The following is a 46,663-nucleotide window of genomic DNA, read 5'->3' as shown; positions in this document are numbered from 1 at the left end:
TGCTGAACTGGGTGATCCTACGGAGTTTCGCAGCGCCCGCGCGGTCGTTTCATTTGCGGGTTTGAACCCACAGCTGGCGGAGTCTGGGACCTTCAAAGGCCGAACCCCGATCAGTAAGGCAGGCTCAGGGCGCATACGTAAGGCGTTGTATCTACCCAGCATCACAGCAATGAACATGAGTGAGCCAATGATGGCGATGAAGGCCCGTTTGAAGGCTAAAGGAAAAGCGGGCAAGCAGATCGTCTGTGCCGTGATGCGCAAAATGCTGCATATCGTCTTTGGGGTGCTGAAATCGGGACAACCTTATGACCCGAAGTTAGCACTTGCCCGGTGACGGGCAAGACGGTATCTACAGGTTTGAGGTGATTTTGGGATCCAATTTATACCGTTAGTCGGTAAAACCCGGATTATGGCGGTGATGGCATTGTGCTTACTTCAGCTTTGGGTCAGCCAGGTCTAGAGTGAAGCTTCAAATTTCTACCGAAATCTGACGTCGGTGCCAGAAGAGAAGCAGCATGGATTGCGCGCAAACTCAGACTCACGAAGACAGCTCGGTGCTACTGGTCGTCGACGACTACCCGGAAAACCTGATCAGCATGCGAGCCTTGCTTGCACGTCAGGACTGGCAGGTGTTGACCGCCAGCTCCGGCACGGAAGCCCTCAGTGCCTTGTTGGAACACGAAGTGGACCTGGTCCTGCTGGATGTGCAGATGCCCGGCATGGACGGTTTCGAGGTCGCCCGCCTGATGCGCGGCAGCCAGCGAACGCGGCTGACCCCGATCATCTTCCTCACGGCCAATGAACAGACCCAGGCCGCGATGCTCAAGGGCTATGCCAGCGGCGCAGTCGACTACCTGTTCAAACCCTTCGACCCACAAATCCTCAAACCCAAGATCCAGGCCCTGCTTGAACAGCAGCGCAACCGCCGCGCCTTGCAGCAACTGAGCCGCGACCTGGAAGCCGCCCGGGCCTTCAACGCCTCGGTGCTGGAAAACGCCGCCGAAGGCATTCTGGTGGTGGGCGAGGACGGCAGCATCCGCTTTGCCAACCCGGCCATCTCGCGCCTGCTCGAAGCCCCGGTCGAAGCCTTGCAAGGCACCGACCTGCTGGGCTTTGTGCAGTCCCCCGGGGCCACCTTGTGGCGTGAGTCCGCCTTCTACCAGGCGTACCTGGAACGCAGCATCTACCGGCTGCACGACGCGGTGTTGCGCACGGCCTCGGGCCGCGCACTGCCGGTGACCTTGTCGTGCGCCGCGTTGCCTGGCGAGCAGCACGCCATGGTGGTTACGGTGCTGGACATGTCGGTGGTGCGCAACCTGCACCAGCAGTTGGAATACCAGGCGGTGACCGACCCGCTGACCGGCCTGCTCAACCGTCGCGGCTTCTACCAGGCGGCGGAAAGCTCGCTGCTGCGCAGTGAGCATTCGCAAAAGTCCCAGGCCCTGATGTACCTGGACCTGGACGGTTTCAAGCGGGTCAACGATTCCCTCGGCCATGAAGCCGGTGACCGCGTATTGCACTGGGTCGCCGACCAGCTCAAGGAATGCCTGGGCGCCCATGGCATCCTCGGGCGCATGGGCGGTGATGAATTCACCGCGCTGCTCGATACCCTGGAACACCCCGAACATGCGGCGCGCTTTGCCGAACGCCTGATCGAGCGCATGTCCATCTGCCAGCAGATCGACGGCCTGGACATCACCCTGGGGGTCAGCATCGGCATTGCCACCTACCCGGATTGCGGCGCCCATATCGACAGCCTGCTACGCGCTGCCGACACCGCCATGTACGCTGCCAAGCAGGCCGGGCGCCAGCAGTACCGTTATTACGATCAGGATTTGAATGGCCGTGCGCGCTCGCGCCTGATGCTGGAAAACAGCGTGCGCGATGCCATCGAGGACCAGGACTTCAGCCTGGTCTACCAGCCCCAGGTGGCCTTCAGCGATGGGCATTTGCGCGGCTTCGAGGCGTTGTTGCGCTGGCAGCACCCCAGCGTCGGCGATGTGCCGCCAGGGCTGTTCATTCCGCTGCTGGAGGAAGCCCGGCTGATTTCCCGCCTGGCCAGCTGGATCTACCGCCAGGGCGCGGCGCAGCGGCGCAGTTGGTGCGAGCGTTTCGAGGACAAGCTGGTACTGGGCATCAGCCTGAGCCGCGTGCAATTTGCCATGCCCAACCTGGTCGAGGAGCTGGAGCGGGTAATCATCAGCAACGGCCTGTCGCCGTCGCAGCTGGAGGTGGAGATCGCCGAGACCTCGCTGATGTACAACATCGATGCGGCGTTCAAGCAACTGAACAAGCTGCGCGAATTGGGGGTCAGGGTGGCGCTGGATGACTTCGGCGCCGGTGACTGCTCGCTGCGCATGCTGCGTGACCTGCCCATCGACACGCTCAAGCTCGACCGCCACATGGTCGCGCGCCTGCCCGGCTCCAGTGCCGATGCGGCGATGGTCAAATGCGTGATCGAGTTGTGTCGCCAGTACGGCCTAACGGTGATTGCCGAGGGCGTCGAGACCCTGGCCCAGGCGCGCTGGTTGCAAGCCAACGGCTGTGAATATGCCCAGGGTTTCCTGGTCGCCAGGCCGATGGTGGCGAACGAGGCGTGGGCGTTCCCGGGGTTTTTCGAGTGGCCGCCGGATTAGTTGGGTAGACTGGCGCTTTCACCCAGCCAACTTGCCCGATGACCGCCCTCAAGTACCTGCAAGCCTACCCCGCCAACCTGCAAGATCAGGTGCGCCAGCTTATCGCCCAGAATCGCCTGGGTGACTACCTGCAGCAACGCTACCCCGAGCGCCACCCGGTGCAGAGCGACAAGGCGCTGTACGGCTATGTGCAGGGCTTGAAGCAGGAACACCTGCGCAATGCGCCGAACCTGGACAAGGTGCTGTTCGACAACCGCCTGGACCTGACGCATCGTGCCTTGGGTTTGCACACCGCGGTCTCGCGGGTGCAGGGTGGCAAGCTCAAGGCGAAGAAGGAAATCCGCATTGCCTCGCTGTTCAAGGAGGCGGCGCCGCAGTTTTTGAAGATGATCGTGGTGCATGAGCTGGCGCACTTGAAGGAAAGCGATCACAACAAGGCGTTCTACCAACTCTGCGAGTACATGCAGCCCGGCTATCATCAGCTGGAGTTTGACCTGCGCGTTTACCTGACCTGGCGAGACCTGCCAGGGGCCGACTGACAGACAAGGACCTGCCGATGGACGTAAGCAAGACCAAGACCAGTTTTTACCGCCGGCTGTATGTCGCCTGGCTGATCGACAGCCAGACCGCCAGCAGCGTGCCGGCCCTGATGGAGGCCACGGGCATGCCGCGGCGCACCGCCCAGGACACCATTGCTGCCCTGGCGGACCTGGATATCGTCTGCGAGTTCGAGCAGCAGGAAGGCGCGCGCAACCATGCCGGGCATTACCGGATCAGGGATTGGGGCGCGATCGACAAGGGCTGGATTACCCAGCATTTGCGCATGATCAAGGAAGTGCTGGGCTACCCTTGAGGGCCCTGTCGCGGGACGCGCCCGCTCCTACCATTCCTGTAGGAGCGGGCTCGTCCCGAGATGCTTTCAGCCGCGACGCATGCCGATGTGAGGAATATCATCCTCAAGGTATTCCTCACCCACCACTGTAAATCCGTGGCGGGCGTAGTAACCCTGCAAATGCGCCTGCGCCGACAGGAACACCGGCACCCCCGGCCAGTTCTCTTCGGCAAACGCCAGGCCTCTCTCCATCAACAGGTGCCCCAACTGCTGGCCCCGCGCCTGTGGCGCGATCACCACGCGGCCGATCACCACGTCGCCACCTTGTGATTCCGGGTCCAGCAAGCGCAAGTAACCCGCCAGCTCATCGTCCTGCCAGGCCATCAAATGGCAGGTATCGCCGCTCAAGTCCTGACCGTCGGTCTCCAGGTAGGCGCATTTCTGCTCCACCACGAATACTTGCGTGCGCAACGCCAGAATCGCGTAGAGCTGCTCCTTGCCCAGGTCGGTGTGATGCTTGCAAATCCAGTCGGTACTCATGGCGTTTCTCTCGCTCGTGATGCCCCGATCATAACCATTGCGACCGCCCACGGCGATGACCGCAGAACTGCCATGGATCAAGGCATATGTGAATCCGCGCAAAATAGCGGCGCTTGGCCATTACCGAAAGCTGCCCGGATCGCGGAACTTTGTGTAATCTCAGCGGGCAACCTAGAGTTCTGACACTACAAAAAAATCAGGCAGTCGAACATCGCTGCGGACTTCGTCTCCGCTAAAGGATTTGAGCATGCGGCCACTGCTCCGAGTCTTGGGTTTGCTGGGTATGTTGTCGATTGCCCATACGGCGCAGGCCGAAAAACTGAAACTGGTGGCGGATGCCTGGCCACCCTTTACCGGCGCCAACCTGACTGATGGCGGCGTGGCAACGGCTATTGTCAGCACGGCGCTGCAACGCGCCGGGTTTGCCAGCGAGTTTGAAGAAGCCCCCTGGGCGCGGGCGCTCATGGGGATCGGCGAAGGCCGCTACGATGTCCTGGTGAACGCCTGGTACAACGATTCGCGCACGCTGATCGGGCAGTTTTCCGCAGGCTACCTGACCAACCGCATTCGCCTGCTCAAGCGCAAGGGCGAGGAGGTGACCTACAACCGTCTGGGCGACCTCTACAGCTACCCCATCGCGGTGGTGCGCGACTACGCCTACACCCCCAGGTTCGATGCCGACCTCAAGTTGCAGAAAGTCCCGGTGCGCAATTTTTCAGTGGCGGTGGTCATGCTGGCCGCCGGCCGGGTCGACCTGACGCTGGAAGACGAATACGTCGCGCGCTATTACCTGCAGCGCGAACCGGCGGGGGTGCGTGACGGCGTCGAGTTCTTCGGCAAGCCGATCAGCGAGAACAGCCTGCATATCCTGGTCAGCCTGAAAAACCCCAAGCACGAGCAGATCGTCGCCGGCTTCGACCAGGCGATTGCCGCCATGAAGGCCGATGGCAGCTATGCCGCGTTGCTGAAGAACCACGGCCTGTAATCAGGCCGGGGCGTCTTCCTTGATCAGGTGCGCGGCCAGGGTGCGCAGCGGGCCGAGTTGACGGCCGATCAAGGCGAGCTGGGTCTGCACCAGGCGCTGGTTCTCGTCCATCTCTTCCGGCATCTGCTCCAGGGTACTGGCCAGCGCTTCCTCGGCGTCACTGTGGATGGCCACCGGGGTCTTGCTGGCCAGGCCGCTGGCAATCTCGTCCAGGCTCGCCGCCAGGCTGGCCGCCGCGCCATCGATCAATTGCTCGTGGACCTCGGGTGCCAGTGGGCTGTCGCGGTGCGCGCCCAGGCCCGACAGGTAGCTGAGCAAAGTGTGCGAAAGCACCAGGAAACGAAAGCCCACATCCGCTTCCTTGCGGAAGTGCCCAGGCTCCATGAGCATGTTGGCCAGGGTCGTCGACAGCGCCGCATCGGCGTTGTGCGCGTTGCGCCGGGCCAGGCGGTAGGCGAGGTCGTCGCTCTTGCCCTGGGCGTACTGCTGCATGATCTGGCGCAGGTAGGTGCTGTTGCAGCTCAGGGTATTGGCCAGCACCTTGTTCAGCCGCCGGCCCTGCCAGTCCGGGAGGAACAGGAACACCGCCAGAATCGCGATCAGCCCGCCCACCAGGGTATCGAACAGGCGCGGCAGGAACAGCCCGTAGCCGTCGCCGGTCTGGTTGAAGCAGAACAGCACCATCAGGGTGATCGAGGCCGTGGCCAGGGTGTAGCGGGTGGTGCGGTTGACGAAGAACACCACCCCGGCCGCCACTGCAAACAGCGACTGGATCACCGCGCTGGGGAACAGGTCGAACAGCGCCCAGCCTACGGTCAGGCCGATGCTGGTGCCGATCATCCGCTGCACCAGTTTGCGCCGGGTGGCGCCATAGTTGGGCTGGCAGACGAATAGCGTGGTGAGGATGATCCAGTAGCCCTGGGTCGGGTGGATCAAATGCACCATGCCATAGCCGATCGACAAGGCCAGCGGCAGGCGCAGGGCATGGCGGAACAGCAGCGAGGTGGGCGTGAGCTGCTGGCGCAGGCGGCTCCAGACGTCCTTGAGGTTGCGCGGCGAGCGGTCTAGCAGGCTCGAATCGCTGTTGTCGGCGAGGTTGTCCGGGTTGCTCGCATCGCTGAGCAAACGGTCGAGGGTCGCCAGGTTCGCCGCCAGTGCCCGCAGCGAACGCAGCAGGCTGCGCCAGGCCGGGTTGCTCTGGATGCGCAGGTGTTCGAGCGAGGCGTGCAGGTCCTCCAGGGCGGCGGCAAAACTGGTGTCGTAGACGAACGGCTGGCGCAGCTGGATCGACTCCGACAGCTGCTGGCAGGCCACGCCTTGCTGGCGCAGCAGGCGCTGGCAGCGGAACAGTACGTCACTGTGGAAGAACGCGTCGGTCAGCGCGTTGTACGGGTAGTGCGAGGAGCTGGCGCGCTCGTGGATGTCCTGGGCGAGGAAGTACAGCTTCAGGTAGCGGCTGACTTTCGAGCCTGGCCGGCCATTGCCGACCCGGTGCAGGATGATCTCCTTGGCGGCGTTCAGCGCCGCCACTACCTTGCCATTTTGCTGGGCCAGTTCCAGGCGCCGGGCCTCGACGTCCAGCTGGCGGATCGGCTCGAACAGGGTCGCCTTGAGCTTCAGGTAGCGGCCCAGTTCGCGAAACAACCGGGCCAGGCTCTGCTGCACCGGCTGGTTGGAGAACAGCGCCTGCCAGAGGACCGACAAGAAACCATACCAGGCGGCGCCGGCCACCAGCAGCAATGGTTCGTGCCAGAAATCGGTGACTTCGCCGCCGCGCTGGTCCACCCCGATCATGGTGTACACCGAGAGGATCAGGGTGGCCGAGGCAATCGCGCCATAGCGTTCGCCCAGCGCCCCGAGCATGGTCAGGCCGAAGGCCGCCAGAGCCATGGCGCAGACAAAGACAATCGGGTAGGGGAACAGCAATTCCACCGAGAGCGCGGCGACGGTGAAGCACACCAGGGTCACGGCCAGGGCGTTGAGCCGGCCTTGCCAGCTGTCGTCGGTTTCCGCCAGGGCGCTGGCGATAATCCCCAGGAACAACGGGATCAGCAGGCTCATCTGGTCCAGGTACCAGCACAGCGCCATGCTGCCGGTAAGGGCGATGAGTACCCGGATGCTGTAGCTGAATTTGTCCAGGGCCCACAGACGGCGGAGCGATTGGCTGAACGAAGACGATGACATGATGGGCGGCAGGCCTTGGGCGATGATCGAAATTGAGCCGGTCACGGCGACGGTAGGCCGCCGCCGTGGTTACTTGCCAGCAAAATTTGTTCCGTGATGCGCGAATTCTACCGCGAAGGTTAGACGAACTGCGCGGCCGCGTAAGCCGAGGCCCAGGCCCACTGGAAGTTGAAGCCGCCGAGGTGGCCGCTGACGTCGAGCACTTCACCGATGAAGTACAGGCCAGGGCTTTTCAGCGACTCCAGGGTCTTGGAGGAGACCTCGCGGGTATCCACGCCGCCCAGGGTGACTTCGGCGGTGCGGTAGCCCTCGGTGCCAGCCGGCACGACCTGCCAGGCCGAAAGTTTCTCCGCGACCTGGGCGAGCTCGCCCGGGGTGTACTGCTTCATCGGCTTGGAGACGAACCAGTGCTCGGCCAGCAGGTTGGCCATCTTCTTGGTGAAGAGTTCGCCCAGCAGGGTTTTCAGCTCGCTGTTCGGCCGTTCGGCTTGCTGCTGTTGCAGCCAGGCGAGGGCGTCGTGGTCGGGCAGCAGGTTGATCTCGACGGTGTCGCCGCTGTCCCAGAACGAGGAAATCTGCAGGATCGCCGGGCCACTCAGGCCGCGGTGGGTGAACAGCAGGTTCTCGCGAAAGCTGCTGCCGTTGCAGCTGGCGATGCAGTCCACGGAGCTGCCGGACAGTTCCGTGCAGATGCCCTTGAGCACCGGCTCGGTGATGGTGAACGGCGCCAGCGCGGCGCGGGTCGGCAGCAGGCTGTGGCCGAACTGCTTGGCCACCTGGTAGCCGAAGCCGGTGGCGCCCAGGGTCGGGATCGACAGGCCGCCAGTGGCAATCACCAGTGACTGGCACTGGAACTTGCCGGCGCTGGTTTCCAACAGGTAACCGGCTTCGAGCTTCTCAATCTGCTCGATGCGCGTATCCATGCGCAGCTCGGCGCCGGCCTTGCTGCACTCGCTCAGGAGCATGTCGAGGATGTCGCTGGACTTGTTGTCGCAGAACAGCTGGCCGAGTTTTTTCTCGTGATAGGGCACGCCGTGCTTGCCGACCATCTCGATGAAATCCCACTGGGTGTAGCGGGCCAGGGCCGACTTGCAGAAGTGCGGGTTCTGCGAGAGGAAATTATTGGGCTCGGTGTACATGTTGGTGAAGTTGCAGCGGCCGCCGCCGGACATGAGGATCTTCTTGCCCGGTTTGTTGGCATGGTCGAGCAACAGCACCTGACGGCCACGGTAGGCGGCGCTCAGGGCGCACATCAGGCCGGCGGCGCCAGCGCCGATGATGATGACTTCGGTGGAACGCACAGCGGTAATCCTCGGAATCGGTGGTGAAGCTATCGCTGGCAAGGCCAGCTCCCACAGGGGTGTATGCAATCACCCGAACCTGTGGGAGCCGGCCTTGCCGGCGAAGAGGCCCTCAAGAACAGCAACGTATCAAACGATCCGCACACGCAGCGCACGGCCCTTGATCTTGCCGCTGCTCAAGCGTTGCAGCGCCTGCTTGGCAACCCCGCGTTCCACGGCTACGAAGGCGTGGAAGTCGAAGATCGCGATCTTGCCGACCTGGGCACCAGGGATCCCGGCATCGCCGGTCAGGGCGCCGAGAATGTCGCCTGGGCGCAGTTTGTCTTTACGGCCAGCACCGATGCACAGCGTGCTCATTACCGGGACCAGCGGGGCACCACCCTGGCTCTTCAAGCCATCCAGCGGCTCCCAGCGCAGCGGTGCTTTCTGCATCACTTCGATGGCCTGGGCGCGATGGCCTTCGGACGGGGCGACCAGGCTGACGGCAAGGCCTTTCTCGCCAGCGCGGCCGGTACGGCCGACGCGGTGCACGTGAATTTCCGCATCACGGGCCAGTTCGACGTTGATCACCATGTCCAGCGCGTCGATATCCAGGCCGCGCGCGGCCACATCGGTGGCGACCAGCACGGACAGGCTGCGGTTGGAGAACAGGGTCAGGACCTGGTCGCGGTCACGCTGTTCCAGGTCGCCGTGCAGCGAGTCGGCGGCAATGCCTTTGGCTTGCAGGTGCTCGACCAGCTCCTGGCACTGCTGCTTGGTGAAGCAGAACGCCACGCACGATTGCGGGCGGAAGTGGCCCAGCAGCTTGGTCACCGCTTCCATGCGCTGTTCCGGGGCGATCTCGTAGAAATGCTGTTCGATCTGGCTGTCGGCGTGCAGCGCTTCGACCTTGACCTGCTGCGGGTTGCGCATGAACGCCGAGGCCAGCTGCTTGATCCCACTCGGGTAGGTGGCGGAGAACAGTAGGGTCTGGCGACGCTCCGGAGTCTGCCCGAGGATGTCGGCGATGGCGTCGTAGAAGCCCATGTCGAGCATGCGGTCGGCTTCATCGAGCACCAGGGTGTTGAGCCCGTCGAGCACCAGGGTGCCCTTGCTCAAGTGCTGCTGCACGCGGCCCGGGGTGCCGACGATGATGTGCGCGCCGTGCTCCAGCGAAGCGATCTGCGGGCCGAGCGAGACACCGCCACACAGGGTCAGGATCTTGATGTTGTCTTCGGAACGGGCCAGACGGCGCAGCTCTTTGGCGACCTGGTCAGCCAGCTCGCGGGTCGGGCACAGCACCAGGGCCTGGCAGCCGAAGTAGCGCGGGTTGATCGGGTTGAGCAGGCCGATGCCGAAGGCGGCGGTCTTGCCACTACCGGTCTTGGCCTGGGCAATCAGGTCCATGCCCTTGAGGATGACCGGCAGGCTTTGCGCCTGGATCGGGGTCATCTGGGCATAGCCGAGGGCTTCCAGGTTGGCCAGCATGGCGGCGGACAGCGGCAAGGTGGCGAATTCGGTGGCGATGGTGGTCACGAGGCGGGCCTGCAAAACAAAATGTCGCGCAGTGTACCAGCCTCGTGGCCATTAGCCCTAAGGCTCCAGTTCCGGTTCCGGACGAGGGGCACGCCTTCCGTCCGTGCTGGCCAGCTGCACGAAGATCGCCGCCGCCAGCATCGACATGATGCCGACGGTCAGGAAAGTCAGCTGGAACGCACCCAGCGTACTCTCCACGCCCTCGGCGCTGCCGGCTGCGGTGAAGCCGCCAAGCAGGGCTCCGGCGCAGGCCACGCCCAGGCTCAGCGACAGTTGCGCGACCACCGACAGCAGGCTGTTGCCGCTGCTGGCGCTGGCGTCGTCGAGGTCGATCAGGGTCACCGTGTTCATGGCGGTGAACTGCATCGAGTTGACCGCGCCGAGCAGGCCGAGCATTACCAGCAGCACGGCATACGGAGTGTGCTCGTTGACCAGGCCCATGCTGCACAGCAGAAGCCCCAGCAGCAGGGTGTTGCCGGTGAGGATGATGCGGTAGCCGAAGCGCTCGATCAGCGGTCGGGCGATGGATTTGGCGAGCATCGCGGCGGCGGCCAGGGGGATCATGCTCATGCCCGCTTGCGACGGTGAGTAACCCAGCGCCACCTGCAGCAGCAGCGGCACCAGGAACGGCAGGGCGCCACTGCCCAGGCGGGCGAACAGGTTGCCGATGATGCCGACCGAGAAGGTCCGGGTGCGGAACAGCTTGGGCGCGAACAGCGGGTCGTCGATGCGCCCGGCGCGCAGCCAGTAGGCGGCCAGGCAAGCCATGCCGGCAAACAGCAGGAGCATCACCCGCAGGTGCGGCAGGTGCAGCTCGCCCAGGCCTTCCATGGCGATGGTGATCAGCACCATCGCCGCGCCGAACAGCACGAAGCCGATGCCGTCAAAGCGGGTGCGTTCGCTGCCGCGCAGGTCGGGGATGAACTTCCACACCGCGTAGCAGCCCAGGGCGCCGACCGGGAGGTTGAGCAGGAAGATCCAGTGCCAGCTGAGGATCTCCACCAGCCAGCCGCCCATGGTCGGGCCGAGCAAGGGCCCGAGCAGGCCGGGGATGGTGATGAAGCTCATGATCCGCACCAACTCCGAGCGCGGGTAGGCGCGCAGCACCACCAGGCGCCCGACTGGCAGCATCAAGGCGCCGCCCAGGCCCTGGATGACGCGGGCCCCGACCAGCATGCCGAGGCTGCTGGCCAGGGCGCAGAGCAGTGAGCCGAGGCTGAACAGCAGGATCGCCCCGAAGAAGATGCGCTTGGTGCCGAAGCGGTCGGCGATCCAGCCGGAGGCGGGGATCAGCAGGGCCACGGTGAGCATGTAGGCGATGATCACCGACTGCATGCGCAGCGGGTCTTCGGCGAGGTCGCGGGCCATGGCCGGCAGGGCGGTGTTGAGGATCGTGCCGTCCAGGGACTGCATGAAGAAGGCGATGGCCACCACCCAGGGGATCCAGCGGGCGGTGACGGGGTCTAGCGCAGGGCGGGTGGGCATGGGTGTCCTTTAGGGCCGCATCGCCGGCAAGGCCGGCTCCCACAGTTCAAGGCAGCACATCACCCCTGTGGGAGCCGGCTTTGCCGGCGATAGGGCCATCACAATGTCAGCGTAAGACGCGCAACCAGCGCCCCCGGCAAATGGCTCGAACTGGTCTGGCGCTGCCCGTAAGTGCTGGTCGACAGGATCAGCTCGCGCTCACGCGTCAGGGCTTCAAGGTGCGAGCCCAACAAACTGTAGACGCTGTCATCGAAACGCATGGTGCTGACCGGCGCCTGGATCTGCCCGTCTTCCACCCAGAACGTGGCAAAGCGCGTCAGCCCGGTCATGCGCGCGGCCGGCAGGTCGGAATAGTTCAGGTACCAGAGGTTGCTGATGTACAGGCCCGTGCCCAGTGCCTTGAGCACATCGGCCTCGGCCAGCTCGCCCGGCGCCATGCTTAGCGCCGTGGCCGACTCGTAGCGCTCGGCACCATTGGCTACGCGCTGGAACTCTGCCGCGCTGCGCGCACTGGTCAGTTGCTCGCGCGCCTGCCCCTGCTCGATCAGGCGCAGGTCGCTGCGCGGATAGCCTTCCTCGGAGAACGCCGGGCTCAGCGAGCCGCTGACCTGCTCGGTCATGCTCACCAGCGGGCTCATCGCGCTGTCGCCGCCATACAGGCGCTGCAACGGGCTGTTCTTGCTGGCGATGGACTGCGCCGAAAAACCGCCCCAGTTGAGCATGCCGATGATCTCGTCCATCGCCGCTGGCGCCAGGTACGCGCGGTATTCGCCGGGTGCCAGGGCCTTGGGCGGTCGGCCCAGATGCTCCAGTTGCGCGCGGGCCTGGGCCATGCGCCGGGCGAAGGCGCTCGGGTCCCAGGTTTGCCCGGCATAGTTGGCTTTGACCGCCTCGCCGTTGGCGTGGAACAGGCTGAAATCGAAGTTGAAACTGTTGGCCTGATGCCAGCCAAAGGCCCCGTGCGAACTGGCAAACCCCAGGCTGATCGGGCCGGCGGCATAGATCCCGACCAGGTCCAGCTCACCGGCGCTGTCGCTGATCTGCTGGAGCACCTGGGCGCTGTCGGGCAGTGGCTGGTCCTGCACGTTGTGGCTCTGCCAACTGCTGTCGTTGAGTTGCAGGTACGGGTCTTGCGGGATCAGCGGCAGGGTTTGGCGCAGTTGCTCCAGCGCTTCAAATAAGCGCTGGCGGTCGACTTCGCCGTCACCGCTGAGGGTCATGTGCAGGCTGGCCTGGCGACCGTCGTCGATCAGCTTGAGGCTTGCTCCGGCCTGCTGCACTTCGCCGGCCTGGCGCACCTTGGCGTGGTTGAAGCGGATGAACTGCGACTGCTCGCCGCTGTAGCTCAGGGTGAACTGCTCCTGGCCGCGCAGGTTGTCGCGCAGGTCGCTGACCAGCGCCTGGAAATGCTGCAAAGCGGTGGCGGCCATCAGGCGTCTCCTCCGAATACGTCGATCTGGCTGAACACGCAGGCCGGGGAGGCATGGCCGACCCGCACCACCTGGTTCGGCTCGCCCTTGCCGCAGTTTGGCGTGCCGAGCACCTGGTTGGTGCTGGCGTCGCCGACTGCGCTGAGGTTGCGCCAGAAGCTTGAGGAAATACCGCGATAGTTGGGGTTTTTCACCACGCCCTTGAGTTCGCCGTTCTCGATCAACTGGCCCCACTCGCAGCCGAACTGGAACTTGTTGCGCGCATCGTCAATGGACCAGGAGCGGTTGGTACGCATCAGGATGCCCTGCTCGATACCGCCGATCAGTTGCTCCAGCGTTTGATTGCCCGGCTCGATGTTGAGGTTGGCCATGCGGTCGATAGGGGCACGGTTCCAGCTGCATGCGCGGCTGTTGGCAACACCGTCCAGGCCCGAGCGGAACTGCGACAGCGCACCACCCAACGGGCGCACCAGCAGGCCGTCGCGGATCAGCAACTGCTTGCTTGCCGGCGTGCCGTCGTCGTCATGGGCGTAGCTGGCGAGTTCTTCCGGGATGGCCGGGTCGAAGGTCACGTTGAGCAGCTTGGAGCCGTATTGCAGATGGCCGAAGTCGCTGGCGTTGACGAAGCTGGTGCCGGCGTAGTTGCGCTCATCCCCAAGAATGCGGTCCATCTCCAGCGGGTGGCCGATCGACTCGTGGATCTGCAGCATCATCTGGTCGGGCATCAGCAGCAGGTCGCGCACCCCGCTTGGGGTATTGGGCGCCAGCAGCAGTTGCAGCGCCTGCTCGGCGACCCGGGCGCCGGCGCCGTTGAGGGCAAAACGCTCGACCACATCGAAACCGCCCTGCTGGCCGAAGTTCTCCCGGCCCAGGGTACGGCTCTGGCTGTCCTGGCCGTCGTAGGCGGTGACGTTGAAGCCGGGGAACACGAAGCGCTGGGCCTGGCGCAATTCAGCGCCGGCATTGTTCAGGTAGATCTGTTCGATGGTGCTCAGGCCCAGGCTGGCCTGCCAGTTCACCAGGCGGCTGTCGCTCGGCACGCTGGCGGATTCGCGGGCCAGCAGGTCGTAGCAGTCGCGCAGGGAAGGGAAGGCCTTGTCATGGTTGGGCGAGGCATAGTCGGCGCGGCCGCTGGCCACGGCCTGGGTGCTCAGGTCGAGCAGGGCATGGCGGGCGATCTGCCGGGCGAGGGCTTCGGCCTGGTCCAGCGCACGTTGCAGGCCGGCCTGGGAGACGTCGGCGGTGGCCGCATAGGCCTCGACGCCGTTGACCCGCACGGTGAGCATCGCGCCTTCGTCACGGCCCAGGCTGGGGGGCTCGGCCACGTTCTTGCGCACTGACAGGTGTTGGTCGGACTGCTGCACATGGCGCAGCGAGAAGAACTCGGCGCCGCTGCGCAAACCAGCAAAACGCTGGCGCAGCGACGCAGTGATATCGAACATGCGTGAACCTCCGTGTGCCGGTGGTTCCCCCTCAGAACCACTCGTCGTGCATGCTCAGGCAGGTGTCGTCGCGGGCCTCGAGCAGTGCGAGGTCATTATGGCAGCCCGGTACTTCCCAGGTGAGGAAAAACCGCGCGGCCTGCAATTTGCCACGATAGAAGTCCGCGTCAGCCGGGTTGCCGCCGGCCAGCCCCTGTTCGGCGCGGATCGCCTGTTCCAGCCAGCGCCAGCCGATCACGCAATGGCCGAAGGCCTTGAGGTACAGCGCCGAGTTGGCCAGTGCGCTGTTGACCTGGCCTTGGGCGAGGTCGCCGAGCAGGCCCAGGGTCACGCTTTGCAGGCGAGTGGCCAGTTGCTCCAGTGGCTGGCGCAAGGCATCGAGGCCTGGGAACTGCTGGGCGCTTGCGCAGGTGCCGGCGATCAGCCGCACCAGTTGCTTGAGCCCGGCACCGCCGTTCTGCGCCAGCTTGCGCCCGAGCAGGTCGAGGGACTGGATGCCGTGGGTGCCCTCGTGAATCGGGTTCAGGCGGTTGTCGCGGTAGTACTGCTCTACCGGGTACTCGCGGGTATAGCCGTGGCCGCCGAGAATCTGGATCGCCAGTTCGTTGGCCTTGAGGCAGAACTCCGAGGGCCAGGACTTGACGATCGGGGTCAGCAGGTCGAGCAGTTCGTGGGCTTGCTGGCGGGTGGTTTCGCTGTCGCCGGTCTGGGTGTCGTCGAACAGTCGCGCAGCGTACAGGCCCAGGTCGAAGGCGCCTTCGACGTAGGCTTTCTGGGTCAGCAGCATGCGTTTTACGTCGGTGTGGGCAATGATCGGCACGGCGGCGGTGGATGGGTCCTTGTTGTCCAGTGGCCGGCCTTGCGGGCGTTGGCGGGCGTAGTCCAGTGAGTACAGGTAGCCGGCGTAGCCGAGCATCACTGCGCCCATGCCGACGCCGATGCGCGCCTCGTTCATCATCTGGAACATGCAGGCCAGGCCCTGGTGCGGCTTGCCGACCAGGTAGCCGATGCACTGGCCATTGTCACCGAAGTTCAGCGCGGTGGAGGTGGTGCCGCGCCAGCCCATCTTGTGGAACAGCCCGGCCAGCAGCACGTCGTTGCGCGCACCGAGGCTGCCGTCGGTGTTGACCAGGAACTTGGGCACGATGAACAGCGAGATGCCTTTCACCCCGGCGGGGGCATCGGGCAGCTTGGCCAGGACCATGTGCACGATGTTTTCCGATAGCGAGTGGTCGCCGCCGGAGATGAAGATCTTGTTGCCACGCAGGCGGTAGCTGCCGTCTGCGGCGGGTTCGGCGCGGGTGCGGATGTCGGCCAGCGAGGAACCTGCGTGGGGTTCGGTCAGGGCCATGGTGCCGAAGAAGCGTCCGTCGATCATCGGTTGCAGGAACAGGCGTTTCTGTTCTTCGCTGCCGAAGCTTTCGATCAGGTTGGCGGCGCCCATGGTCAGGAACGGGTAGGCCGTGGTGCCGGCGTTGGCGGCCTGGAAGTGGGCGAAGCAGGCTTGCGAGAGCAGGGTCGGCAACTGCATGCCGCCGGCGTCGAAATCGCGGTTGGCGTTGAGGAAGCCGGCTTCGAGGAAGGCCTCGACGGCGGGTTTGACTTCGGGGATCAGGATGGCTTCGCCGTTCTCGTAGCGCGGCTCGTTTTCATCGCCCTTGCGGTTGTGCGGGGCGAAGTATTTCTCGGCGATGGTGCGCGCGGTGGCCAGGGCAGCATCGAAGGTTTCGCGGCTGTGCTCGCTGAAGCGTTCGCGCTGGGTAAGGGCCTCGGCGTCGAGCACTTCGTAGAGTTCGAAGGCCAGGTTGCGGGCGCTGAGCAGGGTCTCGGACATGACGGTGTTCCTGATCGGGGATGGGCCGAGTCTAGGCAGCTGTCGCGGGAGTGCACAGTGAAATTGATGGGGGTGATAGTGGGGTAGAAGGTGGGGCGCTTTGGTGCTGTGCGACTGAGGTCGGTGGGTTTCGGAATGCTCTTACCGTAGCGTGGGACGCAGGTGACATATCTATTGGTAGCAAGCCCCTATTTTGTGCTGTCAGTTACTGAATGGGCTTCAATCACTATGTCTTCAGCAGAGTATTCCCCGCATGCCGGTGGTAACTCACGGGTATCAACCGTGGCGCCGATGTTTTTTGTCGTGTCCGTACGCAAGTTGTTGGTCATGCAGTTCTTTACGTTGGGCTTTTACCTGACTTACTGGGGCTATCGAAACTGGAAGTTGTACAAGGCTGCAACCGGCGCACGCGTAATGCCGTTGGTTCGATGTCTGTTCAACATATTCTTTATTTATTCTTTGCTGGCCAAGGTAGATCGCAGGCTGGATGACGAGGGCAGAGGGCATGCCTGGTCGCCGGCCTGGTTGACGTTTACGCTGGTCGTGTCGGCTTTGGGCGCAGCGGCTTTGTACAAGTGGGTTTCGCTGTTTCCGGTGATGAGCCTGATTGCCAATTTCGGGTTGCTGATAGTTCAGTCACTGGCGCTTGCCAAGATCCAGCGGGGAATAAATTTCTGTGAGGCCGACCTGACCGGGAAGGCCAACGCCAGGTTGACGCCGGCCAACTGGGCGTGGATTGCACCGGGTGCATTACTCTGGGTAGTGAGTGTGGTCATGACCGTCTCATTGGTTGGCGGAGCCTAAGTCATGAACACTACTGAAATACCTTCAACTGCGTCCCCGGCGCCCTCTTTGTTTGTCTATGTGCCGATGAGAATGTTCGTCGTTCTGAGTGTGGTGACACTGGGGCTGTATTGGTATGTCTGGTTCTATCGGAACTGGGCGCGGTACAACGAGGTGAAAGGGCTCGACCTGATTCCTTTGTTGCGCTGCCTGTTCCCGATATTTTTTGTGTATGGGCTCTGCCGGAAGGTGGATCGCTACGTCAAGGCGACCGGGCGGGAACATGAGTGGTCTCCCGATGATGCGGCCATTGCCTATATCGCCCTGAGTGTCGGCTTGTGGCTGGTGTCGAACTTCATGGCGGTGGGTTCTGTTTTGTTTGCGGTGATTACCTTGGTTGTTTTTATTCATCAGATCTGGGCGCTTGCCAATGTGCAACGTGCGATCAATGCGGCACAGGAAGAGGGTGGCTGTGAAGAGGGTGAGTGACGGACGCCCTAAACATGGCGACCGCCACGTAGCCGCCGCCTTTGGGAGCCCTCACGGGCTCCAGCGCAGCCTAGCGGCAGCGGCTACAAAAGTGGTGCAAGACAGTTGTACCCATGGGCATCAATAGCCAGGGCGTCATATCAGTTGTCGGTCGTTGCTGATCGTCCGCGTGTTGTGGCGGCTGCAAGTTGAATGAGAGGCCGCCGGCCCTATCGCTGGCAAGGCTAGCTCCCACAGTGTTGATGGCGCCTGCAATTTCTGTGGGAGCCGGCCTTGCCGGCGATGAGGCCTGCACAAAAAAAGGAGAGCAATGCTCTCCTTTCTGTTTACCGCAAACGGCTTAGCCGATAGTCATCAAGCTCGCATTACCACCCGCAGCAGCAGTGTTGACGCTCAACGCACGCTCGATCACCAGGCGCTCCAGGGCAATCCCGGTATCGCCCGACGACAGGCCGTGCACGCCAACGATGGCACCGGCACGCTTGGCCACCTGCTCGCACACGCCGCGCAGCTGGTCCGAGTCGCCGTGGTGCAGGACCGCGTCGAACACCACCTCGTCCTTGTTCCAGTCCGCCACCAACTGGATGCGCGCCTGCACATCCTTCGGCAGACGGGCACGCAGGGACTTGCCCGGCTCGCCATCAACCAGCACCGCCGAACTACCCACCGCCAATACGGCCGCCAACTGGGTCAGCAGGTCCGCCTCGGCATCCGCCAGGCACAGCACGTGCTCGCGCGGCAGGATGGTGTAGCTGTTGCGCTCGCCGGTCGGGCCCGCCAGCAGACGGCTCACGCCGCTTTGCGACTGCTGGGCGAACTGCTCGCACAGGTGCGCCAGGTCAGCATTCTGGTTGCTAGCAGCCCACGACTTGAACGAGTCCAGCGGCTTGAGCAGCACTTCACGCAGGCGGCTGTCCGGCAGGTTGTCGCCATCGGCACGCTTGAACGATTGCTCGATCGCATCAGCTGGACGGGTCGACAGCAGGCGGTACAGGTACAGCGGGCCACCGGCCTTGGGACCAGTACCCGACAAGCCTTCACCACCAAACGGCTGCACGCCGACCACGGCACCCACGATGTTGCGGTTGACGTAGACGTTGCCGGCATTGACGTTGTCGATCACCTTGGCGATGGTCTCGTCGATACGGGTATGCACGCCCAGGGTCAGGCCGTAGCCCGATGCGTTGATCTGCTCGATCAACTGGTCGAGGTTCTTGCGGTTGTAGCGCACGACGTGCAATACCGGGCCGAAGATCTCGCGTTGCAGCTCGTCGAAGCTTTCCAGCTCGATCAGGGTCGGCATCACGAAGGTGCCACGCTTGATCTCTTCACCATCAGCGATCGCCATCTGGTACACGCTGCGACCTTTGTCACGCATGCCCTGGATGTGCTTCTCGATGCCCGCCTTGGCTTCGGCATCGATCACCGGGCCGATATCGACCGAGAGGCGCTCCGGGTTGCCCAGGCGACTTTCCGCCATGGCGCCCTTGAGCATTTCGATCACGCGGTCAGCCGAGTCTTCCTGCAGGCACAGCACGCGCAGTGCCGAGCAGCGCTGGCCGGCGCTGTCGAAGGCCGAAGACACCACGTCGACGACCACTTGTTCGGTCAGCGCGGAAGAGTCGACGATCATCGCGTTCTGGCCACCGGTTTCGGCGATCAGCGGGATCGGACGGCCCTGGTTGTCCAGGCGCCCGGCAATGTTGCGCTGCAGCAGGCGCGCCACTTCGGTGGAGCCGGTGAACATCACGCCCTTGACGCGATCATCACCCACCAGGCGGGCACCGACGGTTTCGCCGCGGCCCGGCAGCAGTTGCACGACGCCTTCCGGAATACCGGCTTCGAGCAGCAGGCGAACGGCTTGTGCAGCAATCAGCGGAGTCTGTTCGGCCGGCTTGGCCAGCACCGGGTTACCGGCTGCCAGCGCAGCAGCAACCTGGCCGCTGAAGATCGCCAGCGGGAAGTTCCATGGGCTGATGCACACCACCGGGCCCAGTGGGCGGTGGGCGTCGTTGCTGAAGTCGTTGCGTGCCTGCACTGCGTAGTAACGCAGGAAGTCGACCGCTTCACGCACTTCGGCGATGGCGTTGGCGTAGGTCTTGCCAGCTTCGCGGGCCAGCAGGCCCATCAGCGGCTGGATCTCGCCTTCCATCAGGTCAGCGGCACGCTCCAGAATGGCCGCGCGTTCGGCTGGCGGGGTGGCCTGCCAGATCGGTGCAGCGTTCAGGGCGCACTGGATGGCGTTGTCGACGTCGACAACGGTGGCTTCCTGCACATGGCCGACCACGTCGCGATGATCCGACGGGTTGAGTACCGCTGCAGCCGGTTCGTTGCTGGCGGTGCAGCCCAGCAGTGGCGTGGCTTTCCAGTCGGTGTGGGCAGTTGCCAGCAGGGCGCAGGACAGCGACGCCAGGCGATGTTCGTTGGCCATGTCGATACCGGCCGAGTTGGCGCGCTCGCTACCGTACAGGTCACGCGGCAGCGGGATACGCGGGTGCGGCAGGCCGAAACCGCCTTCCTGGGTGGCCATCTGCTCGATGGTGGCTACCGGGTCGGCAACCAGTTCCTGGATCGAAATCGACTGGTCGGCAATGCGGTTGACGAACGAGGTGTTCGCGCCGTTTTCCAGCAGGCGACGCACCAGGTAGGCCAGCAGTGTTTCGTGGGTGCCGACCGGTGCATAGACGCGGCACGGACGGTTCAGCTTGCCATCGGCAACCTTGCCCACCACTTGCTCGTACAGCGGTTCGCCCATGCCGTGCAGGCATTGGAACTCGTACTGGCCCGGGTAGTAGTTCTGCCCGGCGATCTGGTAGATGGCCGACAGGGTGTGGGCGTTGTGCGTGGCGAACTGCGGGTAGATGACTTCCGGCACCGAGAGCAGTTTGCGTGCGCAGGCAATGTAGGACACGTCGGTGTACACCTTGCGGGTGTAGACCGGGTAGCCTTCCAGGCCTTCAACCTGGGCGCGCTTGATCTCGCTGTCCCAGTAGGCGCCTTTCACCAGGCGGATCATCAGGCGGTGACGGCTGCGGCGGGCCAGGTCGATCACGTAGTCGATCACGTACGGGCAACGCTTCTGGTAGGCCTGGATCACGAAGCCGATACCGTTCCAGCCGGTCAGCTGTGGTTCGAAGCACAGGCGCTCGAGCAGGTCCAGCGACAGCTCCAGGCGGTCGGCTTCCTCGGCGTCGATGTTCAGGCCGATGTCGTATTGCTTGGCCAGCAGGGTCAGCGACAGCAGGCGCGGGTACAGCTCGTCCATCACGCGCTCGTACTGGGCGCGGCTGTAGCGCGGGTGCAGGGCCGAGAGCTTGATCGAGATGCCCGGGCCTTCATAGATGCCACGGCCATGGGAGGCCTTGCCGATCGAGTGGATCGCTTGCTCGTAGGAGGCCAGGTATTTCTGTGCGTCGTGCTCGGTCAGTGCCGCTTCGCCGAGCATGTCGTAGGAGTAGCGGAAGCCCTTGGCTTCGAACTTGCTCGCGTTGGCCAGGGCCTCGGCGATGGTTTCGCCGGTGACGAACTGTTCGCCCATCAGGCGCATGGCCATGTCGACGCCCTTGCGGATCATCGGCTCGCCGCTCTTGCCGATGATGCGGCTGAGCGAGGAGGTCAGGCCGGATTCGTTGTGCGTGGAGACCAGCTTGCCGGTCAGCAGCAGGCCCCAGGTCGCAGCGTTGACGAACAGCGACGGGCTGTTGCCCAGGTGCGGCTGCCAGTTGCCGGTGCTGATCTTGTCGCGGATCAGCGCGTCACGGGTGCCCTTGTCCGGGATACGCAGCAGCGCTTCGGCCAGGCACATCAGCGCCACGCCTTCCTGGGACGACAGGGAGAACTCCTGCAGCAGGCCCTGGACGATGCCGGCACGGCCGCCAGCGCTCTTCTGGTTGCGCAGTTTTTCAGCGATGCCGGCGGCCAGCTTGTTGGTGGCTTCGGCCATGGCGGCCGGCAGGCGTGCCTGTTCCAGCAGCATCGGCACCACTTCCGGCTCAGGGCGGCGGTAGGCGGCCGTGATGGAGGCGCGCAGTACCGACTGCGGCAGGATGCTTTCCGCGAATTCCAGGAAGCACTGGTGGGCGTGGTCGGTCTGCACTTCACCGGCTTCGTCGGCGGAGTTGCTGGCCTGACCGCTGAGTTCGGTCAGGGTGGCGCCACCCTCGAGCTTCTCCAGGTAATTGAAGATCGCCTGCTTGATCAACCAATGCGGCGTGCGGTCAATGGACTGCGCAGCGGCTTTGAGTCGCTCACGGGTAGGGTCGTCGAGTTTGACCCCAAGGGTGGTCGTCGCCATTTCTTATCCTCATTATTGCCACGGGGGGTGTGGCGTAAGCTGGCGCCAAGATTAGCCCTGCGCGATTTTGGGTGCAACCTAGTGCAACCCAAAAAGATGATGAAATAAGTGCAACTCGTCTGACAGGTAAAACCACACAGCAAAAATGGCTGTTTGTGGTGCGTTTTGATCTGTAAATCGATTCTCTTGCTCCAAAAAGGAGCAAAAAAGTGCTGTTCTTGAATATTTCCGACGAGGTGCAACTACATTGTAAAAACTGGTTGCACCTCGTTCGCGTTGTTGCATAGCATGCATCGCCTGGGTGCAACCTCTTTTCGAGGGTGCGGCTACATAAAAACAAACGCCAGGGCGCAACATCATGAGTGTAAGTAACCCAACCTTGATCACGTTCGTGATCTACATTGCGGCAATGGTGCTGATCGGCTTGATGGCCTATCGCTCCACGAACAACCTCTCCGACTACATCCTCGGTGGCCGTAGCCTCGGTAGCGTGGTAACCGCGCTGTCGGCCGGTGCCTCGGACATGAGCGGCTGGCTGCTGATGGGCCTGCCGGGCGCCATCTACATGTCGGGTCTGTCGGAAGCCTGGATCGCCATTGGCCTGGTCATTGGTGCCTACCTGAACTGGCTGTTCGTCGCCGGCCGTCTGCGTGTGCAGACCGAGCACAACGGCGATGCACTGACCCTGCCGGACTACTTCTCCAGCCGTTTTGAAGACAAGAGCGGCCTGCTGCGGATCATCTCCGCCGTGGTCATCCTGGTGTTCTTCACTATCTATTGCGCCTCCGGCATCGTGGCGGGTGCCCGTCTGTTCGAAAGCACCTTCGGCATGTCCTACGAGACCGCGCTGTGGGCCGGTGCTGCCGCGACCATCGCCTACACCTTCGTGGGTGGCTTCCTGGCCGTGAGCTGGACGGACACCGTGCAGGCCACGCTGATGATCTTCGCGCTGATCCTGACCCCGGTGATCGTGCTGATCGCGACCGGTGGCGTCGATACCACCTTCCTGGCCATCGAAGCGCAAGACCCGTCGAACTTCGACATGCTCAAGGGCACCACCTTCATCGGCATCGTGTCGCTGATGGGCTGGGGTCTGGGCTACTTCGGCCAACCGCACATCCTGGCGCGCTTCATGGCGGCGGATTCGGTCAAGTCGATTGCCAAGGCCCGTCGCATCTCCATGACCTGGATGATCCTGTGCCTGGCCGGTACCTGTGCCGTTGGCTTCTTCGGTATCGCCTACTTCTCGGCGCACCCTGAAGTCGCGGGCCCGGTCACCGAGAACCACGAGCGTGTGTTCATCGAGCTGGCCAAGATCCTGTTCAACCCATGGATCGCTGGTGTGTTGCTGTCGGCCATTCTGGCTGCCGTGATGAGCACCCTGAGCTGCCAGTTGCTGGTGTGCTCGAGCGCCCTGACCGAAGACTTCTACAAGACCTTCCTGCGTAAAAATGCTTCGCAGCTGGAACTGGTCTGGGTCGGTCGCCTGATGGTGCTGGCAGTTGCGTTGATCGCCATCGCCATGGCCTCGAACCCGAACAACCGCGTTCTGGGCCTGGTCAGCTACGCCTGGGCCGGCTTCGGTGCGGCCTTCGGTCCTGTGGTGCTGATCTCGGTACTGTGGAAAGGCATGACCCGTAACGGCGCACTGGCCGGTATCCTGGTCGGCGCGATCACCGTGATCGTGTGGAAACACTTCGAGCTGCTGGGCCTGTATGAAATCATCCCGGGCTTCATCTTCGGCAGCCTGGCGATCTACCTGGTGAGCAAGCTGGGTAGCCCGTCGAGCGCGATGGTTTCGCGTTTCGAAAGCGCTGATGCGGCGTACCACGCTGGCAAGTAATCCCTGCCTGAGTGGTGCCTGACAAAGGCCCGACCTTCGCTGAAGGTCGGGCCTTTGTCGTTTTAATCGTTATGGGGCGGCGTTGCAGCGACTCGGCTTGCCGCAGGAAGTGCTGCAGGGCAGTTGCTCGCACATTCATTTGCATCCCTCCCGGGATGCTGGATGAGGACGGCGTCGGTCTGACAAGGTAAACTTCCCGGTCTTGCAGGAGTTGCCATGAACTATCGTCACGCCTTCCACGCCGGCAACCACGCCGACGTCTTCAAACACCTTGTGCTGACTCGGCTGATCGCCTTGATGTCGCGCAAGGAACAGCCTTTCGCCTACCTCGACACCCATGCCGGGCTGGGCCTGTACGACCTGCAGGGCGACCAGGCGAGCCGCACTGGTGAATACCTCGAAGGTGTCGCCAGGCTCTGGGGGCGCGACGACCTGCCAGAAGCGGCGGCCGACTACCTGCGCATCCTGCGCAAGATGAACCCCGACGGCGAGCTGCGCTACTACCCCGGCTCCCCCGAGCTTGCCCGTCGCCTGGCGCGTCAGCAGGACCGCGTGCTGCTCAACGAGAAGCACCCCGAAGACGGGCGCATGCTCAAGGACAACATGAAGAAGGACCCGCGCGTCGCCGTGCACCTGGGCGAGGGCTGGCATGTGCCGCGTGCCCTGTTGCCGGTGGCGGAAAAGCGCGCGGTGATGCTGATCGACCCGCCGTTCGAGCAGGCCGACGAGCTCAAGCGCTGCACCGTGGCCATGAAAGAGACGATCGGTCGCATGCGCCAGACCGTCGCGGCCATCTGGTACCCGATCAAGGACCAGCGCCAGCTGGTGCGTTTCTATCAGGACCTGACCAGCACCGGCGCGCCGAAACTGCTGCGCGTCGAGCTGTACGTGCACCCGCAGGATTCGCCGCAGGGCCTGAACGGTTCGGGCCTGGCCATCGCCAACCCACCGTGGGGCCTGGAGGAAGAGCTGCGTACGCTGCTGCCATGGCTGGCTGAAACGCTGGCACAAACCCAGGGCAGCTGGCGCATGGATTGGCTGATCGCCGAGTAGGCAATATTACGCTTTGTATTCGGGGTGTAACGCTGTGCAACGGCTAGGGTCATTGCGCAGCGCTTTACGTTATAATCCCGCCCTTTCGCTGCCATCCGCCCATGAGGCCGAGGCGCAACTTTTAAGATTGAAGAGGCTAGACCCTTGGCATTGACGATTCTTGGCCTGTCCGGCGCCCTTAGTCATGACCCTTCCGCAGCCCTGTACATCGACGGCAAGCTGATCGCCGCCGCTGAGGAAGAGCGCTTCGTACGCGATAAACATGCAAAGAACCGCATGCCCTACGAGTCGGCGAAATTCTGTCTGGAACAGGCCGGCATCAAGCCCTCCGACGTTGACGTGGTGACCATTCCATTCGCCCCGATCAGCCTGTTCGGCAAGGCCCGCTGGCACTACGCCAAGCGCTACTGGTACGCCCCGGACCGCGCCCTCGACGCGATCCTGATGGGCAATCGTCGCTACAAGCGCTACCGCAAGAAGATCGTCTGGTGCCTGGAGCAACTGGGTTTTGACCCGAAAAAGGTCAAGATCGAGCCGGTCGAGCACCACCTGGCGCACGCCTCCAGTGCCTACCACTGCTCGGGCTTCCAGGAAAAAACCGCGATCCTCGGGATCGACGGCAAAGGTGAATACGCCACCACGTTCTTCGGCTACGGCGAAAACGGCAAGATCCACAAGATCAAGGAATTCTTCGATCCGGACTCCCTCGGCGGCCTGTATGGCGCGATCACCGAGTTCCTCGGTTTCGAGATGCTCGACGGCGAGTTCAAGGTCATGGGCATGGCGCCGTACGGCGACGCCAGCAAATACGACTTCTCGCGCCTGGCCAGCTTTGAAAACGGCGAACTGGTGATCAACACCGAGTACGCCAACGTCATCGGCCTGCGCCGCTACAAAGAGAAGGGCAAAGGCTTCTACTTCACGCCGAAGCTGATCGAGTGGCTGGGTCCGAAGCGCGAAGGCGACATCGCCGACGAGCCGTACATCCACTACGCGGCGAGCATGCAGGCGCTGTTCGAGAAGCTGGCCCTGCAGATGATCGACCACTACCTGGGCGACATCCTCAAGGAAACCGGCAAGCTGGCCTTCGCGGGCGGCTGCGCACTGAACGTGAAGCTGAACCAGAAGATCATCGCGCGCCCCGACGTCAAGGAACTGTTCGTCCAGCCGGCCTCCGGCGATGCCGGTACCGCGGTCGGTGCAGCAGCCTATGTGTCGCACGCCCGTGGCGTACCGGTCGAGAAGATGGAACACGTCTACCTCGGCCCTGCGTACTCCAACGAAGACGTGATCGCCGCCTGCGCCCGTCACCCGAGTGCGCCGACCTGGCGCAAGCTCGACAACATGCCTGAGCAGATCGCCAAGATCATGGTCGATGGCAACCCGGTGGCCTGGTTCCAGGGCCGCATGGAGTTTGGCCCGCGCGCCCTGGGTGGTCGTTCGATCATTGGTTGCCCAAGCGTTGCCGGCGTGGCTGACCGGATCAACCACCAGATCAAGTTCCGCGAGCGCTGGAGGCCTTTCTGCCCGTCGATGCTCGACACCGTTGCCGCGCAGATGATCAAGATCGATCACCCGGCACCGTTCATGACCTTCACCTTCGAAGTGGCTGAAGAGTGGAAGACCCGCGTGCCGGAAGTCGTCCATGAAGATGGCACCTCGCGGGCCCAGGTGCTCAAGCGCGAGTACAACCCGCGCTACTACGACATGATGAAGGCGCTGGAAGTGCTGACCGGCAACGGCGTGTCGCTGAACACCTCGTTGAACCGTCGTGGTGAGCCGATGATCTGCTCGCCAACCGACGCGCTGAACATGTTCTTCGGTTCCGACCTGCAATACCTGATCATGGAAGACATCCTGGTGGTCAAGGACGGCGCGGACGCCTATGACCAGCTCGGCTGAACGTCGCGTCCTGCAGTTCTGCCACGGTTATGACGGGCCTTTCCTCGACTGCGCCCGTCAGTACGCCAGCCTGTTTGCCGGCAGCGGCTACAAGGTCACCACGGTATTCCTCACTGGCGCCGCCGACCCGCAGGTCGCGGCCGGTTGCGCCAGTGACGAAGTACTGTTCATGGAGTTCAGCTCCAAGGCCATTCGTGGCCTGAAGCTGGGCGCCATCGGTGCACTGAAGAAAATCGCCGCCAGCCGCAATTTCAGCTTTTGCATCGCGCACCGCTTCAAGCCGATCTACATCACCTTGCTGGCCACCCGCCTGCCGGTGATCGGCGTGCATCATGCGTTCGATGACTACAAGCGCGGCAGCCGTCGGCTGTTTGCCAATGTGTTCAGCAAGCGCCTGAGCCTGCTCGGCGTGTCCGATGCGGTGCGCGACGACATGCGCAAGTGCCTGCCCAAGTGGCCGGCCGAACGTATCCAGACGCTGTACAACCGTATCGATATCCAAGCCTTGCAGGCCCACCAGGTACCAGCGGCCGAGGCGCGCCAGGTATTGGGGCTGGACCCGCAGGCATGGATCGTCGGCAACGTCGGTCGCCTGCACCCGGACAAGGACCAGGCCACGCTGTTGCGTGGTTTCGCCAAGGCCTTGCCAAGCCTGCCTGCTGGTGCCCGCCTGGCGGTACTGGGCAAGGGTCGGTTGGAGCAGAATCTCAAGGCGCTGGCCAGCGAGCTGGGCATTGCCGCCCAGGTCGACTTCCTTGGCCAGGTGCCGGACGCCCGTCGCTATTTCCGCGCGTTCGATGCCTTCGCGCTGAGTTCGGACCACGAGCCGTTCGGCATGGTCCTGCTTGAAGCCATGGTTGCTGGCGTGCCGCTGCTGGCCACCGCCTGTGGTGGCGCCATCGAAGTGGTCGAGGGCGTAGGCTTGCTGTTCCCGCTGGGGGATGCCGAGCGCCTGGCCCAGGGCCTGCAACATTTGGCCGGGCTGGACGAGGCGCAGCGCGAGGAATGTGCCGTGCGCATGCTTGAGCGTCTGCACACGCGTTTCTCCGATAGTGCGGTGCGTGAGGCGTTCTGGCGCCTGCCGCACGTTGTTGCACTGACTGCGGAGGCTTGATGCTCAATCGTATTCAAGCCTGGCGTGAGCGCGGCTGGAGCGAAATCGACGCCGCTGCCTATGCCCACGCCTGGCAGCGCTTTGGCGGCAGTGTCGCGACCCATCCGCTGGTGATCGAGCAACTGGCCGACATGGCCCAGATCCCGGTGCGCTACCTGGGGTGGCAGCAGAACGGTGAAGTGAAGGCTGCGATCCCGACCTGGGGGCGCCATGTGGCGTTGTCCAAGGATGTGCTCAAGCGCCACGGCAAGAAAGGCCTGTTCGACCTGGGTAACGCCGAGATCATTCTCCCGGCTGCCAGCGATGCCCAGGCGCCGCTACGTCATGCCGTGCGCTATCTTTCGGCGTTGAGCCAGGGGCGGTTTAGCGGCCTCAAGCCGCAGGCCGAAGAACTGGCCATGGCCCGCCAGCCCGAGGACCTGTCGAAGAAATTCCGCTACAACCAGCGCCGTGAGCTGCGCCTGCTTGAAGAAGCGGGCGGGGTGGTGCGGCCGATCAGTGACTTCAGCAGCGCTGAAATCGCGACGATGTACTGCGACCTGTTCCTGCGCCGCTGGGAATTCCCGGCAACCGGTGCCGAGCGCATGGCCGAAGTGGTCGAGCGCCTGCGCTCGTTGCTGATCGGTTTGGTGGTGTTCCTCAACGATGCACCGATCGCCATTCAGTTGGTGTACAGGGTCGAGGCGCTAGAGTGGGTCAGTGTCGAATACGTCAACGGTGGCGTCGACCCGCAAACCCGCGACTTCAGCCCCGGCAGCGTACTAAGCTTTCTCAACACCCAGTCCGCATGGGAAGACGCGCGAGCGCACGGCAAACCGCTGCGTTTCTCGTTCGGACGGGCTGATCGGGAATACAAGGATCGTTGGTGCGACCGCGTCACCGTATTTCAGGTCTAGCCCATGAATGCACGCAAGCAGCTGCTGCTCAAACAGCACCGTAAACGCAAGCGCCTGGTTCTGCTGGTAGCGCTGTTCGTCCTGTTGGCCAGTGCCTGGCTGGCCTGGTGGCTGCCGCTGTTGCTGGGTGTGCTGCTGTGGGTGGGGCATGAAGCGTGGTTCTCTGACCATCTGTTCTACGCCCCGGCCAGCGACTACGACTACCAGATCGATGCAGACCAGCGTCATGCCTTGAGCCTGGATGCGGGTGCCTTGCGCCTGCCTGAAGGCTGCCTGTTGCAGGCTGGCGACACGCTGTTGCTCAAGGTTCGCCTGAACGCCAGCTGGCTGGGGCGCTTTCTCGATCCGGCCGTGCATATCCAGGGTGATGTCAGCGATCAGCAGGCGTTCGAACGCGGTGTTGCAGGTGTTCGTTACCTGAACCTCACTGGACAGCAGGCGGCATTGAACGAAGGTCGCCTGACCTTGAGCGGCAAGTACTGCCGTCTGGACCGCGATGTCGAACTGCTGGTGTGTCGCCACCCGGACTATCTGGACGGCCCGCTGATGGTCATTGCGCCGCATGCCGACGATGCCGAACTGGCAGCCTTCGGTGCCTACGCCCAGGCGCAGGAAAGCTGGATCGTGACCCTGACCGCCGGCGAGATCGAAACCGCACACTATCAACAGATGGGCCTGGATCCTGTCGAGGCTGCGCGCCTCAAGGGCCAGCTGCGTGCGTGGGACAGCATCAGCGTTCCGCTCTGGGCCGGTGTGCCGCAGGCGCGCTGCGTGCAACTTGGTTATTTCTGCCTGCAATTGCCCGCCATGCAGGCCGAGCCCGAGAAAGCCATTGGCTCGCGCGAAGCCGACCTGCTGGATACCCGCCTGTTTCGCCGTTTCAACAGCCTGGCCGTGAGCAGCGATGCCAACGGGACGCCGTCGTGGCGCAACCTGGTGCAGGACTTGTGCGAACTGATCGAGCAGGTCCGCCCGGCGACCATCGTGCTGCCCGAGCCGGTACTCGACCCGCATCCCGATCACATCTGTGCCCGTGATGCCGTGGTTGAAGCCCTCACTCATACGCACTGGCAGCCTGGCGCCGTACTGCACTACGCCAACCACCTGCATGACAACGATCGCTGGCCCATGGGCAATGCGGGCAGCGGCGTGGCGTTGCCACCGCATTTCGATGTTCAGCGCAGTATGCGCCCTTGGGTGCTTGAGGTTTCCTCGCAAACTCAGTGGCACAAGGCCATGTCTTTGGGCATGATGCACGACCTTCAGCCCCGCCCACCGTTGAAGCGGCGTTTGCGGCGGCTATTGCAGCACTATCTGGCGGCCAGGCACTGGCCGGCATTTGGTGAAAACGAATTCTTCCGCAAGGCCGTGCGCCGGCACGAGCTGTTCTGGGTTGGCGCGAAGGCTGACAAGAGAGAGCAAGAGTGAAAGTCCTTTTCCTGGTTCAGAAAGAGCAACGTGCAATTCTGGACCGTCTGTACGATGGCATCGCCGCCGAGTGCGAGTGCGATATTCGTTGGCTCAGCGACGCTGAGCAGGACAACCTGCGCGGTTACTTCCGCCAGCATGTGAAGGTTGAGGAATACGACCGGATTCTGTTCTTCCTGCGCTTCAAGAAAGAAATTCGTCAGGTCAGTTTTATCAGCACCCTGCCGAACCTGGTCATCCTCGAACACGATGCCTACCAGAACTACATTCCGTGCAAGTACACCGGCAAGTTCAGCGCGTACTACCGCAAGCTGCCATGGGCCCGGGTGATTACCTCGGGCGCGGTGGTGACCCGGCGGCTGCGCGATGAAGGGTTCGATGCGGTGTTCGTGCCCAAGGGCTATGACCAGGCGCTGCTCAAGCACGAGCAGCGCGAGCGTGATATCGAGTTGGCCTTTGTCGGCAGCCTGGGCAGCGTTGCCTATTCCGGGCGCAAGGCGATGCTCGAGTCGCTGGCGGCAGTGGAAGACCTGCTTATCACTCGCACCAAGTCGGGCGAAGAGTACAGCCAGACCCTGAGCCGCATTCGTTACTTCGTCAGTGCCGATGTGGGCATGGGCGAATACATGATCAAGAATTTCGAGGCCATGGCCTGCGGCTGCGTGTTGTTCGCCTTCGACCAGGGCGAAGAGGAAAACCGCGCGCTGGGCTTTGTAGACCTGGATAACATCGTGCTTTACCGCGACCTGGACGAATTGCGCACCAAGCTGCAGCAACTGCGTGCAGACCCCGCGTTGTGCGACCTGATTTCGCGTAACGGCCAACAGTTGGCCGAGCAGCATTTCACCTTCCACGCGCTGGGCAAGGCCATCGTCGAGGCCATGCGCGCGCCGCTGCGCCCGCGTGCCGAGCTGAGTGGGTGGGAAAAACTGCGTAGCACCGTCGGCTTTTAACGCCACGTCATCTATCAATATTGAGGAACAAGTATGGTCTTCAGCGACAGCAGTGAAATCACGCTGATGGTGACCAGCTGCGGCCGGTTCGACCTGTTGAAGCGTACGCTGGAAAGCTTCGACCGGTTCAACACTGCGCCGATTCGCGAAGTGTTCATCACCGAGGATTCCGGTGACGAGGCTGTGCGTGACTGTGTTCCGGCGCATTGGCGCGAGCACACCACCTGCATCGTCAACAACCCGAAGCTGGGCCAGATGCGCTCGATCGATGTGGCCTATGCGCAGATCAAGACCACCTGGGTATTCCATTGTGAAGACGACTGGGACTTCTACCGTCCCGGCTTCATCGAGGACTCGCAGGCCCTGCTTGAGGCTGATCCACAAGCCTTGCAGGTGTGGCTGCGCAGCTTCAACCACGATCTGCAGGTGCACAGCCCGTACGTGTTCCTCAATGAGCGACAGGTTGTACAGGGCATCCCGTTCTACCAGTTGGGGTCGCACAAGGCTGACTGGCAGGGGTTCTCGTTCAACCCCGGGCTGCGTCGCCTGGCGGATTACCAGCAGCATGCCCCCTATGCTGCCCACCCAGGGGAAAAGAGCCTTTCACGCTTGTATGCCGCAGAGAACCGTTACGCGTTGATCCTGGAAAACGACGCGGTGCTGCACACAGGGTTTGGTGGGCATGTCGAGTTGCCTGAAGAGCGACTCAACAAGCTTCGCCGTAAACGCAGGGATCGCCTCAAGCTCATTGGGGTGTTTGTTATTGGACTGACGATAGGTTGGCTTTTGAATGCTGTTTAGTGGAGTGAACGTGGAAAACAGGGCCAGTCGGCGCTATTTCGGCGCAGTGACAATTGTATTTCTGCTCAGCTACATCCTGCTGAATTCGTCGAAATGGACGAACAATATTTTCTACGCGTTTGTCGCGCTGCCAGGGCTGCTGTTCCTGATCAAGGAACGTGGTGCCGGCTTGTTGCAGCACCCGCTGAGCTGGGCCTGGCTGGCATTTCTGATTTGGTTCCTGGTGCCCGCTGCGCTTGCTGGGGATGGCCAGTTCTACAAGCACATTCTTTATGTCAGCCTGTTCGTCTTTGTCGTTGCCGGCCTTCTCGACCCTGACTTGTTCCGCAAACCAGAGCTTGTGCGTGGGTTGTTCTGGATTGTGTGTGTGTACATCCTCGCCAGTTCAACGTATGGCTACCTGACGGGCAGGTTCATCTTCGGCGAGCGGGTTGGCCTGTTGCCTGGGCGGATGGATAACGTTATCTACGCGAGCATCTGGCTGTTTTGCGCACTGGCGTTGGCCATGCCAATCTGGGTGAAGGAGCGTCGCTGGGTTGAGGCATTGGTTGGCGTTGCACTGTCACTGATTGCCGTGGCATTCGTGCTGCAAACACGCACTGCGCTGGTAGGGGCTGCGTTCCTGTTTGCAGCCTGGGCCGCATACGGCATCTGGCGATTCCCTCGTCGAGGCCTGCAAGGTTTGCTGCTGCTCGTGGTGACGCTGGCCGTAGTGTTGTGGCTGGTGCATGACGAGAGCTGGTTCCTTTCCCTGTTCAGCCGAGGGGATGCCTACCGCATCGAACTGTTCCAGATCCTGACCGGCGAATGGCGCAACTGCGGTTGGATGCTGGGTTGCGGTGTCGACTTCAAGACCACGCAGACCTTGACCGGTGGTATGCCGATCCAGCACCCGCACAACATCTTCGTTGCCCTGGGCCTGTACACTGGCGCGGTATCGCTGGCACTGTTCGTCGTGGTCATGGCCATGACCCTGTGGCACGCCTGGCGCTTGCGTGACGCGTGGGGTATCTACCTGGCCTGTGCGCTGGTGATGCTCAACTTCGACGGCAGCAAGCTGATCGGCAACCCTGACGAACTCTGGCCGCTGGTGCTGCTACCCGCAGCCATGGTGTTGGGGCGAGTGCTTCAGCAGTCTCGACGAACCACCTTCTGATGCAACTATCGACCACCCTTCGGGGTGGTCGATTCGTTTCAGGCCAGGTCAGCTCAGGGCAGCGCTCAGCTCGCTGGAGCTGCACACCTGCTGGGCCGCCAGGTAAGCCGAGGCGAAGGCGTCGCTGGCGAGCAACCAGGCACGGTCTTCCTGGTAGCGCAGCATGTGCTTGAAGTTGCGCAGGCGTTGCGCCTTGCGCAGCGGGCGGCGGAAGGTGCGCATGTCGGCGATGTCGATCAGCCCCAGCTGGCCTTCAGGGGTAAGGACGACATTGCCCAGGTGGGCCGAGCGGAAGTAGACGCCCTTGTCGTGCAGTTGGGCAATGAAGGCACCCAGCTGGCGGCGCAGGTCGTCGTTGCTGTCTGCATCGTCCAGCAACTGGCGCAGGGTCTTGCCTGGCAGCGGTTCGTAGTGCACGGCATCGCGTGCAATCTCGGCGATGCGGTACACCTGGAGCACGCGCGGGCAAGGAATGGCGCGTTCGGCCAGGGTCGTGCAGTTGTCGGCAAAGCGCCGGGCGTAGGGATACCAGGCGGCCGAGGTGATCAGGCGCTTGCGCCGGAACAGCTTCAACATCGAACCGTCACGCAGGCGTAATACCTTGTCACCTGTGCCGTCGGCTTCCAGAACGTGCGCACCTTCGCGCAGGGCAAGGTAGCGGGCATGGTCGAGCGCTTGCATCGAAACTCCGGTGTAGAGGCCCTGAGGCTTGAACGGCCGGCTATCTTACCGCAGCACAGGGTGGCAAAAACCGCTTGTGATACAATCGCGCCTCTTTTTCATACGCCGGATTCTCATGACAGCTCCCGAATCGTCCGCGCCTTCGAGCCTGAAGATCTACCTCCGTCTACTGACTTACGTGAAGCCCTATGTGGGGATTTTCCTGCTCAGTATCGTCGGCTTCATCATCTTCGCTTCGACCCAGCCGATGCTGGCCGGCATTCTCAAGTATTTCGTCGATGGCCTGAGCAACCCCGAAGCGGTGTTGTTCCCAACGGTGCCATACCTCAAGGACCTGCAACTGTTGCAGGCCGTGCCGCTGCTGATCGTGTTGATCGCGGCCTGGCAGGGCCTGGGCTCGTTCCTGGGCAACTACTTCCTGGCCAAGGTTTCCCTGGGGCTGGTGCACGACCTGCGGGTCGAGCTGTTCAACAAGCTGCTGGTGCTGCCCAACCGCTACTTCGACAACCACAACTCCGGCCACCTGATCTCGCGCATCACCTTCAACGTGACCATGGTCACCGGTGCTGCCACCGACGCGATCAAGGTAGTGATTCGTGAAGGCCTGACCGTGGTGTTCCTGTTCATCTACCTGCTGTGGATGAACTGGCAACTGACCTTGGTCATGCTGGCGATCCTGCCGCTGATTGCCGTGATGGTCGGTAGCGCGAGCAAGAAATTCCGCAAGCAGAGCAAGAAGATCCAGGTGGCGATGGGTGATGTGACCCACGTCGCGTCGGAAACCATCCAGGGCTATCGTGTGGTGCGCAGCTTCGGCGGCGAGCAGTACGAGCAGGAGCGCTTTGCCAAGGCCAGCCAGAGCAACACCGACAAGCAACTGCGCATGACCAAGACCGGCGCGGTGTATACGCCGATGTTGCAACTGGTGATCTACACCGCCATGGCGGTGCTGATGTTCCTGGTGCTGTTCCTGCGTGGCGATGCCACGGCGGGCGACCTGGTGGCCTATATCACCGCCGCCGGCCTGCTGCCCAAGCCGATTCGCCAGCTCTCGGAAGTCAGTTCGACCATCCAGAAGGGTGTGGCCGGTGCTGAAAGCATCTTCGAACAACTGGACGTTGCCCCTGAGGTCGATACCGGCACCGTCGAGCGCGAGCGCATCGAAGGTCGCCTGGAAGTGCGCAACCTGAGCTTCACCTACCCAGGCACCGAGCGCCCGGTGCTCAACGAGATCAACTTCACCGCAGAGCCGGGGCAGATGATCGCCCTGGTGGGGCGTTCGGGCAGCGGCAAGTCGACGCTGGCCGGGCTGATCCCGCGCTTCTACCAGCACGAGCAGGGCGAGATCCTGCTCGACGGTGTCGAGGTCGAGGAGTACCGCCTGAAGAACCTGCGCAAGCACATTGCCCAGGTGACCCAGCATGTCACCCTGTTCAACGACACCGTGGCCAACAACATTGCCTACGGCGACCTGGCTGGCGCACCGCGCGAGCAGATCGAAGCCGCCGCGGCCGATGCCTATGCCAAGGAGTTCATCGAGCAGTTGCCGCAAGGCCTGGACACCGACGTTGGCGAGAACGGCGTGCTGTTGTCCGGTGGCCAGCGCCAGCGCCTGGCGATTGCCCGGGCACTGCTGAAGAACGCACCGCTGCTGATTCTCGACGAAGCCACCTCGGCACTCGATACCGAGTCCGAGCGGCACATTCAGGCCGCGCTGGACCAGGTCATGAAAGGCCGTACGACCCTGGTGATCGCGCACCGCCTGTCGACCATCGAGAAAGCCGACCTGATCCTGGTCATGGACCAGGGCCGGATCGTCGAGCGCGGTACGCACAAGCAACTGCTCGCTGAAAACGGCTACTACGCCCGACTGCATGCACTGGGTCTGGATGAGCCGAGCAAGGCTGACATCACCTGAAGACCCTGCCAGGGCGCGTCCTGCGCCCTGGCCGTCACAGCACGTTACCGGCTGTAATCTGGCTGGCGCGTAGCCTGTGCTAATATCCCGCCCCTGTTCATTTTGTCTATATGGGTTGCCCATGAAGTTATCCATGCCGCGTTTCGATCAAGCCCCGGTACTGGTGGTCGGCGATGTCATGCTCGACCGCTACTGGCATGGCGGTACTTCACGCATCTCGCCTGAAGCGCCGGTGCCAGTGGTGAAGGTCGAGCAGATCGAGGATCGCCCGGGTGGTGCGGCCAACGTTGCCTTGAACATCGCCGCGCTGGGTGCGCCGGCAGCACTGGTCGGCGTCACCGGCCAGGATGAGGCTGCCGACAGCTTGGCCAACAGCCTGCAAGCGGCCGGTGTGCGCTCGATCTTCCAGCGCATTGCCCACCAGCCGACCATCGTCAAGCTGCGGGTCATGAGCCGTCACCAGCAACTGCTGCGTATCGATTTTGAAGAACCCTTCGCCACCGATCCGCTGTCGCTCAGTGCCGAAGTCGACACCTTGCTCGATGGCGTCAAGGTGCTGGTCCTGTCCGACTACGGCAAGGGCGCACTGAAGAACCACCAGAGCCTGATCCAGGCGGCGCGGGCCAAAGGCATTCCGGTGCTGGCCGACCCCAAGGGCAAGGATTTCTCGATCTACCGGGGTGCGAGCCTGATCACCCCGAACCTCAGCGAGTTCGAAACCATTGTTGGCCGTTGCGCCGACGAGGCCGAACTGGTCGCCAAGGGCGCCAAGCTGATGCACGAGCTGGAGCTGGGGGCCTTGCTGGTAACCCGTGGCGAGCATGGCATGACCCTGCTGCGCCCGGACCATCCGGCGCTGCACCTGCCGGCCCGTGCCCGTGAAGTGTTCGACGTCACCGGTGCCGGTGACACGGTGATCTCCACCTTGGCCGCGTCGATTGCGGCCGGCGAGGAGCTGCCGCATGCGGTGGGCCTGGCGAACCTGGCTGCCGGTATCGTGGTGGGCAAGTTGGGTACGGCGGCGATCAGTGCGCCGGAACTGCGTCGGGCGATTCAGCGCGAAGAGGGTTCCGAGCGTGGCGTGCTGAGCCTCGACCAGCTGTTGCTGGCCATCGATGATGCGCGGGCGCACAAGGAGAAGATCGTCTTCACCAACGGCTGCTTCGACATCCTGCATGCCGGCCATGTGACTTATCTGGAGCAGGCGCGGGCCCAGGGCGATCGGTTGATCGTTGCGGTCAACGATGATGCTTCGGTCAGCCGCCTGAAGGGCCCGGGCCGTCCGATCAACAGTGTTGATCGACGCATGGCCGTGTTGGCGGGCCTGGGCGCGGTGGACTGGGTTATCAGCTTCCCTGAAGGCACGCCGGAGAACCTGCTGAGCCAGGTCAAGCCGGATGTACTGGTCAAGGGTGGTGACTACGGCATCGAGCAGGTAGTGGGTGCCGATATCGTCAATGCCTATGGCGGCACCGTGAAGGTGCTGGGGCTGGTCGAGAACAGCTCGACCACGGCGATTGTGGAGAAGATCCGCAAGAACTGAGCTGCCTGGCAAAACATCGCCGGCAAGGCCGGCTCCCACAGAGATAGCAGGTGCACTGCAATTCCCTGTGGGAGCCGGCCTTGCCGGCGATGCTGTTTACGCTATTTGTGCAAGCTTCCCCGGGCCATCTGCAACAGTTCTCGCGCCTTGCCCGTCAGCCGTTTCAGCCCGGACTCCTTGGCCGTGACCAGGCCCTGCTGCCTCAGCCAGTCCTTCCAGCGAATCCGCTCATCGCGCACCAACCAGCCTTCCTGCCGGGCAAAACTCTCTGCCAGGTATACCCCACGCGTACTCGCCGGAATCAAGCGGTCCTTCTTCAAGGTGTACAGCTCGGCCTGCGGCTGCCCGTCTTCCAGTGGCATCAGGTACAAGTCCGGCCGGCTGCGATTGAGCCGCGCCACCAGTTGATCGCCTTCCAGGCGCTCATCGACATGGAACAGGCTCAGCGACTTGGCTTCCCGTGGCACCTGCAAGCGCAGGTCATAGATCAACTGCAACGAGGCGGTCGGCAGGTGCACATAGGCCCTGGGCCGTTCGATCAACTGCAGGTTGGCACAGCGCACCGGCCGCGCCGCCCCGGACTCCGGGGTGAGCACGAACGGCAAGGCTTCGCGGTAGTGCAGGGCATCGGCATAAGGGGCTGGCAACCAGGTGTCATTGAAGCGCCCGCCGAGCCACCCTTCCGGCGTTTCCAGCAGGCACTCCTCGGCCACTTCCTGCACCGCCGTGTGCAGCGGCAGATTCAGCTCCTGCGCCGGCACATACCCGGAGATCAGCTTGAGCACCACGTCACCGCGATCCTGCCGGCGTTGGCGGACCAGCACCCAGTAGTCACGGTTCTGCCAGGTCAGGGTCAGTCGCACCGACACGCCCAGGTTGGCCAGCTCCACGGCAAACCGTTCGCTGTCGGCGATCTGGATCGCCTTGCGCCGCTGCAAGGTCTGGGCAAAGTTCAGCGGCCGGCCGATGCTCTGGTAGCTCAGCCCGTCCGGGCCGGCCTCCACGTGCAGCGGCAGGGTCTTGAAGTTGCTCGGGTTCTTGCGGATCAGCGTTCGCGCCATGTCGGCTCCTTCTTGCGTTGGGGTCGGCCGCGGCGGCGGCTCAGCGCTGTTTGAGTACCTGCGCGACAGTGGCCACGTTGTGGGCCAGGTGCACTGGATTGATGGTACCGACAATAGCACTGCTCACGCCGGGATGGGCAAACAGCAGCTCGAAGCTGGCCCGCACCGGGTCGACGCCCGGGCTCAGGCACACATGCCCGCTGGCCAGGGCTTTCTTCACCAGGATCGCCTTGCCGTGGTCGGCGGCGTAGTCAAGCACCGGGCGTTCGCCCTGTTCATTGAGATTGTAGGTGACCATGGCGCAGTCGCCTTGCTCCAGCGCCTTCACGCCGCCGGCGGCGGTCTTGCCGGAGAAGCCGAAGCCGCGAATCTTGCCTTCCTGCTTCAGGCGCTCGAGGGTCGCGTAGACGTCCTCGTGTTCCAGGATATGCAGGTCGTTGCCGTCGGAGTGCACCAGCACCAACTCGATGCAGTCGGTTTCCAGGCGCTTGAGGCTGCGTTCCACCGAAAGGCGGGTATGCGCAGCGCTGAAATCGAAACGCGATTGGCCGTTGTCGAACTCTTCACCCACCTTGCTGACGATCACCCACTCGTGGCGCTGGCCACGCAACAGCGGGCCGAGGCGCTCTTCGCTGCGGCCATAGGCAGGCGCAGTATCGATCAGGTTGATGCCCAGCTCGCGGGCCTGGGCCAGCAGTTGCAAGGCCTGCTGGTCGTCGGGAATGGTGAAGCCGTTAGGGTATTTAACCCCTTGGTCGCGGCCCAGTTTCACCGTGCCCAGGCCTAGCGGCGAAACCGTCAGGCCGGTGCTGCCCAGGGGGCGATGCAGATCGTGCAGGGTTGGCAGGCTCATGGCAGCAGTTGCTCCCACACCGGTTGGGCCAGTGGCGGGCGGGGCAGTGTGGGCAGGGCCGGCACGTTGCCTGGCTGGATGCCGTCACGTTCCAGGGCTTTCAATACGCGATCACTGAAGTCCGGCGCCAGGGCCAGTTTGGTCGGCCAACCGACCAGCAGGCGATGATCTTCGGCGAGGAAGGCGTTGTCCGGGCGCACCAGGCCCGATTGCGCCGGCTCGGCGCGATCGATGCGCACCGTGGCCCAGTTGACCTGGCTGAGGTCGACCCATGGCAGCAGGTTCGAGACTTCCTTTTTCGCCGCGGCGATTTGCGCCTCGGGCTCGCGGGCTACGCCTTCGGCTTCGGCCAGGTCGCCACCGAGGTACCAGACCCATTGGCCATTGGCGGCCGGGTGGCTGGTGACGGTGATGCGCGGCTTCGGCCCGCCGCCCAGGCAATGGGCGTACAGCGGTTTCAGGCTTGGCCCCTTGGCCATGACCATGTGCAGCGGGCGCCGCTGCATGGCCGGCTGGCTCAAGCCAAGGGTGTGCAGCAACTCGGCATTGCCGGCGCCGGCACTGAGAATGACGCGCTGGGCGCGAATCTCGCGGCCATCGACGCGCAGGCCGACCAGCGCTTCACCGTCACGCAGGGGTTCGACCTGCTCGCCGGCCAGCAGGCTGTCACCGGCGAGTTCCGCCAGGCGCGCCAACAGGCTCGGCACATCGATGACCAGTTCGGCCAGGCGGTAGACCTTGCCCTTGAAGGCGCGGTCCTGCAAAGCCGGTGGCAACTGGTCGCCCTTGACCTGGTCGACGCGCCCGCGCACGGCCTTGCTGGCGAAGAAACTGGTGAGGTTGCCGGCCAGGGTGCCGGGTGACCACAGGTAGTGCGCCTCGGACAGCAGGCGGACGCCGGTCAGATCCAGCTCGCCATTGCCATCGAGGGCTTCGCGCCAGCGTCGCGGCATGTCGGCAATCGCTTCGGAGGCGCCGGTCAGTGCGCCATGCAAGGCGTACTTGGCGCCGCCGTGGATGATGCCCTGGGACTTGAGGGTTTGCTCGCCACCGAGGCTGGCGCGTTCCACCAGCACTGTCGAGTAGCCCAGGCGGCGCAGGCGGGCATTGAGCCAGAGGCCTGCGACCCCTGCGCCGACGATCAGGACGTCGGTGGAAATAACGGATGGCATGCACTCACCTCACAAACTGGGACAGGAGCGCAGTATACAGCCTGTAACGGGTTGCACCGTGCCGGGCATCAATGTCCGGTGGTTTTCGAGAACACCTGGATCACCACCACGCCGCCGACGATCATCGTCATGCCGAGGATTGCCGGCAGGTCGAGCTTCTGCCCGTAGACGATCAGCGCGGCAATGCTGATCAGCACGATGCCCAGGCCCGACCAGATGGCGTAGGCGATACCCACCGGGATGGTCCGCACCACCAGCGTCAGCATCCAGAATGCAATCGCGTAGCCGCAGACCATCAGCAGCAGCGGCAGCGGCGTGCTGAAGCCTTTGACGGCTTTCATCGAGGCGGTGGCGATAACCTCGGCGCAAATGGCGATGGCGAGGAGGGCGTAGGCATTCATGGTGGGTATCTCCGATTGATCTGGTCGGGCATTTTAGAGATTGTCTGAATGCGGTAAAGTCATTTCCTATCTGAATTGGAGATAGGTTGCATGGCCGAGCAGTGGAACCTCGAACACCTGCGATTGTTTGTACTAGTGGCCGAGCAGCGCTCGTTCTCGGCGGTGGCGCGCGCCCAGCGCAAGGCTCAATCGGCGGTCAGCAGCAGTATTGCGATGCTGGAGGCGGATCTGGGCCTGACCCTGTTCGAGCGTAGCAGCGGGCGCCAGCCGCAGTTGACCGAAGCGGGCAAGGCACTCTTGGAAGATGCTCGCGAACTGTTGCGCCAGTGTGAGCGCCTGGATGGCCGCGCGCTGGCATTGATGCGCGGGCAGGAGGCGCAGTTGCGGGTAGCGCAGGATGAGGCGATGCCCTATCAGCCGGTGCTCGACAGCCTTGAAGAGTTGTCGCGCCAGTTTCCCTTGCTTGAAGTGCAGATGGCCAGCGGCGCCCAGGGTGATGTAGCGCGCAAGCTGGTTGAGCGCAAGGCCGACCTGGGCCTGCTGTTCCACCATGAGCGCATGCCGGCAGCGCTGGAGCGACGGGCCCTGGGCAGCGTGGAAATGGTCACGGTGTGCGCGGCGCATCACCCTCTGGCCGGGTTGAAGAAGGTCAGCCGTCAGCAACTGGCGCAGCATCGCCAGCTGTTGATCACGCCACGCGACACCGACTATCCCGGCGGTGAACCGATCAGCCCGCAGATCTGGCGCGCCGACAGCTTCTACTCGATTGCCGAGTTGCTGATGCGCGGCCTCGGCTGGGCCTGGCTGCCACGCCATGTGGTGCAGTACCCGACCTACCAGGCGCAGATGATCGAGCTGGCCAGTGAGTGGGCGCCACCGGCGCTGGTGGTGGAGCTGGCCTGGCGCCGCGATGAGCCGCTGGGACCGGCGGCGCAGTGTTTGGCCGAGCGCTTCTCAGTGCACTTGCGAGCGATTGGCTAGTACACTTCGGCGCCATGAACAGAACCCTTTATACCCTGCTGTTTCACCTGGGCCTGCCGCTGGTTGCGCTGCGCCTGTTCCTGCGTTCGCGCAAGGCGCCGGCTTATGGCCAGCGCATTGGCGAGCGCTTTGCGTTTGGCCTGGCGCCCCTGAAACCGGGCGGGATCTGGGTGCATGCGGTGTCGGTGGGCGAAAGCATTGCCGCCGCGCCGATGATTCGCGCCCTGCTGGCACGTTATCCACAGCTGCCGATCACCATCACCTGCATGACCCCGACCGGCTCGGAGCGGATCAAGGCACTGTTTGCCGACGAGCCGCGCATCCAGCATTGCTACCTGCCCTATGACCTGCCGTGGGCGGCGGGGCGTTTCCTCGACAATGCGCGGCCTACGCTCGCGGTGATCATGGAAACCGAGCTGTGGCCGAACCATATTCACCAGTGCGCCAAGCGCGGCATTCCGGTGGCGTTGGCCAATGCGCGGTTGTCTGAGCGCTCGGCGCGTGGCTACGCGAAGTTCGCCAAGCTGACCCGGCCAATGCTGGCTGAAATGAGCCTGATCGCGGCGCAGACCGAGACCGAGGCCGAACGCTTCCGCCAGTTGGGCGCGCGGCCTGAATGCGTGCAGGTGACCGGCTCGATCAAGTTTGACCTGACCATCGATGCGCAGTTGCCGATTCACGCTGAGGCATTGCGTGGGCAGTGGCAGGCGCAGCAGCGCCCGGTGTGGATCGCAGCCAGTACCCATGAGGGTGAGGACGAGGTGATCCTGGCGGCGCATCGGCAGTTGCTCGAGCATCACGCGGATGCCTTGCTGATGCTGGTGCCGCGCCATCCGGAGCGTTTCAATGCGGTCCATGAGCTGTGCCGCCAGCAGTTTTCCACGGTGCGTCGTTCCACCGCCGATGCGGTGACTGCCCAGACCCAGGTGCTGTTGGGCGATACCATGGGGGAGCTGCTGTTTCTCTATGCGTTGGCGGATATCGCTTTTGTCGGCGGCAGCCTGGTGGCCAATGGTGGGCACAACCTGCTGGAGCCGGCAGCGCTGGCCAAGCCGGTGCTGAGTGGGCCGCACCTGTTCAACTTCCTGGAGATCGCGGCGATGTTGCGCGAGGCGGGGGCGTTGCAGGAGGTGGAGGATGCGCAGGGCCTGGCCGCTGCCGTACGGCGCTTGATCGAACTGCCCAAGGATGCCGAGCGCATGGGCGCGGCGGGCGTGGCGGTGATGAAGGCCAATCAGGGGGCGTTGCAGCGCTTGCTCGACGGGTTGGGCAGGTTGCTTTGACCTTTCTGGCCTCATCGCCGGCAAGGCCGGCTTCCACAAGGTAGGCAGCAAAGCATCCACTGTGGGAGCCGGCCTTGCCGGCGATGAGGCCCTTCCAGGCTACCGACTACTGCTCCCGAGGCCGCTCGAAGTTGGCCGCTGCCGCCTTGGCCAGGTCCGGTGGCAGGAAGTCCTTGTCCGGGTTGTAGTCCGGCTTGAGGTAGCGGCTCAGGTCGTTGAGGTCTTGCGGGCTCAAGGTGCCGGCCGCCTGCTTCAGGCGCAGGTTGTCGAGGATGTAGTCATAGCGGGTGTTGTTGTAGTCGCGCACCGAGGTGTACAGCTGACGCTGAGCATCCAGTACGTCGACAATGTTGCGCGTACCCACCTGATAACCGATTTCCGTCGCTTCCAACGCACTCTGGTTGGAAATGATCGACTGCTTGCGCGCCTGCACCTGCTCCACGTCGGTGTTCACCGCGCGGTGCAGGTTGCGGGTGTTCTCCACCACCTGGCGACGCAGGCTTTCGCGCTGCTGCTCGCTCTGGTTCAAGCGCTGATATGCCTCGCGCACTTGCGAGCTGGTCAGCCCGCCGCTGTAGATCGGGATGTTCAACTGCAGGCCGATGCTGGTCTGCTCGACATCACCGTGGTAGTTCTGCCCAGGCAGGTTCGAGTTGGTGAAGCCCAGGTTGTCGTTGTCGCCCTTCTGGTACTTGGCCACGGCGTCGAGTGTCGGCGCGTGCCCGGCTTTGCGCTGGCGCAGGGTCTCTTCTGCCGCACTGACCGCGTAGTTGGTCGCTTGCAGGTTGAGGTTCTGCTTGGCAGCGGTATCGACCCAGGCCTTGGCATCGTTGGGAATCGGCAGCTGGATCGGCAGGCTGTGCACCACACCCTGCAAGGCGTTGTAGGTGCGGTTGGTCAGGGTCACCAGTGCTTCGAAGGCATCTTCGACCTGACGCTGGGCGACGATACGGTTGGCCCGCGCGGTGTCATAACTGGCTTGCGATTGGAGGACGTCGGTCTTGTCCGACAGGCCCACGTCGAAACGCTCGTTGGACTGGTCGAGCTGGCGCTTGAACGCGGCTTCCTCGGCCTTGGTCGAGGCCAGGTTGTCCTGGGCACGCAGCACTGCGAAATAGTTCTCGGCACTTTGCAGGATCAGGTTCTGCTCGGTCGCCGACAGCTCCAGGGCCGCTTGTTCGTTGACCGCTTCGGCTGCCTGCAACTGGAACCAGCGATCGGCACGGAAGATCGGCTGCGCCAGGGTCGCGGTCCAGGAGTTGCCGCTGCGGTTGGAGGTGATCGACGGGTCGTCGAGCTTGGTCCGGGTGTTCTGCATTTCAGCGCCGGCCGAAAGGTTTGGCAGCAGGCCGGCACGGGCCTGTGGCACCACTTCGCGACGTGCGCCGTAGTCGGCCTGGGCGGCAGCAAGGTCGGCGTTGTTGGTCACGGCTTCCTGGTAGACGCTGACCAGGTCGGTTTTTGCTGACAAGGGCTGTTCAGCCGCCCAGGCCATTCCGTTGGTAGCACAAGACACGGCAAGGGCCAGTGAAAGTTTGCGCAGCATAGGGCGATCCTTGAACAATGGGAGATTCCGCGTACGGCAGTGTAGTAGCGCCAGCATTTTGCAACAATCTGCTATTTGCGCCATTTATCGTGCTTGTGTTTGCACGGTTGCTGTTTGGGGGCACAGCAGTCTAGACTGGTCGCGTTCTTGTCGGGGTGCCTTGAGTCGAGGCTGAGATCGGAAATTCCGGATCCCGTTGAACCTGATCAGGTTAGCGCCTGCGTAGGGAACAAGATTGCTCGTCATTGCGCGAGCCCTCTTGTGCCGGTTTCGGAATGTCGATCCAGCCAGTAGGGCTGCCCGTCATACCGTTTTCCAGCACAGCACCAGCCCCGGTGCGTCCGTGCCTTTATCAGGTTCACTCCGACACCCAAACCGTCTGGAGAGCCTGTGATGAGCAAACAACAAAAATACCCCGCACACCTGAGTGAATCGGCCAAGGTCGATGAACAGTCCGTTCAGCCGTTTACCCGTTCGCGCAAAATCTATGTCGAGGGCTCGCGCCCGGACATCCGCGTGCCAATGCGCGAAATCAGCCTGGACGACACCCCGACCGACTTCGGCGGCGAAGTGAACGCCCCGGTGCTGGTCTATGACACCTCCGGCCCCTACACCGACCCGACCGTGCAGATCGACGTGCGCACAGGCCTGGGCGATGTGCGTTCGGCGTGGATCGATGCGCGTGGCGACACCGAGCGCCTGCCGGGCCTGACCTCCAACTTCGGCCAGCAGCGCATGAACGATGTCGAGCTGACCAAGCTGCGCTTTGCCCATGTGCGCAACCCGCGCCGGGCCACGGCCGGGGCCAACGTCAGCCAGATGCACTATGCCCGCCAGGGGATCATCACCGCCGAGATGGAATACGTTGCCATCCGCGAGAACATGAAGCTGCAGGAAGCCCGCGCCGCCGGCCTGCTTGACCAGCAGCACGCCGGCCACAGCTTTGGCGCGAGCATTCCCAAAGAGATCACCGCCGAGTTCGTGCGCGAAGAAATCGCCCGTGGTCGCGCGATCATCCCGGCCAACATCAACCACGTGGAGCTGGAGCCGATGATCATCGGCCGCAACTTCCTGGTGAAGATCAACGGCAACATCGGCAACAGCGCGCTGGGCTCTTCCATCGAAGAAGAAGTGGCCAAGCTGACCTGGGGTATCCGCTGGGGTTCGGACACGGTCATGGACCTGTCCACCGGCAAGCACATTCACGAAACCCGCGAGTGGATCATCCGCAACTCGCCGGTGCCGATTGGCACCGTGCCGATCTACCAGGCGCTGGAGAAAGTCCATGGTGTGGCGGAAGACCTGACCTGGGAGCTGTTCCGCGACACGCTGATCGAGCAGGCCGAGCAGGGCGTCGACTACTTCACCATCCACGCCGGCGTGTTGCTGCGCTATGTGCCACTGACCGCCAAGCGGGTCACCGGCATCGTCAGCCGCGGTGGTTCGATCATGGCCAAGTGGTGCCTGGCGCATCACCAGGAGAACTTCCTCTACACCCACTTCGATGAAATCTGCGAAATCATGAAGGCCTACGATGTCAGCTTCTCGCTGGGCGACGGCCTGCGTCCTGGCTCGATTGCCGACGCCAACGATGCTGCGCAGTTTGGTGAGCTGGAGACCCTTGGCGAGCTGACCAAGATCGCCTGGAAGCATGATGTGCAGTGCATGATCGAAGGCCCGGGCCACGTGCCGATGCAGTTGATCAAGGAGAACATGGACAAGCAGCTGGAGTGCTGCGACGAGGCGCCGTTCTACACCCTCGGCCCGCTGACCACCGACATTGCGCCGGGCTATGACCACATCACTTCGGGGATTGGTGCGGCGATGATCGGCTGGTTCGGTTGCGCCATGCTTTGCTACGTGACGCCCAAGGAGCACCTGGGTTTGCCGAACAAGGATGACGTGAAGACCGGGATCATCACCTACAAGATCGCCGCCCATGCCGCCGACCTTGCCAAGGGGCATCCGGGTGCGCAGATTCGTGACAATGCATTGAGCAAGGCGCGCTTCGAATTCCGCTGGGAAGACCAGTTCAACCTGGGCCTGGACCCGGACACGGCGCGGGCCTTCCATGACGAGACCTTGCCGAAGGATTCGGCCAAGGTCGCGCATTTCTGCTCGATGTGCGGGCCGAAGTTCTGTTCGATGAAGATTACCCAGGAAGTGCGTGAGTACGCTGCCAACCAGCCGGTCGATGCATCGGTGGAAGAGGGCATGCGTGAACAAGCCGAGCGGTTCCGCCAGGAAGGCAGCCAGCTGTATCAGAAGGTCTAGAAGCATCGCCGGCAAGGCCGGCTCCCACAGTCTGATCCTGAAGTTTGTGAAGCT

36 protein-coding genes and 1 riboswitch are annotated in these 46,663 nt (G+C 63.1%); of the genes, 21 read left to right on the top strand and 15 right to left on the bottom strand.

Annotated elements, in window-relative coordinates:
• From M5G11_RS22495 to M5G11_RS22480, 4 genes are all read left to right on the top strand, one after another.
• A partial coding sequence (locus M5G11_RS22495; protein ID WP_273925369.1) for a transposase occupies positions 1–334 on the top strand: 334 nt, incomplete at its 5' end.
• A 181-nt stretch (positions 335–515) separates the two neighbouring features.
• Positions 516–2,636, top strand: coding sequence for a putative bifunctional diguanylate cyclase/phosphodiesterase (locus tag M5G11_RS22490; protein ID WP_273913720.1), 2,121 nt, complete (start codon positions 516–518; stop codon positions 2,634–2,636).
• 38 nt (positions 2,637–2,674) lie between these two features.
• Entirely contained in the window at positions 2,675–3,175 is a 501-nt protein-coding gene (locus tag M5G11_RS22485) for a M48 metallopeptidase family protein (RefSeq protein ID WP_273913719.1), read from the top strand.
• A gap of 17 nt (positions 3,176–3,192) precedes the next feature.
• Positions 3,193–3,489: a winged helix-turn-helix domain-containing protein gene (locus M5G11_RS22480; protein ID WP_273913718.1), complete on the top strand. Its 297-nt coding sequence runs from the start codon at positions 3,193–3,195 to the stop codon at positions 3,487–3,489.
• 66 nt (positions 3,490–3,555) lie between these two features.
• Here the strand turns inward: M5G11_RS22480 and M5G11_RS22475 are convergent, their stop codons facing one another.
• The gene (locus M5G11_RS22475; protein WP_273913717.1) at positions 3,556–4,008 is read right to left on the bottom strand and encodes a GNAT family N-acetyltransferase; all 453 of its coding nucleotides are present in this window, start codon (positions 4,006–4,008) and stop codon (positions 3,556–3,558) included.
• 247 nt (positions 4,009–4,255) lie between these two features.
• Here M5G11_RS22475 and M5G11_RS22470 point away from each other — a divergent pair, with 247 nt between their 5' ends.
• The gene (locus M5G11_RS22470; protein ID WP_273913716.1) at positions 4,256–4,993 is read left to right on the top strand and encodes a substrate-binding periplasmic protein; all 738 of its coding nucleotides are present in this window, start codon (positions 4,256–4,258) and stop codon (positions 4,991–4,993) included.
• On the opposite strand, the gene yccS is transcribed toward M5G11_RS22470, so the two are convergent.
• From yccS to M5G11_RS22435, 7 genes are all read right to left on the bottom strand, one after another.
• Complete coding sequence (gene yccS, locus M5G11_RS22465) at positions 4,994–7,177, bottom strand: YccS family putative transporter (protein ID WP_273913722.1); 2,184 nt, start codon at positions 7,175–7,177, stop codon at positions 4,994–4,996.
• A 119-nt stretch (positions 7,178–7,296) separates the two neighbouring features.
• Positions 7,297–8,478: a BaiN/RdsA family NAD(P)/FAD-dependent oxidoreductase gene (locus M5G11_RS22460; RefSeq protein ID WP_273913715.1), complete on the bottom strand. Its 1,182-nt coding sequence runs from the start codon at positions 8,476–8,478 to the stop codon at positions 7,297–7,299.
• A gap of 129 nt (positions 8,479–8,607) precedes the next feature.
• A complete protein-coding gene (gene dbpA, locus M5G11_RS22455; protein WP_273913721.1) occupies positions 8,608–9,945 on the bottom strand; it encodes an ATP-dependent RNA helicase DbpA in 1,338 nt (445 codons plus the stop codon).
• A gap of 105 nt (positions 9,946–10,050) precedes the next feature.
• Positions 10,051–11,478 (bottom strand): multidrug transporter subunit MdtD, encoded by a 1,428-nt coding sequence (gene mdtD, locus M5G11_RS22450; protein ID WP_273913714.1) that lies wholly within the window; start codon positions 11,476–11,478, stop codon positions 10,051–10,053.
• A gap of 98 nt (positions 11,479–11,576) precedes the next feature.
• Positions 11,577–12,908, bottom strand: coding sequence for a TldD/PmbA family protein (locus tag M5G11_RS22445; RefSeq protein WP_273913713.1), 1,332 nt, complete (start codon positions 12,906–12,908; stop codon positions 11,577–11,579).
• On the bottom strand, positions 12,908–14,350 hold the full coding sequence (locus tag M5G11_RS22440; protein WP_273913712.1) for a TldD/PmbA family protein: 1,443 nt from the start codon (positions 14,348–14,350) through the stop codon (positions 12,908–12,910). The genes M5G11_RS22445 and M5G11_RS22440 overlap by 1 nt, the downstream gene beginning before the upstream one ends.
• 31 nt (positions 14,351–14,381) lie before the next feature.
• The gene (locus M5G11_RS22435; protein WP_273913711.1) at positions 14,382–16,184 is read right to left on the bottom strand and encodes an acyl-CoA dehydrogenase; all 1,803 of its coding nucleotides are present in this window, start codon (positions 16,182–16,184) and stop codon (positions 14,382–14,384) included.
• Between the two features lie 282 nt (positions 16,185–16,466).
• On the opposite strand from M5G11_RS22435, the gene M5G11_RS22430 reads away from it, so the two are divergent.
• Together M5G11_RS22430 and M5G11_RS22425 are read left to right on the top strand one after the other, a co-directional pair.
• The gene (locus M5G11_RS22430; protein ID WP_273913710.1) at positions 16,467–16,988 is read left to right on the top strand and encodes a hypothetical protein; all 522 of its coding nucleotides are present in this window, start codon (positions 16,467–16,469) and stop codon (positions 16,986–16,988) included.
• A 3-nt stretch (positions 16,989–16,991) separates the two neighbouring features.
• Positions 16,992–17,456 (top strand): hypothetical protein, encoded by a 465-nt coding sequence (locus M5G11_RS22425; protein WP_273913709.1) that lies wholly within the window; start codon positions 16,992–16,994, stop codon positions 17,454–17,456.
• Positions 17,457–17,796: 340 nt separating this feature from the next.
• Here the strand turns inward: M5G11_RS22425 and putA are convergent, their stop codons facing one another.
• Entirely contained in the window at positions 17,797–21,750 is a 3,954-nt protein-coding gene (gene putA / locus M5G11_RS22420; RefSeq protein WP_273913708.1) for a trifunctional transcriptional regulator/proline dehydrogenase/L-glutamate gamma-semialdehyde dehydrogenase, read from the bottom strand.
• Positions 21,751–22,108: 358 nt separating this feature from the next.
• Between putA and putP the strand changes: the two genes are divergently transcribed.
• The 9 genes from putP to M5G11_RS22375 all read left to right on the top strand — a co-directional run bounded on the left by putP (position 22,109) and on the right by M5G11_RS22375 (position 32,896).
• A complete protein-coding gene (gene putP / locus M5G11_RS22415; RefSeq protein ID WP_273913707.1) occupies positions 22,109–23,593 on the top strand; it encodes a sodium/proline symporter PutP in 1,485 nt (494 codons plus the stop codon).
• A 216-nt stretch (positions 23,594–23,809) separates the two neighbouring features.
• A complete protein-coding gene (locus M5G11_RS22410) occupies positions 23,810–24,646 on the top strand; it encodes a 23S rRNA (adenine(2030)-N(6))-methyltransferase RlmJ (protein ID WP_273913706.1) in 837 nt (278 codons plus the stop codon).
• 144 nt (positions 24,647–24,790) lie between these two features.
• Positions 24,791–26,548 (top strand): carbamoyltransferase family protein, encoded by a 1,758-nt coding sequence (locus tag M5G11_RS22405; protein WP_273913705.1) that lies wholly within the window; start codon positions 24,791–24,793, stop codon positions 26,546–26,548.
• Positions 26,532–27,662, top strand: a complete 1,131-nt coding sequence (locus M5G11_RS22400; RefSeq protein WP_273913704.1) for a glycosyltransferase — start codon at positions 26,532–26,534, stop codon at positions 27,660–27,662. The genes M5G11_RS22405 and M5G11_RS22400 overlap by 17 nt, the downstream gene beginning before the upstream one ends.
• Positions 27,662–28,558 carry an antimicrobial resistance protein Mig-14 gene (locus tag M5G11_RS22395; protein ID WP_273913703.1) on the top strand — a complete coding sequence of 299 codons (897 nt, stop codon included), beginning with the start codon at positions 27,662–27,664 and terminating at the stop codon, positions 28,556–28,558. The genes M5G11_RS22400 and M5G11_RS22395 overlap by 1 nt, the downstream gene beginning before the upstream one ends.
• 3 nt (positions 28,559–28,561) lie before the next feature.
• Positions 28,562–29,986, top strand: coding sequence for a PIG-L deacetylase family protein (locus M5G11_RS22390; RefSeq protein WP_273913702.1), 1,425 nt, complete (start codon positions 28,562–28,564; stop codon positions 29,984–29,986).
• Positions 29,983–30,939, top strand: coding sequence for a glycosyltransferase family protein (locus M5G11_RS22385; protein WP_273913701.1), 957 nt, complete (start codon positions 29,983–29,985; stop codon positions 30,937–30,939). The genes M5G11_RS22390 and M5G11_RS22385 overlap by 4 nt, the downstream gene beginning before the upstream one ends.
• Before the next feature lie 33 nt (positions 30,940–30,972).
• Positions 30,973–31,740, top strand: a complete 768-nt coding sequence (locus tag M5G11_RS22380; RefSeq protein ID WP_273913700.1) for a glycosyltransferase family 2 protein — start codon at positions 30,973–30,975, stop codon at positions 31,738–31,740.
• Positions 31,730–32,896: an O-antigen ligase domain-containing protein gene (locus M5G11_RS22375; RefSeq protein WP_273913699.1), complete on the top strand. Its 1,167-nt coding sequence runs from the start codon at positions 31,730–31,732 to the stop codon at positions 32,894–32,896. Before M5G11_RS22380 ends, M5G11_RS22375 begins: the two co-directional genes overlap by 11 nt.
• Before the next feature lie 48 nt (positions 32,897–32,944).
• Here the strand turns inward: M5G11_RS22375 and M5G11_RS22370 are convergent, their stop codons facing one another.
• Entirely contained in the window at positions 32,945–33,577 is a 633-nt protein-coding gene (locus tag M5G11_RS22370) for a phosphotransferase (protein WP_273913698.1), read from the bottom strand.
• A gap of 115 nt (positions 33,578–33,692) precedes the next feature.
• On the opposite strand from M5G11_RS22370, the gene msbA reads away from it, so the two are divergent.
• Together msbA and hldE are read left to right on the top strand one after the other, a co-directional pair.
• Positions 33,693–35,495 (top strand): lipid A export permease/ATP-binding protein MsbA, encoded by a 1,803-nt coding sequence (gene msbA, locus M5G11_RS22365; RefSeq protein ID WP_273913697.1) that lies wholly within the window; start codon positions 33,693–33,695, stop codon positions 35,493–35,495.
• 121 nt (positions 35,496–35,616) lie between these two features.
• Positions 35,617–37,038: a bifunctional D-glycero-beta-D-manno-heptose-7-phosphate kinase/D-glycero-beta-D-manno-heptose 1-phosphate adenylyltransferase HldE gene (hldE, locus tag M5G11_RS22360; RefSeq protein WP_273913696.1), complete on the top strand. Its 1,422-nt coding sequence runs from the start codon at positions 35,617–35,619 to the stop codon at positions 37,036–37,038.
• 101 nt (positions 37,039–37,139) lie between these two features.
• On the opposite strand, the gene M5G11_RS22355 is transcribed toward hldE, so the two are convergent.
• The 4 genes from M5G11_RS22355 to M5G11_RS22340 form a co-directional block, all read right to left on the bottom strand.
• Positions 37,140–38,099, bottom strand: coding sequence for a metal ABC transporter ATPase (locus M5G11_RS22355; protein WP_273913695.1), 960 nt, complete (start codon positions 38,097–38,099; stop codon positions 37,140–37,142).
• A 40-nt stretch (positions 38,100–38,139) separates the two neighbouring features.
• On the bottom strand, positions 38,140–38,952 hold the full coding sequence (locus M5G11_RS22350; protein WP_273913694.1) for an aldo/keto reductase: 813 nt from the start codon (positions 38,950–38,952) through the stop codon (positions 38,140–38,142).
• A complete protein-coding gene (locus M5G11_RS22345) occupies positions 38,949–40,124 on the bottom strand; it encodes an NAD(P)/FAD-dependent oxidoreductase (RefSeq protein WP_273913693.1) in 1,176 nt (391 codons plus the stop codon). Before M5G11_RS22345 ends, M5G11_RS22350 begins: the two co-directional genes overlap by 4 nt.
• 68 nt (positions 40,125–40,192) lie before the next feature.
• The gene (locus tag M5G11_RS22340; RefSeq protein WP_273913692.1) at positions 40,193–40,525 is read right to left on the bottom strand and encodes a DMT family transporter; all 333 of its coding nucleotides are present in this window, start codon (positions 40,523–40,525) and stop codon (positions 40,193–40,195) included.
• Between the two features lie 90 nt (positions 40,526–40,615).
• On the opposite strand from M5G11_RS22340, the gene M5G11_RS22335 reads away from it, so the two are divergent.
• Both M5G11_RS22335 and waaA read left to right on the top strand, forming a co-directional pair.
• The gene (locus M5G11_RS22335) at positions 40,616–41,506 is read left to right on the top strand and encodes a LysR family transcriptional regulator (protein WP_273913691.1); all 891 of its coding nucleotides are present in this window, start codon (positions 40,616–40,618) and stop codon (positions 41,504–41,506) included.
• 14 nt (positions 41,507–41,520) lie between these two features.
• The gene (gene waaA, locus M5G11_RS22330) at positions 41,521–42,789 is read left to right on the top strand and encodes a lipid IV(A) 3-deoxy-D-manno-octulosonic acid transferase (RefSeq protein WP_273913690.1); all 1,269 of its coding nucleotides are present in this window, start codon (positions 41,521–41,523) and stop codon (positions 42,787–42,789) included.
• 106 nt (positions 42,790–42,895) lie between these two features.
• On the opposite strand, the gene M5G11_RS22325 is transcribed toward waaA, so the two are convergent.
• Positions 42,896–44,335 carry a TolC family outer membrane protein gene (locus M5G11_RS22325; protein ID WP_273913689.1) on the bottom strand — a complete coding sequence of 480 codons (1,440 nt, stop codon included), beginning with the start codon at positions 44,333–44,335 and terminating at the stop codon, positions 42,896–42,898.
• 141 nt (positions 44,336–44,476) lie between these two features.
• Positions 44,477–44,581: riboswitch (TPP riboswitch) on the top strand.
• Between the two features lie 147 nt (positions 44,582–44,728).
• On the opposite strand from M5G11_RS22325, the gene thiC reads away from it, so the two are divergent.
• On the top strand, positions 44,729–46,609 hold the full coding sequence (gene thiC / locus M5G11_RS22320) for a phosphomethylpyrimidine synthase ThiC (protein WP_273913688.1): 1,881 nt from the start codon (positions 44,729–44,731) through the stop codon (positions 46,607–46,609).
• The last annotated feature ends 54 nt before the right edge of the window (positions 46,610–46,663 follow it).

This window comes from Pseudomonas fontis (genome assembly GCF_028656955.1).
GTDB classification, from domain to species: Bacteria; Pseudomonadota; Gammaproteobacteria; order Pseudomonadales; family Pseudomonadaceae; genus Aquipseudomonas; species Aquipseudomonas fontis.
Note: the sequence above shows the minus strand (reverse complement) of the source record. Positions and strands in the feature narration are given on the sequence as shown.

Coding starts and splice junctions, on each gene's coding strand:
- M5G11_RS22375 (WP_273913699.1), top strand. CDS start 31,730: ATGCTGTTTAGTGGAGTGAACGTGGAAAACAGGGCCAGTCGGCGCTAT.
- waaA (WP_273913690.1), top strand. CDS start 41,521: ATGAACAGAACCCTTTATACCCTGCTGTTTCACCTGGGCCTGCCGCTG.
- M5G11_RS22395 (WP_273913703.1), top strand. CDS start 27,662: ATGCTCAATCGTATTCAAGCCTGGCGTGAGCGCGGCTGGAGCGAAATC.
- M5G11_RS22440 (WP_273913712.1), bottom strand. CDS start 14,350: ATGTTCGATATCACTGCGTCGCTGCGCCAGCGTTTTGCTGGTTTGCGC.
- M5G11_RS22325 (WP_273913689.1), bottom strand. CDS start 44,335: ATGCTGCGCAAACTTTCACTGGCCCTTGCCGTGTCTTGTGCTACCAAC.
- yccS (WP_273913722.1), bottom strand. CDS start 7,177: ATGTCATCGTCTTCGTTCAGCCAATCGCTCCGCCGTCTGTGGGCCCTG.
- M5G11_RS22370 (WP_273913698.1), bottom strand. CDS start 33,577: ATGCAAGCGCTCGACCATGCCCGCTACCTTGCCCTGCGCGAAGGTGCG.
- M5G11_RS22475 (WP_273913717.1), bottom strand. CDS start 4,008: ATGAGTACCGACTGGATTTGCAAGCATCACACCGACCTGGGCAAGGAG.
- M5G11_RS22390 (WP_273913702.1), top strand. CDS start 28,562: ATGAATGCACGCAAGCAGCTGCTGCTCAAACAGCACCGTAAACGCAAG.
- putP (WP_273913707.1), top strand. CDS start 22,109: ATGAGTGTAAGTAACCCAACCTTGATCACGTTCGTGATCTACATTGCG.
- dbpA (WP_273913721.1), bottom strand. CDS start 9,945: ATGCTGGCCAACCTGGAAGCCCTCGGCTATGCCCAGATGACCCCGATC.
- M5G11_RS22470 (WP_273913716.1), top strand. CDS start 4,256: ATGCGGCCACTGCTCCGAGTCTTGGGTTTGCTGGGTATGTTGTCGATT.
- M5G11_RS22380 (WP_273913700.1), top strand. CDS start 30,973: ATGGTCTTCAGCGACAGCAGTGAAATCACGCTGATGGTGACCAGCTGC.
- M5G11_RS22335 (WP_273913691.1), top strand. CDS start 40,616: ATGGCCGAGCAGTGGAACCTCGAACACCTGCGATTGTTTGTACTAGTG.
- M5G11_RS22400 (WP_273913704.1), top strand. CDS start 26,532: ATGACCAGCTCGGCTGAACGTCGCGTCCTGCAGTTCTGCCACGGTTAT.
- putA (WP_273913708.1), bottom strand. CDS start 21,750: ATGGCGACGACCACCCTTGGGGTCAAACTCGACGACCCTACCCGTGAG.
- hldE (WP_273913696.1), top strand. CDS start 35,617: ATGAAGTTATCCATGCCGCGTTTCGATCAAGCCCCGGTACTGGTGGTC.
- M5G11_RS22355 (WP_273913695.1), bottom strand. CDS start 38,099: ATGGCGCGAACGCTGATCCGCAAGAACCCGAGCAACTTCAAGACCCTG.
- M5G11_RS22345 (WP_273913693.1), bottom strand. CDS start 40,124: ATGCCATCCGTTATTTCCACCGACGTCCTGATCGTCGGCGCAGGGGTC.
- M5G11_RS22445 (WP_273913713.1), bottom strand. CDS start 12,908: ATGGCCGCCACCGCTTTGCAGCATTTCCAGGCGCTGGTCAGCGACCTG.
- M5G11_RS22480 (WP_273913718.1), top strand. CDS start 3,193: ATGGACGTAAGCAAGACCAAGACCAGTTTTTACCGCCGGCTGTATGTC.
- mdtD (WP_273913714.1), bottom strand. CDS start 11,478: ATGCCCACCCGCCCTGCGCTAGACCCCGTCACCGCCCGCTGGATCCCC.
- msbA (WP_273913697.1), top strand. CDS start 33,693: ATGACAGCTCCCGAATCGTCCGCGCCTTCGAGCCTGAAGATCTACCTC.
- M5G11_RS22490 (WP_273913720.1), top strand. CDS start 516: ATGGATTGCGCGCAAACTCAGACTCACGAAGACAGCTCGGTGCTACTG.
- M5G11_RS22435 (WP_273913711.1), bottom strand. CDS start 16,184: ATGTCCGAGACCCTGCTCAGCGCCCGCAACCTGGCCTTCGAACTCTAC.
- M5G11_RS22485 (WP_273913719.1), top strand. CDS start 2,675: ATGACCGCCCTCAAGTACCTGCAAGCCTACCCCGCCAACCTGCAAGAT.
- M5G11_RS22350 (WP_273913694.1), bottom strand. CDS start 38,952: ATGAGCCTGCCAACCCTGCACGATCTGCATCGCCCCCTGGGCAGCACC.
- M5G11_RS22425 (WP_273913709.1), top strand. CDS start 16,992: ATGAACACTACTGAAATACCTTCAACTGCGTCCCCGGCGCCCTCTTTG.
- M5G11_RS22410 (WP_273913706.1), top strand. CDS start 23,810: ATGAACTATCGTCACGCCTTCCACGCCGGCAACCACGCCGACGTCTTC.
- thiC (WP_273913688.1), top strand. CDS start 44,729: ATGAGCAAACAACAAAAATACCCCGCACACCTGAGTGAATCGGCCAAG.
- M5G11_RS22340 (WP_273913692.1), bottom strand. CDS start 40,525: ATGAATGCCTACGCCCTCCTCGCCATCGCCATTTGCGCCGAGGTTATC.